The 55,718-nt window shown below is 64.0% G+C and carries 52 protein-coding genes and 1 pseudogene (2 of these 53 cut by a window edge); 16 read left to right on the top strand and 37 right to left on the bottom strand.

Going from position 1 to position 55,718, the window contains the following annotated elements:
- The 3 genes in view from Q2941_RS07505 to Q2941_RS07515 are tightly spaced (at most 29 nt apart) and all read right to left on the bottom strand, a layout consistent with a single transcriptional unit that may run on beyond the window.
- A protein-coding gene (locus tag Q2941_RS07505; RefSeq protein WP_458192073.1) for a TRAP transporter large permease crosses the window boundary here: on the bottom strand, positions 1 to 646 show its 5' portion. 644 nt of this gene lie to the left of the window's left edge; the window shows 646 of its 1,290 coding nt (coding positions 1-646); its start codon is at positions 644 to 646; its stop codon lies beyond the left edge, outside the window.
- Positions 647 to 657: 11 nt separating this feature from the next.
- A complete protein-coding gene (locus Q2941_RS07510) occupies positions 658 to 1,212 on the bottom strand; it encodes a TRAP transporter small permease (protein ID WP_458192074.1) in 555 nt (184 codons plus the stop codon).
- A gap of 29 nt (positions 1,213 to 1,241) precedes the next feature.
- Positions 1,242 to 2,264, bottom strand: a complete 1,023-nt coding sequence (locus Q2941_RS07515; RefSeq protein WP_027524702.1) for a TRAP transporter substrate-binding protein — start codon at positions 2,262 to 2,264, stop codon at positions 1,242 to 1,244.
- A gap of 217 nt (positions 2,265 to 2,481) precedes the next feature.
- On the opposite strand from Q2941_RS07515, the gene Q2941_RS07520 reads away from it, so the two are divergent.
- Genes Q2941_RS07520 through Q2941_RS07530 form a run of 3 tightly spaced genes read left to right on the top strand, consistent with a single transcriptional unit; the run spans position 2,482 to position 4,538 of the window.
- Entirely contained in the window at positions 2,482 to 2,934 is a 453-nt protein-coding gene (locus Q2941_RS07520) for a MaoC family dehydratase (protein ID WP_027524703.1), read from the top strand.
- Positions 2,934 to 3,785 (top strand): HpcH/HpaI aldolase/citrate lyase family protein, encoded by an 852-nt coding sequence (locus tag Q2941_RS07525; RefSeq protein WP_027524704.1) that lies wholly within the window; start codon positions 2,934 to 2,936, stop codon positions 3,783 to 3,785. The genes Q2941_RS07520 and Q2941_RS07525 overlap by 1 nt, the downstream gene beginning before the upstream one ends.
- A gap of 12 nt (positions 3,786 to 3,797) precedes the next feature.
- The gene (locus tag Q2941_RS07530; RefSeq protein ID WP_027524705.1) at positions 3,798 to 4,538 is read left to right on the top strand and encodes an IclR family transcriptional regulator; all 741 of its coding nucleotides are present in this window, start codon (positions 3,798 to 3,800) and stop codon (positions 4,536 to 4,538) included.
- A 3-nt stretch (positions 4,539 to 4,541) separates the two neighbouring features.
- Here the strand turns inward: Q2941_RS07530 and Q2941_RS07535 are convergent, their stop codons facing one another.
- Together Q2941_RS07535 and Q2941_RS07540 are read right to left on the bottom strand one after the other, a co-directional pair.
- Positions 4,542 to 4,985, bottom strand: coding sequence for a hypothetical protein (locus tag Q2941_RS07535; protein WP_084801523.1), 444 nt, complete (start codon positions 4,983 to 4,985; stop codon positions 4,542 to 4,544).
- A gap of 151 nt (positions 4,986 to 5,136) precedes the next feature.
- The gene (locus Q2941_RS07540; RefSeq protein ID WP_027524706.1) at positions 5,137 to 5,937 is read right to left on the bottom strand and encodes a fumarylacetoacetate hydrolase family protein; all 801 of its coding nucleotides are present in this window, start codon (positions 5,935 to 5,937) and stop codon (positions 5,137 to 5,139) included.
- 188 nt (positions 5,938 to 6,125) lie between these two features.
- Here Q2941_RS07540 and Q2941_RS07545 point away from each other — a divergent pair, with 188 nt between their 5' ends.
- The gene (locus Q2941_RS07545) at positions 6,126 to 7,025 is read left to right on the top strand and encodes a LysR substrate-binding domain-containing protein (RefSeq protein WP_027524707.1); all 900 of its coding nucleotides are present in this window, start codon (positions 6,126 to 6,128) and stop codon (positions 7,023 to 7,025) included.
- A 9-nt stretch (positions 7,026 to 7,034) separates the two neighbouring features.
- Here Q2941_RS07545 and Q2941_RS07550 read toward each other — a convergent pair whose 3' ends face one another.
- The 8 genes from Q2941_RS07550 to Q2941_RS07585 all read right to left on the bottom strand — a co-directional run bounded on the left by Q2941_RS07550 (position 7,035) and on the right by Q2941_RS07585 (position 16,566).
- Complete coding sequence (locus Q2941_RS07550; RefSeq protein WP_458192075.1) at positions 7,035 to 8,525, bottom strand: amidase; 1,491 nt, start codon at positions 8,523 to 8,525, stop codon at positions 7,035 to 7,037.
- A 15-nt stretch (positions 8,526 to 8,540) separates the two neighbouring features.
- Positions 8,541 to 9,335, bottom strand: coding sequence for an FAD binding domain-containing protein (locus Q2941_RS07555; RefSeq protein ID WP_027524709.1), 795 nt, complete (start codon positions 9,333 to 9,335; stop codon positions 8,541 to 8,543).
- A gap of 12 nt (positions 9,336 to 9,347) precedes the next feature.
- Entirely contained in the window at positions 9,348 to 11,735 is a 2,388-nt protein-coding gene (locus tag Q2941_RS07560; RefSeq protein WP_458192076.1) for a xanthine dehydrogenase family protein molybdopterin-binding subunit, read from the bottom strand.
- Positions 11,736 to 11,737: 2 nt separating this feature from the next.
- Positions 11,738 to 12,226 (bottom strand): (2Fe-2S)-binding protein, encoded by a 489-nt coding sequence (locus tag Q2941_RS07565; RefSeq protein WP_035663197.1) that lies wholly within the window; start codon positions 12,224 to 12,226, stop codon positions 11,738 to 11,740.
- A gap of 29 nt (positions 12,227 to 12,255) precedes the next feature.
- The gene (locus Q2941_RS07570) at positions 12,256 to 13,362 is read right to left on the bottom strand and encodes an ABC transporter ATP-binding protein (RefSeq protein ID WP_254111100.1); all 1,107 of its coding nucleotides are present in this window, start codon (positions 13,360 to 13,362) and stop codon (positions 12,256 to 12,258) included.
- Between the two features lie 12 nt (positions 13,363 to 13,374).
- Positions 13,375 to 14,265: an ABC transporter permease gene (locus tag Q2941_RS07575; RefSeq protein ID WP_458192077.1), complete on the bottom strand. Its 891-nt coding sequence runs from the start codon at positions 14,263 to 14,265 to the stop codon at positions 13,375 to 13,377.
- Positions 14,262 to 15,140, bottom strand: a complete 879-nt coding sequence (locus Q2941_RS07580) for an ABC transporter permease (protein ID WP_458192078.1) — start codon at positions 15,138 to 15,140, stop codon at positions 14,262 to 14,264. The genes Q2941_RS07575 and Q2941_RS07580 overlap by 4 nt, the downstream gene beginning before the upstream one ends.
- Positions 15,141 to 15,216: 76 nt before the next feature.
- A complete protein-coding gene (locus Q2941_RS07585) occupies positions 15,217 to 16,566 on the bottom strand; it encodes an ABC transporter substrate-binding protein (protein WP_458192079.1) in 1,350 nt (449 codons plus the stop codon).
- A gap of 224 nt (positions 16,567 to 16,790) precedes the next feature.
- On the opposite strand from Q2941_RS07585, the gene Q2941_RS07590 reads away from it, so the two are divergent.
- Positions 16,791 to 18,314 carry a glycosyl hydrolase family 79 N-terminal domain-containing protein gene (locus tag Q2941_RS07590; RefSeq protein WP_458192080.1) on the top strand — a complete coding sequence of 508 codons (1,524 nt, stop codon included), beginning with the start codon at positions 16,791 to 16,793 and terminating at the stop codon, positions 18,312 to 18,314.
- 212 nt (positions 18,315 to 18,526) lie between these two features.
- Here Q2941_RS07590 and Q2941_RS07595 read toward each other — a convergent pair whose 3' ends face one another.
- The 5 genes from Q2941_RS07595 to Q2941_RS07615 all read right to left on the bottom strand — a co-directional run bounded on the left by Q2941_RS07595 (position 18,527) and on the right by Q2941_RS07615 (position 24,009).
- A complete protein-coding gene (locus tag Q2941_RS07595; protein WP_027524716.1) occupies positions 18,527 to 19,243 on the bottom strand; it encodes a GntR family transcriptional regulator in 717 nt (238 codons plus the stop codon).
- Between the two features lie 17 nt (positions 19,244 to 19,260).
- On the bottom strand, positions 19,261 to 20,004 hold the full coding sequence (locus Q2941_RS07600; protein ID WP_027524717.1) for an aspartate/glutamate racemase family protein: 744 nt from the start codon (positions 20,002 to 20,004) through the stop codon (positions 19,261 to 19,263).
- Between the two features lie 9 nt (positions 20,005 to 20,013).
- Positions 20,014 to 21,279 (bottom strand): NAD(P)/FAD-dependent oxidoreductase, encoded by a 1,266-nt coding sequence (locus tag Q2941_RS07605; protein ID WP_027524718.1) that lies wholly within the window; start codon positions 21,277 to 21,279, stop codon positions 20,014 to 20,016.
- Positions 21,279 to 22,943, bottom strand: coding sequence for a thiamine pyrophosphate-binding protein (locus tag Q2941_RS07610; RefSeq protein WP_458192081.1), 1,665 nt, complete (start codon positions 22,941 to 22,943; stop codon positions 21,279 to 21,281). Before Q2941_RS07610 ends, Q2941_RS07605 begins: the two co-directional genes overlap by 1 nt.
- A gap of 148 nt (positions 22,944 to 23,091) precedes the next feature.
- Positions 23,092 to 24,009 carry an NAD(P)-dependent oxidoreductase gene (locus Q2941_RS07615; RefSeq protein ID WP_027524720.1) on the bottom strand — a complete coding sequence of 306 codons (918 nt, stop codon included), beginning with the start codon at positions 24,007 to 24,009 and terminating at the stop codon, positions 23,092 to 23,094.
- A gap of 116 nt (positions 24,010 to 24,125) precedes the next feature.
- On the opposite strand from Q2941_RS07615, the gene Q2941_RS07620 reads away from it, so the two are divergent.
- From Q2941_RS07620 to Q2941_RS07630, 3 genes are all read left to right on the top strand, one after another.
- On the top strand, positions 24,126 to 24,962 hold the full coding sequence (locus Q2941_RS07620; RefSeq protein WP_458192082.1) for a transporter substrate-binding domain-containing protein: 837 nt from the start codon (positions 24,126 to 24,128) through the stop codon (positions 24,960 to 24,962).
- Positions 24,963 to 25,065: 103 nt separating this feature from the next.
- A complete protein-coding gene (locus Q2941_RS07625; protein WP_254111095.1) occupies positions 25,066 to 25,794 on the top strand; it encodes an aspartate/glutamate racemase family protein in 729 nt (242 codons plus the stop codon).
- 135 nt (positions 25,795 to 25,929) lie between these two features.
- Positions 25,930 to 26,880: an alpha/beta hydrolase gene (locus Q2941_RS07630; protein ID WP_051389863.1), complete on the top strand. Its 951-nt coding sequence runs from the start codon at positions 25,930 to 25,932 to the stop codon at positions 26,878 to 26,880.
- 89 nt (positions 26,881 to 26,969) lie between these two features.
- On the opposite strand, the gene Q2941_RS07635 is transcribed toward Q2941_RS07630, so the two are convergent.
- The gene (locus tag Q2941_RS07635) at positions 26,970 to 27,398 is read right to left on the bottom strand and encodes a universal stress protein (RefSeq protein ID WP_027524723.1); all 429 of its coding nucleotides are present in this window, start codon (positions 27,396 to 27,398) and stop codon (positions 26,970 to 26,972) included.
- A 464-nt stretch (positions 27,399 to 27,862) separates the two neighbouring features.
- The gene (locus Q2941_RS07640; protein ID WP_458192103.1) at positions 27,863 to 29,266 is read right to left on the bottom strand and encodes an MFS transporter; all 1,404 of its coding nucleotides are present in this window, start codon (positions 29,264 to 29,266) and stop codon (positions 27,863 to 27,865) included.
- A gap of 52 nt (positions 29,267 to 29,318) precedes the next feature.
- Between Q2941_RS07640 and Q2941_RS07645 the strand changes: the two genes are divergently transcribed.
- Positions 29,319 to 30,269, top strand: coding sequence for a LysR substrate-binding domain-containing protein (locus Q2941_RS07645; RefSeq protein WP_458192083.1), 951 nt, complete (start codon positions 29,319 to 29,321; stop codon positions 30,267 to 30,269).
- A gap of 146 nt (positions 30,270 to 30,415) precedes the next feature.
- Here the strand turns inward: Q2941_RS07645 and Q2941_RS07650 are convergent, their stop codons facing one another.
- Positions 30,416 to 31,978: a carboxylesterase/lipase family protein gene (locus Q2941_RS07650; RefSeq protein ID WP_458192104.1), complete on the bottom strand. Its 1,563-nt coding sequence runs from the start codon at positions 31,976 to 31,978 to the stop codon at positions 30,416 to 30,418.
- Positions 31,979 to 32,002: 24 nt separating this feature from the next.
- Positions 32,003 to 33,337 (bottom strand): annotated as a pseudogene (locus Q2941_RS07655) (MFS transporter); the annotation flags it as partial.
- Positions 33,338 to 33,554: 217 nt separating this feature from the next.
- Between Q2941_RS07655 and Q2941_RS07660 the strand changes: the two are divergent.
- Together Q2941_RS07660 and Q2941_RS07665 are read left to right on the top strand one after the other, a co-directional pair.
- On the top strand, positions 33,555 to 34,211 hold the full coding sequence (locus Q2941_RS07660; protein ID WP_458192084.1) for a TetR/AcrR family transcriptional regulator: 657 nt from the start codon (positions 33,555 to 33,557) through the stop codon (positions 34,209 to 34,211).
- A 336-nt stretch (positions 34,212 to 34,547) separates the two neighbouring features.
- Positions 34,548 to 35,135, top strand: coding sequence for a hypothetical protein (locus Q2941_RS07665; protein ID WP_458192085.1), 588 nt, complete (start codon positions 34,548 to 34,550; stop codon positions 35,133 to 35,135).
- Positions 35,136 to 35,517: 382 nt separating this feature from the next.
- Here the strand turns inward: Q2941_RS07665 and Q2941_RS07670 are convergent, their stop codons facing one another.
- The 6 genes from Q2941_RS07670 to Q2941_RS07695 form a co-directional block, all read right to left on the bottom strand.
- The gene (locus tag Q2941_RS07670) at positions 35,518 to 36,303 is read right to left on the bottom strand and encodes an ABC transporter permease (protein ID WP_027524728.1); all 786 of its coding nucleotides are present in this window, start codon (positions 36,301 to 36,303) and stop codon (positions 35,518 to 35,520) included.
- Positions 36,300 to 37,112, bottom strand: coding sequence for an ABC transporter permease (locus Q2941_RS07675; RefSeq protein ID WP_254111086.1), 813 nt, complete (start codon positions 37,110 to 37,112; stop codon positions 36,300 to 36,302). Before Q2941_RS07675 ends, Q2941_RS07670 begins: the two co-directional genes overlap by 4 nt.
- A 109-nt stretch (positions 37,113 to 37,221) precedes the next feature.
- Positions 37,222 to 38,283 (bottom strand): ABC transporter substrate-binding protein, encoded by a 1,062-nt coding sequence (locus Q2941_RS07680; RefSeq protein WP_371933033.1) that lies wholly within the window; start codon positions 38,281 to 38,283, stop codon positions 37,222 to 37,224.
- A gap of 29 nt (positions 38,284 to 38,312) precedes the next feature.
- The gene (locus Q2941_RS07685; RefSeq protein WP_458192086.1) at positions 38,313 to 39,620 is read right to left on the bottom strand and encodes an NAD(P)/FAD-dependent oxidoreductase; all 1,308 of its coding nucleotides are present in this window, start codon (positions 39,618 to 39,620) and stop codon (positions 38,313 to 38,315) included.
- A gap of 14 nt (positions 39,621 to 39,634) precedes the next feature.
- The gene (locus tag Q2941_RS07690; protein WP_027524732.1) at positions 39,635 to 40,348 is read right to left on the bottom strand and encodes an HAD family hydrolase; all 714 of its coding nucleotides are present in this window, start codon (positions 40,346 to 40,348) and stop codon (positions 39,635 to 39,637) included.
- Positions 40,349 to 40,383: 35 nt separating this feature from the next.
- On the bottom strand, positions 40,384 to 41,463 hold the full coding sequence (locus Q2941_RS07695; protein ID WP_027524733.1) for an ABC transporter ATP-binding protein: 1,080 nt from the start codon (positions 41,461 to 41,463) through the stop codon (positions 40,384 to 40,386).
- Between the two features lie 211 nt (positions 41,464 to 41,674).
- Here Q2941_RS07695 and Q2941_RS07700 point away from each other — a divergent pair, with 211 nt between their 5' ends.
- Positions 41,675 to 42,613: a LysR family transcriptional regulator gene (locus tag Q2941_RS07700; RefSeq protein WP_458192087.1), complete on the top strand. Its 939-nt coding sequence runs from the start codon at positions 41,675 to 41,677 to the stop codon at positions 42,611 to 42,613.
- Here the strand turns inward: Q2941_RS07700 and uxuA are convergent.
- The 6 genes from uxuA to Q2941_RS07730 all read right to left on the bottom strand — a co-directional run bounded on the left by uxuA (position 42,607) and on the right by Q2941_RS07730 (position 48,838).
- Complete coding sequence (gene uxuA / locus Q2941_RS07705; protein ID WP_458192088.1) at positions 42,607 to 43,797, bottom strand: mannonate dehydratase; 1,191 nt, start codon at positions 43,795 to 43,797, stop codon at positions 42,607 to 42,609. The genes Q2941_RS07700 and uxuA overlap by 7 nt on opposite strands.
- Positions 43,798 to 43,812: 15 nt before the next feature.
- On the bottom strand, positions 43,813 to 44,862 hold the full coding sequence (locus Q2941_RS07710; protein ID WP_458192089.1) for an L-idonate 5-dehydrogenase: 1,050 nt from the start codon (positions 44,860 to 44,862) through the stop codon (positions 43,813 to 43,815).
- On the bottom strand, positions 44,859 to 46,265 hold the full coding sequence (locus Q2941_RS07715) for a TRAP transporter large permease (RefSeq protein ID WP_254111070.1): 1,407 nt from the start codon (positions 46,263 to 46,265) through the stop codon (positions 44,859 to 44,861). The genes Q2941_RS07710 and Q2941_RS07715 overlap by 4 nt, the downstream gene beginning before the upstream one ends.
- Positions 46,266 to 46,269: 4 nt before the next feature.
- On the bottom strand, positions 46,270 to 46,848 hold the full coding sequence (locus Q2941_RS07720) for a TRAP transporter small permease (RefSeq protein WP_027524738.1): 579 nt from the start codon (positions 46,846 to 46,848) through the stop codon (positions 46,270 to 46,272).
- 138 nt (positions 46,849 to 46,986) lie between these two features.
- Positions 46,987 to 47,952, bottom strand: a complete 966-nt coding sequence (locus tag Q2941_RS07725) for a sialic acid TRAP transporter substrate-binding protein SiaP (RefSeq protein ID WP_371260500.1) — start codon at positions 47,950 to 47,952, stop codon at positions 46,987 to 46,989.
- A 73-nt stretch (positions 47,953 to 48,025) separates the two neighbouring features.
- On the bottom strand, positions 48,026 to 48,838 hold the full coding sequence (locus Q2941_RS07730; protein ID WP_027524740.1) for a FadR/GntR family transcriptional regulator: 813 nt from the start codon (positions 48,836 to 48,838) through the stop codon (positions 48,026 to 48,028).
- A gap of 144 nt (positions 48,839 to 48,982) precedes the next feature.
- On the opposite strand from Q2941_RS07730, the gene Q2941_RS07735 reads away from it, so the two are divergent.
- Positions 48,983 to 50,449 (top strand): mannitol dehydrogenase family protein, encoded by a 1,467-nt coding sequence (locus tag Q2941_RS07735; protein ID WP_458192105.1) that lies wholly within the window; start codon positions 48,983 to 48,985, stop codon positions 50,447 to 50,449.
- A 17-nt stretch (positions 50,450 to 50,466) separates the two neighbouring features.
- Here Q2941_RS07735 and Q2941_RS07740 read toward each other — a convergent pair whose 3' ends face one another.
- Positions 50,467 to 50,670, bottom strand: a complete 204-nt coding sequence (locus tag Q2941_RS07740; RefSeq protein WP_027524742.1) for a hypothetical protein — start codon at positions 50,668 to 50,670, stop codon at positions 50,467 to 50,469.
- 140 nt (positions 50,671 to 50,810) lie between these two features.
- On the opposite strand from Q2941_RS07740, the gene Q2941_RS07745 reads away from it, so the two are divergent.
- Positions 50,811 to 51,221, top strand: a complete 411-nt coding sequence (locus tag Q2941_RS07745; protein ID WP_027524743.1) for a nuclear transport factor 2 family protein — start codon at positions 50,811 to 50,813, stop codon at positions 51,219 to 51,221.
- Between the two features lie 155 nt (positions 51,222 to 51,376).
- On the opposite strand, the gene Q2941_RS07750 is transcribed toward Q2941_RS07745, so the two are convergent.
- Both Q2941_RS07750 and Q2941_RS07755 read right to left on the bottom strand, forming a co-directional pair.
- Entirely contained in the window at positions 51,377 to 52,159 is a 783-nt protein-coding gene (locus tag Q2941_RS07750) for a MetQ/NlpA family ABC transporter substrate-binding protein (RefSeq protein WP_254111064.1), read from the bottom strand.
- A gap of 295 nt (positions 52,160 to 52,454) precedes the next feature.
- Positions 52,455 to 53,519, bottom strand: a complete 1,065-nt coding sequence (locus Q2941_RS07755; RefSeq protein WP_027524745.1) for a ketopantoate reductase family protein — start codon at positions 53,517 to 53,519, stop codon at positions 52,455 to 52,457.
- Between the two features lie 519 nt (positions 53,520 to 54,038).
- On the opposite strand from Q2941_RS07755, the gene Q2941_RS07760 reads away from it, so the two are divergent.
- Together Q2941_RS07760 and arsC are read left to right on the top strand one after the other, a co-directional pair.
- The gene (locus Q2941_RS07760) at positions 54,039 to 55,154 is read left to right on the top strand and encodes a DUF2336 domain-containing protein (RefSeq protein WP_458192090.1); all 1,116 of its coding nucleotides are present in this window, start codon (positions 54,039 to 54,041) and stop codon (positions 55,152 to 55,154) included.
- A gap of 210 nt (positions 55,155 to 55,364) precedes the next feature.
- Positions 55,365 to 55,718, top strand: partial view of an arsenate reductase (glutaredoxin) gene (arsC, locus tag Q2941_RS07765; RefSeq protein ID WP_458192091.1) — the 5' portion only. It continues 48 nt past the right edge of the window; the window shows 354 of its 402 coding nt (coding positions 1-354); it begins with the start codon at positions 55,365 to 55,367; the stop codon falls past the right edge of the window.

Consider the following 55,718-nt stretch of genomic DNA (forward strand, 5'->3'; position numbering starts at 1 on the left):
GAGCGAACTTGTCGCGCCACGGCACCGATTTTGCGCCCGGCGCGCGCGACGGGTCCTGCCAGACCAGAAAATAGATCGTGGCCATGATGGTGATGGTGACGAGGATCGCCGGAATGATGCCGCTGATCAGCAGCTTGCCGATGTTCACTTCCGCAAGCAGGCCGAAGATCACGAGTGCGACGCTGGTCGGCAGCAGCATGGAGAGGGTACCGGAGATCGCGACCACGCCTGCCGCCATCTTCGGCTCATAGCCCTGGCGGATCATCGCCGGCAGGCTGGTCGAGGACAGCGTCGCGGCGGATGCTGTCGACGTGCCGCAGATCGCGCCGAAGCCGGCGCCCGCGAGCGCCGTTGCCATGCCGAGCCCGCCGGGGATGCGGCCGACCCAGGCCGAGGCCGTCTTGAACAGATCGTCCGCGACGCCCGACAGCAGCACGAGATCGGCCATCAGCAGGAACATCGGGATGGTGATCAGCTCGTAGGACGAGACGGTCGAGAGCGGTGCCGTTTGCAGGATGCCCGACAGCGTCGCAAAGCCGCCGACCATCACGAGCCCCACCGAACCGGAAAAGGCCATTGCAAAGCCGACGGGCGTGCCGAGCGCGAGCAGGCAGAACAGAAGTCCGAGAACGATGAGAGGTGTCATGGACGCTGCCGCTACTCGAAGGATCTCGCTTCGCCGATCCCGGTCACCGGCGGCAATGGATAGAGGTCGCGCCCGCTGATGAGGCTCAGCACATTGCCGATGAGCTGCAACGTTAGCCGCAGCACCAGCACGCCGCAGCCGAACGGCACCAGCGCCGCCGAGATCCAGGTCGGCCAGGGAATAGCGCCCGCGAGCACGTCATGCTGCTCGTAGTTCTCAAGGGCCCGCTCGAAGCCAACCTTGCAGATCAGTACGAAGACGAAGAGACCTGCCAGGGCGGTGATGATCTCCGACAGCCGCCGTCCCGCCGGCGAGAAACGCGACAACAAAATATCGACGCCGACATGGGCATGCTCGCGCAAGCCGTCCGACAGCGTGAGGAAGAACACACCGGCGAGGAGATAGAGCCCGATCAGGTCGTAGGTGAAGGAGAACGGCCGGTTCATGACGTAGCGCATGAACACGTCGGTCACGACAAGCACCATGATCACGAACAGGAATACCACCGCGATCACCGTCAGCGCGCGCTCCAGCGCGGAAAGCGCATTGCCGAGCTTCTCGATCACGTCCGGCGTCCCCTTTGTCCCTGCCTGCGCTACTTCGTGCTGCCTGCGGCGAGTAAAGCCTCGAATTCCTTCAGCGCGGCCGAGGCCTGCTTGCCGCGGCTGTCGAGACCGGACGCCCATTCCTGGCCGACGCCCTTGAGCTTGTCCTTGATCTCGGCGCGGGTTGCCTCCGGCAGCGGCTCAAAGCTGACGCCGCTCTCGGTAAGGTGCTGCTTCGTCGTGTCCTGCTCCTTGTCGACGTCGGCGCAGGCCTTCGGCTCGATCGCCTCGGAGGCCTGGTCCATCGCCTTCTTCACGTCCTCGGGCAGCTTGTCCCAGACTGACTGGTTGATGGAATAGGCGACGATGAAGCTGCCGAAGCTGACGCCTTCGGTGGCGTGCTTGACGAGCTTGTCGAGACCGTAGGCGACGACGCTTTCCATCGGGAACAAAAGGCCGTCCATCGTGCCGCGCGACAGCGATTCATAGGCATCGGGCGCGGCCATGCGCACCGGCACGGCGCCAAGCGCGCGCAGCGTCAGATCCTGCGCGCCGCCGGTGGTGCGCAGCTTCAGGCCCTGCATGTCCTTCGGCGTCTCGACCTTCGCCTTGGCGGTCCACACCTGATAGGGCGGCAACACCACCTCGAACAGCAGCTTGATCTTGTTGGGTGCATATTCCTGCTTGGCGAGCAGGCCTTCGCGCGCGGTCTTCCAGTAGGCGAGTGTGCCCTGGCAGCTCGTCTGGAACGCGCCCGGCAATTGCGCGACCTCCGACAGCGGCATCTTATCCGAGACGTAGGACGGCCCGATGTAGCCGATGTCGACGACGCCGGATTGCGTCAGGCGTAGCATGTCGGCAGCTTTGCCGATCTGCTGGTTCGGATAATAGGTGAAGGTGACCGCGCCGTTGGTCCGCTTGGTGACGTCGTCCATCCACGGCTTCAGCATCAGGCGGACGAGGTAATGGCCGGCGGGAAAGGAGTCGGCGACCTTCAGCTCCAGCGCCCGAGCCGGGCCGGTCACGATCGGCAGCCCCAGAGCCGCGAGAGCCCACACCAGCTTCCTGTTCATTCGTTTCTCCCTGACGCGAGGTAACGCCGGCGCCGCAGCTCAAGCGGCTGGCCCCTCGCACCGATTTCTTGCTTGAGCCAAGCGTACATATATGTGAATTTATCTGTCAAGGTTATGAACAATGCATGGGGCTATGCGTGGTTGGGGGCCGGAAAGGCTGGGATTTCGCCCCCGGCGTTCACGCATCTGAACCATCGGCTTGGAACGGAGAGACAGGATGGCCGGGCTTTACTTCGAGGATTTTTCGGTAGGCCAGGAGTTCAGGCACCCGCTGACGCGCACGGTCACCGAGATGGACAACACGTTGTTCAGCCTGCTGACGCTCAACCCGCAGCCCCTGCACATCGATGCGCACTTTTCCGCGCAGACCGAGTTCGGCCAGCGCATCTTCAACAGCCTCTACACGCTCGGCATCATGATCGGCATGACGGTCTATGACACGACACTCGGCACCACCGTCGCCAATCTCGGCATGACCGACGTGACCTTCCCGAAACCGGTGTTCCATGGCGACACGCTGCGGGCGACGACGAAGGTGCTGTCGGTGCGCGAATCCAAATCGCGCCCGAAGGCAGGCATCGTCGAATTCGAGCACCATGCCTACAACCAGAACGACGAGATTGTCGGCAAATGCCGCCGCATGGCGATGATGCACAAGAGGCCGGTCTGATGCGCTCCATGCTGTTCGTGCCGGGCGACTCCCCGCGCAAATTCGAGAAGGCGAGCGAAGGCAAGGCCGACGCCCTGATCATTGATCTCGAAGACTCCGTCGTCACCGAGAAGAAGGACGAGGCGCGCAAGCTCACGCTTGCGATGCTGAAGGGCCGTCGCGGCCCACACCAGCTCTATGTCCGCGTCAACGCGCTCGACACCGGCATGACGCTCGCCGATCTCGCCGCAGTCATGCCGGGCGCGCCCGACGGCATCGTGCTGCCGAAATCGCGCGGCGGCGACGACGTCCGGCAGGTCGCACTCTGGCTCGACGCGTTCGAGGCAGCTGCCGGCATCGCGGTGGGCGCGACCCGCATCGTCTGCGTCGCTACCGAAACCGCCGGATCGATCTTCGGCCTCGGCACCTACAAGGATTGTTCCCCTCGCCTCGCCGGCTTGATGTGGGGCGCCGAAGATCTCTCCGCTTCGCTTGGCGCCACGGAGAAAGCGAGCGGCGGCGTGTTCCACAGCCCCTATCGCCTGGCACGCGATCTCTGCCTGATGGCCGCGGCCGCAGCTGAGGTCGCGCCGATCGATACTGTCTATACCGATATCGACAACCTCGCCGGCCTCGAGCAGGAGACGCGCGCCGCCCGGCGCGATGGATTTTCCGCAAAGGCGCTGATCCACCCAAAACATGTCGATATCGTCAACGCCGCCTTCGCGCCGACCGACGCGGAGCGTACCTGGGCGGAAAAGGTGATCGCAGCCTTCGCCGACAATCCCAATTCCGGCACGCTGCGCCTCGACGGCATGATGATCGACAAGCCGCATCTTCGCGCCGCGAAGAAGATCCTCGGCCTGCCTTAGGACCTGATCCCAATGATCGTTCGCCAAGCCGCCAACGTCCTGGAGATCATGGAATTCTTCGCGCAGGCGAGGAAGCCGGCAACGCTCGCGGAGATCGCCGATCATTTCGGCTGGCCACGCTCGTCGACCTTCAACCTGCTCGCAACGCTGTCGGAGAAGGGTTATCTCTACGAGCCGCGGCGCCGTGGCGGCTACTACCCGACGCCGCGCTGGCTGACGCTGGCGCGGATGGTGTCGGAGGTCGAGCCGCTGCCGCCATGGGTGCATGCGCTGATCTCGGAGCTTTCGGCGGAGACGGGTGAGACCGCGTCCATCGTTGCGCCATCGGGGGTCATGGCCGTTTTCATCGACGTCGTGGAATCGCAGGCGCCGATCCGCTACTTCGCGACAGTCGGCCATCGCATTCCCATTCATGCCAGCGCCAGCGGCCGCGCGCTGCTGCTGCAATATTCCAAGGAAGAGCGCGACCAGCTCTATCGCAAGATCGAGTTCAGGCAGTATGGCATGTCGACGCCGATCAGCATCGAGGCAGTCGAGGCGGAGCTCCGCAATTCGATTGCCCGCGGCTACTGCCAGAGCTTTGGCGACTACAGCCGCGACCTCGCAGGCGCCGCAATCCCGCTGCCGATCGGCGATCGGCGGCTCTCCGTCGTCGTCGCCGGACCAGAATTTCGCATCGGCCCCAAGGTGTCCGATGTTGCGTCGCTGATCGCAAGGACGGTCGATCGGCTGCGGCCGAAGACGGCGGCCTGAACTTTACTCGAATGCTTGAACGGGCGGCGCCGTGGTCGGCGCCGGCGCAGCCGGAGCTGCCTGAGCCGGCGGACTGTTAGCCGGCCCCATTTGAGCGACACGGCCGTTGGCTTCCATCGCCCTACTGCTGGTGGGACCCGGGGCGGCTGAGGCGGGCGTCGGCGCCACTGGAGCGGGCCCTGGAGGCGCCGAGTTCGGGACGCGATTCGCTTCTCTGCGTGGCCTCTGACGGCTCGTCGCCGACCGAGAACCGCGCAAGCCCCATGAGCGCGCGATGGAAGGGCCGGCGGCGTAGCCAACAAAGGCACCGGCTACAGCACCGACCGGCCCCAGCACGATAGCGCCGGAGACGGCTCCAAGAGCAGCATCACCGGCGCGCTCCTGCGCAACGGCACCTGCCGGAACCAATACCAGCATCACGACTGCGGCCATCAAAGATCTATTCATCGAAGCGCCTCCCTCACAGGAAGTTCACTCTTACGAAAATATGGCAGCAGGACGTTTGTTTATCGCCCAACACAGGGCAATCGGCCGATGGAACTCCGGCAGTCAGGAAACTTCCGCCGGGATAGTTGTCCCGACGGAAGCAGCTCAACTCTTAGACGATCTTGATCGACATATCCGGCAAGCCTTCGAGCTTGCACAGGAGCACGTCGCCCTTCACGACCGGTCCGACATTCTCAGGCGTACCGGAATAGATGATGTCGCCGGCCTTGAGCTCGAAGGCTTCCGAGAGCTTCGCGATCTGCTCGGCTACGCTCCAGATCATCTTGCTCAGATCCGAGTTCTGCCGCACGGTCCCGTTCACCGCCAGCGAAATTGCGCCCTTCTCGAAATGGCCGGTCTTGCTCGCCGCATGGATCGGGCCGATCACCGCGGCATGGTCGAAGCTCTTGCCGATCTCCCACGGCTTCTTCTCCGCGGCCATGCCGTTCTGAAGATCGCGCCGCGTCATGTCGAGGCCGAGCGCGTAGCCATAGACGTGATCGAGCGCCTTCTCCGGCGGGATGTTGCTGCCGCCGGATTTCAGCGCGGCAACGAGTTCGACCTCGTGATGATAGTTCTTTGTCAGCGACGGATAGGGATGCTCGGCGATCTCGCCGACCGCGACGTTCTGGATCGCGTCCGTCGGCTTCTGGAAGAAGAACGGAGGCTCGCGGTTCGGGTCGGAGCCGCGCTCGATTGCATGCGCGGCATAGTTGCGGCCGATGCAGTAGATGCGGCGGACCTGGAACACGCTGGTCTCGCCGACGATCGGAATGGCGGTCATCGGCACCGGGAAGATCGGCTTCGGTCCAGCCTGCGCGGAGGCCGGCGCCGCTTCGGCCATGGTGGCCGCCGTTGCCGCGGCAGCGGTCGCAAGCAGGTCGCGTCGGGAGGGGGAGGAGGTCTTTTTCATGTTTTATGCTCCTGTGGGGCAGCTCTGCTGCCCGTCCGGCTGATAATGGATGTGGCCGGTCGCGGCAATGTCCGTCGGTGTCGTCCTATTTGCCGAGTGCGAAGGGGTGCTGCGGCGCATCTCCCGCCCCGATTTGCCTTCCCCTCTAGCATGGAACTTGCATAAATTCTGGGCGATATGGACATCGCATGAACCTCATCAGTCTCGATATCCGCATGCTCCGGTCGCTGATCTCGGTCGTCGAGACCGGTAGCATCACCGAGACCGCGCGCCGGCTCGGCCGCACCCAGCCGGCGATCACCCTGCAATTGCAGCGGCTGGAGGAGCTGACCGGCAAGCAGCTGTTCGAGCATGGCGGCCGAAGGCTGACGCTGACCGAGGACGGCACGACGGTCCTGACCTACGCAAAATCCATCCTGCGATTGCATGACGAGCTGATCTCGCAGCTGGCGTCGCAGGAGATCGAAGGCCAGGTCGTGCTCGGCACGCCCGATCTCTACGCCGCCTTCATGCTGCCCTCGATCCTCAGCGTGTTCCGAAAGTCCTTTCCGCGCATCCAGGTCGAGCTCAATTGCGCGCTGTCGACGCCGCTCGTCGGTCTCGTCAAGCGCGGCGACGTCGACATCGCGCTCGTCACCCGCATGAACGATTTCACCGGCGGCCAGGTGGTGCGGCGCGAGCAGCTCGTCTGGATGACCGGCGAGCAATCTGCCGCGCATCAGGAGCGGCCCATCCCGCTGGCGTTGCTGCCGCCCGGCAACATCTATCGCGACTATGCGATCGACACGCTCGAGCGCGCGAACCTGCGCTGGCGCATCGCCTGCGTCAGCGAAAGCGTCGGCGGCTTGCAGGCGGCCGCTTTCGCCGGCATGGCGGTGACGGTGCTCGGCCGCAGCGCGCTGGTGCCGGCGATGCGAGAGATCGGCCCGAACGAGGGATTGCCGCCGCTGCCGAAGGTCGAGCTGCTGCTCTACAAGTCGAGCGGCGCCACCTCGAAGGCGGCCACCGCGCTGCACGACTATCTCGCGCACTACCTGCGCCTCGACGAAGAGCTCAGCGGCCGCGGCGTTCCGATCGAGCTGTCCTGATCTTCTCGCTCACGCCTTCGCTCGCGCACGACCTTGCTCGCGCAGCGCCAGCGGCGGCCAGAACTTTGACCATGGCTGCGCCTGTTCGAACGCGGCGGCGATGCGGAAGATCGTCGGTTCGTCGAGCCAGTGCGCCACGATCTGCAGACCGATCGGCATGCCGTCGCGATCGAAGCCGCAGGGCAGCGTCGCCGCCGGAAGCCCTGCAAGATTGATCGGCCAGGTGAACGGCGACCAGCCGAGATGCGGATCAACCGCAACGCCGTCGATCCGATCGACACCGAGCTGGCCGGCCTCGAACGCCGTCACCGCGACCGTCGGCGTCACCAGCGCGTCGACCCGTTCGAACAGTTTCAGGAACGCGGTGCGCGCCTGGCCGCGGCGATAGCCGGCCTCGATGTAGTCGGTGCCGCTATAGTGGCGGCCGGCGCTGACGACGTCGCGGTAGTCGGTTTCGGAGCCTGCAAGATCGGCCGATGTTTTGCTTGCAACCGCTGCCGCCTGCTCGGTGAAGGCGATCGGCTTCAGCGTGTGCTCCAGGATGCCCGGGTCCAGGCCGGGACCGTCCATGCTGATCCGTCCGCCGCAGGATTCCAGGATGGCGAGTGCCTTGTTGAAGGCGGTGCGGACGTCCGGGCTGACCGCGGCGTAGCCGAGATCGACGCTGGCGCCGATGCGCACGCCGTTCAAGGGAACGGCTCTGGTATCGAAGCGGCGTGGCGACACCGGAAGGCTCGCCGGGTCGCGCAAATCGTAACCGGCGATGATCTCCAGCACGAGCGCGCCATCCGCGACCGTGCGCGTGATCGGTCCGGTATGCGCGAGCGAGGCCCAGGACGGCGGCGAGAATCCGGGCGAGCGCGGCACCAGGCCAAAGGTCGGCTTGAGCCCGAACACGCCACAGAACGACGAGGGCACCCGGATCGAGCCGACGCCGTCGGTGCCGATCGCGATCGGACCGCAGCCGGCGGCAATCGCTGCCGCGGCGCCGCCGCTCGATCCACCGCTGGTACGATCGAGATTCCAGGGATTTCGCGTGGTGCCGGTGACAGGACTGTCGGCGGTGAGCTTGTAGCCCGACTCGCATGTCGTCGTCTTGCAGGTGATGATCGCGTCGGATGCTTTCAGCGCCGACACCACGGCGGCATCGACGTCGGGCACGAACGCCTTGTTCAGCGGCGAGCCGCCATAGGCGGGAACGCCGGCGACGAACACCAGATCCTTGATGGTGACCGGGATGCCGGCGAACGGGCCCTTGGCTTCACCGTTGCGCATCTCCTTCGTGAGGCGATCGGCGTCCGCTCTCGCCTGCTCGTACATCGGTGTCACCACCGCGTTGCAGGAGGCATTCGTTGCCTCCAGCGCCGCGATGGTCTCGTCGACGACGTCGCGCGGGGTGAATGCCTTGCGCTTGTAGCCGGCGAGGATCTCGGTTGCGGAGAGCGCGCCGAGGCCAGTCGGCGCCGGCAAGGAGGCCGTTGGGCCGGAACCATCAGTCATCATCAAACCCAAAACTTATCCGAGCGCCGCGTCGACGGCGCGCTTGGCCATCACCGTGACGAGATGCGCACGGTAGTCAGCCTCGGCGTGAATGTCGGAGGTGAGACCATCGGTATCGATCTTGATCGCCGCGATCGCGGACGGATCGAAATTTTGCGACAGCGCTTGCTCCATCGGCGGAACGCGGAACACGCCGGGTCCGGCGCCGGTCACGGCGACGCGCACCCCATCGGCGAATTTTGCGACGAACACGCCGACCAGCGCATAGCGCGAGGCCGGCGCCTTGAATTTAGCGTAACCGGCCTTGAGCGGCAGGGGAAAGCGAATCGCGGTGATGATCTCGCCGGACTGAAGCGCGGTCTCGAACAGGCCGAGGAAGAACTTGTCGGCCAAAATCTCGCGCGCGCTGGTGACGATGGTCGCGCCGAGCCCGAGCACGCCCGCCGGATAGTCCGCCGCCGGGTCGTTGTTCGCGACCGAGCCGCCGATGGTGCCGCGGCTGCGCACCGCGGGATCACCGATCATCGAGGCCAGCGCCGCAAGCGCGGGGATCTTGGCTTGCACCAGCTTCGATGCCGCGACCTCCGCATGCGGCGTCATCGCACCGATCGTGATCGCGGCGCCGTCGCTGATGCCCTTGAGGCCCGGCAGCTTGGAAAGATCGATCAGCGCCGCAGGATTGGCCAGCCGCTGCTTCAGCGTCGGGATCAGCGTCATGCCGCCGGCGACGAGCTTGCTGTCCTCAATCGAGGTCAAAAGCTTCGCGGCGTCGGGAATCTGGTCCGGCTGGTGATACGCAAACGGTTTCATTGTTTGTCCTCCCTATTCCGCAGCGACCGGCAGCGACGCGTTTTGCAGCAGGCGCCAGATCCGGTTCGGCGTTGCTGGCATGTCGACATGGGTGACGCCGAGATGGGACAACGCATCGACCACCGCATTGATGACGGCGGCCGGCGAGCCGATGGTGCCGACCTCGCCGCAGCCCTTCACGCCCATCGGCGTGTGCGTGCATAGCGTCGAATGGGTCGCAACCTTCATCATCGGCAGATGATCGGCGCGCGGCATGCAGTAGTCCATCAGCGAGCCCGACAGGAGCTGGCCGGAGCCGTCGTCATAGACGGCGTTCTCGTAGAGCGCCTGCCCCACGCCCTGCACGATGCCGCCGTGCAACTGCCCCTCGACGATCATCGGATTGATGACGGTGCCGACGTCGTCGACCGCGGTGTAGTTGACGAGCGTGACGGTCCCCGTCTCCGGATCGACCTCGACTTCGGCGATGTGACAGCCGCCGGGATAGGTGAAGTTCACGGGATCGTAATAGGCCTGCTCCTCCAACCCCGGCTCCAGCACCTCGAGCGGATAGTCATGCGGCACGTAAGCGGCGCCCGCGATCTCCTCGAACGTCTTGGTGCGGTCCGTGCCGGCCACCGAGAACTTGCCGGCCTCGAACTGGATATCGACTTCGGCAGCCTCGAGCAGATGGGCCGCGATCTTCTTGCCCTTCACGATCACCTTGTCTGCGGCCTTCGACAGCGCGGCGCCGCCGACGACGAGGGAGCGCGAGCCATAGGTGCCCATGCCGAACTGCACGCGATCGGTATCGCCGAACACGATGTCGACATTCTCGAACGGCACCCCCAACTTGTCCGAGACGATCTGCGCGAACGTCGTCTCGTGGCCCTGGCCGTGATTGTGGGTGCCGATCATGACCGTCACCTGGCCGGTCGGATGCACGCGCACCGTCGCGCTCTCATAGAGGCCGCCGCGCGCGCCCAGCCGGCCGGCGAAGCGCGACGGCGCGAGGCCGCAGGCCTCGACATAGGTCGAGTAGCCGAGCCCGCGGAACTTGCCTTTACGCTGCGAGGCCGCCTTGCGCGCGCCAAAATTCTTGACGTCGGCCGCGACCAGCGCGCCGTCGAGACATCCCATCGGATCGCCGGAATCGTACTGCACCAGCACGGGCGTCTGATAGGGATAGGCCTCCTTCGGGATCATGTTGCGGCGGCGGATCTCGACGCGGTCGATCCCCATCTCGGCGGCCGCGACGTCGACGATGCGCTCAAGCACGAAGGTCGCCTCGGGGCGGCCTGCGCCGCGATAGGCATCGACCGGCACGGTGTTGGTGAACACCACCTTCACGTTGCAGTAGATCGCGGGCATGGTGTAGACGCCGCTCAGCAACGGACCATAGAGATTGGTCGGGATATTCGGCCCGAAGGTCGAGAGATAGCCGCCCATATTGGCGAGCGTCTTGACGCGGAAGGCCAGAAACTTGCCGGTCTCGTCCAGCGCCAGCTCGGCCTCGGTGACATGGTCGCGGCCGTGGCGGTCCGAGACGTAGCCTTCCGAGCGGCTCGCAACCCATTTGATCGGCCGCATCACGCGTCTGGCGGCCCAGGTGATCACGGCCTCCTCGCCATAGTGGAACTGTTTGACGCCAAAGCCGCCACCGACGTCGGGCGCCACCACGCGCAGCTTGTGCTGCGGGATCTTCAGCACCAGCGCGCCCATCAGGAAGCGCACGACGTGCGGAAACTGGCTGGTGCTCCACAGCGTGTAACGGTCGGTGCCGGGCTCGTATTCGGCGATCGCCGCGCGCGGCTCCATCGGATTGCCGATCAGGCGGTTGTTGACCAGGCTGAGCTTTGCGACATGCGCAGCTTTGCGGAACGCGGTCTCGACCGCGCCCTTGTCGCCAAGCTCCCAATCGCAGCAGACGTTGTTCGGCACGTCGTCGAACAATTGCGGCGCGCCCGGGTGAACCGCATCGAGCACGCCGACGACCGAGGACAGCACCTCGTAGTCGATCGCTAGCAGCTCCGCCGCCGAATTGGCCTGCTCCACCGTTTCCGCGACGACGAACGCCACCATGTCGCCGACGAAGCGCACCTTGCCTTGCGCCAGCATCGGAAACGGCGGCTCCTTCATCGGCACGCCCTTGGCATCCGTGATGCCCCAGCCGCAGGGCAGTGAGCCCAAACCGTCGGCCGCGACGTCGTCGCCGGTCAGCACCGCGACGATGCCTGGCGCGCCGAGTGCCGCGCTCTTGTCGATGTCGCGCAGGATCGCATGTCCATGCGGCGAGCGGACGAACACGCCGGCCGCCATGCCGGGGCGCTTGATGTCGGAGACATAGTTGCCGCGGCCGGTGAGGAAGCGCTGGTCCTCTTTCCGCTTCGGTGCCGCGCCGATGCCGATCACATTGCCCATGATCACTCTCCCTTGGCCGCAGCATGCATGGCGGCTGCACCGGATATCACCGACAGGACGATGTTCTGGTAACCGGTGCAGCGGCAGATATTGCCTTCGAGACCGTGACGGACCTCCGCCTCGGTCAGCGACGGCTTGTCCTTGGCGAGAGCAACCGCCGTCATCACCATGCCCGGCGTGCAGAAGCCGCATTGCAGGCCGTGGTTCTCGCGAAAGGCCTCCTGCATCGGATGCAGCCGGTTCGAACCCGGCGCACCCTGCAAGCCTTCGATGGTGAGAAGCGTCGCGCCGTCGAGCGCGGGTGCGAGCAACGTGCAGCTCTTCACCGGCAGGCCGTTGAGATGCACGACGCAGGCGCCGCACTGGCTAGTGTCGCAGCCGATATGGGTGCCCGTCAGGTTGAGCTGCTCGCGCAGCAGTTCGGCGACGAGCGTTGCCGGTTCGACCTCGACCGTGGTCGGCCGGCCATTGAGTGTGAAGGATATCTGCACGATCAAAACTCCCTGTGCGCGACGGGCTTTCAAGCGAGTGGACGGGCGCGGTCGGTGGCCCAGGTGGCCAACACGACATCGCCGACATTGAGGGGATCTGCGAAGAACGTCTTTTCCGGCACGTAGGCCACGAACTCGTCGTCGGGGACAGTGTCGAGCATAACCTTGACGAAGTAACCCTGGTATTCGATCGCGAGCACGCGGCTCGGCAGCGAGGTCGAGCAGCCTGCGGGGAGTGTTTGTCCGGGCCGAACGAGAGTGACATCGTCACGGCGCACCGCGATATCGACCGTGTCGCCGACGCTGATCTTGGCCCGCGCCTGCAGCGGCACCTCGATGCCATCGGGCGCGGCCTGCGCCAGCACGAAGCTCGCACCGTTCACCTTCTCGACCCGGCCCGACAGCACGTTCTGCCCGCCCATGAACTCCGCGACGTAGCGGTCGTGCGGATGGGCGTAGACGTCGCGCGCCGGCCCCGCCTGCTTGATCCGGCCCTGCTCCATCACCACCACGAGATCGGCGAGCGCGATCGCCTCGAGCTGGGTGTGGGTGACGTGGATAAAGGTGATGCCGAGCTCCTGCTGCATCCGCCGCAGCTCCTGACGCATCTGCACGCGGAGCTGCTCGTCCAGCGCGGACAGCGGCTCGTCGAGCAGCAGCACCCGCGGCTCGGTGATCGCAGCGCGCGCCAGCGCGACGCGTTGCTGCTGGCCGCCGGAGAGCTGGGCCGGCAGGCGATCGGCAAAGCTCGTCAGCCGCACCTTCTCGATCATCGCATCCGCTGCGCGCAGGCGATCGATCTTGGACATGCCGCGGACGCGCAGCGCGAAGGCGATATTCTCGCGCACGGTCAGATGCGGAAACAGCGCGTAGGACTGGAACATCATCGCCGTGCGCCGCTGCACCGGCGCGAGGCCAACGACGTTCTGGCCGCCGATCACGATCTCGCCCGCCGTGGGGTCCTCATGGCCCGCGATCATGCGCAAAATCGTGGTCTTTCCGCAGCCCGACGGGCCGATGAAGCAGCAATAGGCGCCGTCGGCGATCTTCAAGTTGACGCCGTCGACCACATTGGTCAGGCCGTCGAAACTCTTGCAGACGCCCGCCAGTTCGATATCGCCGCGTTCGATCGCCATTCCAAAAAACCTCTAGTCTTTCGCCCCTCGGCCGCGCTTCTTCTGGATCAGCACGATGGTACCGAGGCTCGCACCGATCACGATGAAGGAGATGATGGTTGTCACCGTGCCGAGCGCATAGAGCGAGGGCGAGGTGACGTTCAGCGTCATGCTCCAGATCTCCAGCGGCAACGTATTGAGCGAGCCGGCGGTCTGGAGGCTGCGGGCGAATTCGTCGTAGGACAGCGTGAAGCCGAACAGCGCCACTGCGACGATGCCCGGCGCCAGGACAGGCACGATCACCAGCCAAATGGTCTGCCAGTGGCTCGCGCCGAGATCGTAGGCCGCTTCGTCCCATGCACGGTTGTAGCGCGACATCACCGCGAACATCACCAGCACACCAAACGGTAGCGTCCACGAAAGCTGCGCGCCGAGCGCCGAGGTGTACCAGCTCGCGTTGAGGCCGAGCACCTGGAACAGGAGCCCTGTGCCAAGCCCGAGCACGAGACCTGGCGCGACCAGGCTGCCGATCATCATGTAGAAGACGACGGCGTCGCCTGCAAAGCGCCGGCGAAAGCCGAGCCCCGCGAGGAACGAGATCACCACCGTGATGATGGTGACAATGACGGCGAGCCTGATCGAGCGGTCGAACGAGCCCTTGACGTCCCCGGTCCGCACCTGGGTGAAGAGATCGACGAACCAGTGCAGCGAATGGCCCTTCATGGGGAAGACAAGTCCGCCGCGGATGTCTTGGAACGACAGGATGTAGATGCAGATCATCGGGCCGTAGAGCGCGAGAACGTAAAGGGCAAACAGGCTCGCCAGCACATAGAAGGTCCAGGGACGCTCACCCCGGCTCGGCGCAATCGCCTTGGTCGTCGCGGGCGCGACTGCGCCTTGCATGTCGGCAAGCACCGCGCTCATCGCGTGATCTCCTGGCGGATGTCCACGGTGCGCAGGATCAGCGACACGATCGCGACCAGCACAAGCGTCAGCAGCACGGCGCTCGTCGCCGCGGTCGGATATTGCAGAACGCCGACGTCCTCGTAGAACGCGCTCACCACCGAGGCCGAGCCGCCGCCGGACATCACCTTCACCACGAAGAAGTCGCCCATCACGATCGAGACCACGAAGATGGTACCGAGCGCGATGCCGCTCTTGGACATCGGCACCACGATCAGGCGCATGATGTCGAAACGGCTGGCGCCCGCGTCGATCGCCGCTTCAATCAGCTTCTTGTCGATCCGCGCCATGGAGTTGAAGATCGGCACGATCATGAAGATCGTAAGCTGATGGACATAGGCAATGACCACCGCAAGGTCGGAGAACAGCAGCACTTCGAGCGGCTGATGGACCGCGCCGGTTGCGAGCAGCGCCTGGTTGATCAGCCCCTCCTTGCCGAGCAGCGGAATCCAGGAAATCATACGGATGATGTTGGAGGTCCAGAACGGCACGGTGCAGAGCAGGAACAGGCCGATCGCCAGAAGCTGGTTACGGACGTGGAAAACCAGGAAATAGGCGACGAAGAAGCCGATGATCAGGGTGAAGATCCAGGTCAGCACCGTGAACTTGATGGTCGCGAGATACAGCTTCAGCGTCAGCGCCGAGTGCAGCACCTCGACGTAGTTCGAGAACGTGAAGCCCGGGGTCAGCCCGCCAAAGCCGTCGGTGGCAAAGAAGCTCGCCGCCAGCACCACCAGGATCGGCGCCACGAAGAACGGAACGAGCACCAGCACCAGCGGCGACACGTAGAGCCAGCCGGCAAGATTGGCGCGTGATGGGGTCTGACTGGACTGCATGTCGGCGAATGCCTTCGGTCCTTGCTACCGGCGCGTCGCCGCGCCGGCTCTCGCTCACCTCAGGGAAAAGCAGGATTTACGCCACCTTGAAGTCGTTCCAGCGCTTGTTCATGTATGCGGCTTCGTCCATCAGCGTGTTCCAGCAGGAGATGTTCTTGACCCGGTCGAGGAACGAGCCGCCGTCGCGCTTGGTACCGGACTTTTCCATCGGCACGCCGTAGGGATCGTTGATCACCTCGGGCGCGGGCTGGCCCTCGTACCAGAATGCCCATTCCGCCGGCGTCAAACACTTCTTCGCGGTCGACGGCACCGGGCTGTAGTAGCCGTAACGCGCGACGAAGCCGCCCTGCCAGCCCGAGAGATACCAGTTGAGGTATTCGTAGGCCGCTTCAAGCTTCTTGCCTGAGAGGTGCTTCATCAGCCCCATGCCGTTGCACCAGCCGCGATAGCCTTCCTTGCCGTTCTTGACGTTGACCGGCGCGTAGACGCAGGGGATCTCCTTCACGCGTACCGCGGCGACCGCCGGCGACCACATCGACTGGATGATCACCTCGCCCGCCGCCATCAGCTGCACCGACTGGTCGAAGGTGGTCCAGGTCGCGCGGAACTGGCCGTTCTTCTTCAGCTCGATCAGCTTGTTGCAGGTGAAATCGATCTCCTCCTTGGTCATATTGCCCTTGTTGCCGTATTTGATCAGCCCCGCGCTCTCGAAGCAGAGCGCGGCGTCCATGATGCCGATCGCGGGCACGTCGAGAATCGCGGCCTTGCCCTTGAATTTCGGATCGATCAGGTCCTTCCACTCGGTGACCTCGTGGCCGACGAGGTCGGGCCGGTAGCCGATGGAGTCAGCGTTGTAGACCTGCGGCAGGAACGTTGCCCACTCGGTCACGCCGTCGTTCAGATCGGTGGCGTCTGGCTTGGCGATGTACATGGCCTCATAGGGCGAAATTCCCTGGCGTGGGATCTTGTGACCGTCGATCTCACCCTTGGTGAAGATCGGCAGGATATTGTCGAACTCCTTGATCTTCTTGACCTCGATGCCCTGGATGACGCCGCGCTTGGCGGCGAGCTTGGCCTGCCAGCCCTCGAGATCGGCGATATCGACCGTATTTGGCTGGCTTATGAAGCGATTGATGGCGGCCGAGGTATCGAGGTTCTGCATCGTCACCTTGAAGCCGAGATCCTTGGCCGCCTGGTCGCCGATCGCCTTCACCACCGAATAGGAGACGCCGACGTGGCGGAGCTCGATGTCCTTGATCTCCTGCGCCCAGATGGTCGGGAAACCGCGGATCGCGTCCGAACCTGCGGCCGCGCCCGCGACCGCTGCGGCACCCTTCAACAGCGTGCGCCGGCTCAGCTTTTTCGATTCCCCGCTCCTGGTTCCGGCCTGGTCGGCGCCGGAATTCCCCTTGTTCCTGTCAAGCATGGCAACCCTCGTTGGTTACGATGAACTCTCTCACCGATCGTCCGTGATCGGCGCGGATGTGATCAGTTGCGCGTGAAGCTATTGACCGGATTTCACGAAGTAAAATTGGAAGTAAAAATTCGCGATATAAACGGGACTAATGTTTTGCGCCGATGCATGTGGATTTGGCAGCGCGCATAAGAAGGCGCCAGAGCGTGTATACAAAGCGGCGGACCCTACGGAGCATGCAGCCTCGCACGACGCGCGCGATCTGTGTTGCGCTGTTGGTCGCGATCGCATGTCGTCCGGTTTGCGCGAGCCAATTGTCATTCTCGCCTGCGAGCATGAAGGCGATCGGCACGATCGACGTGCGATTTCAATCGTACAATGTCGAGATGGTGGAGGTAACGGGCGGGCGCTTCTGGAAGCCGTATCCACGCAGCTTGCGAGCGAACGTGCAGATCTCGCGAGATCGCTACAGCTACAGGCCCCCGATCGACCTCGCCAACATGCGACTGCGCATGCTTGCGGTAGCTCTGGGCCCGGCCTATATGCGCGTCAGCGGCACCTGGGCGAATGCGACGTTCTTTGCCGACACCGACAACGCGCCGGCGGCACCTGCGGGTTTCAACTCCGTGCTGAGCCGCGCGCAGTGGCGCGGTGTCGTCGACTTTGCACGCGCGGTAGATGCGCAGATCGTGACGTCGTTTGCCATCAGTGCGGGCAGCCGCAATGCGGATGGCCGTTGGACGTCCGATCAGGCGCAACAGCTTCTCTCTTTCACGCAGTCACTCGGCAGCCGCATAGCAGCCGCCGAGTTCATGAACGAGCCGACGCTCGCGGCGACGAACGGCGCACCGCCGGGCTATGACGCAAAGGCCTATGGCCGCGACTTCGCGATATTCCATTCGTGGATGCGCCAGCATGCCCCTGACACGCTGATCGTTGGCCCCAGCTCCATCGGCGACTCGTCCTTGCCATCGGCCGATGGCATCCGGACGCGCGATCTGCTCGAGGCTTCCGGACGAGGTCTCGATCGCCTCTCCTATCATCACTACAACACGCTCTCGTCGCGCTGCGGTGTCCGCGATGATCCGGCGCGGGCGCTATCGGCGGATTGGCTCGCGCGCACCGATCGCGCGCTTTCGGTCTATCGCGGCTTGCGCGACGAATTCGCACCTGGCACGCCGATCTGGCTGACGGAGACGGCCGATGCCGCCTGCGGCGGCAATCGCTGGGACGCGACCTTCCTCGACACGTTCCGCTATCTCGACCAGCTCGGGCGACTCGCGATGGCAGGCGTTCAGGTGGTAATGCACAACACGCTGGCCGCGAGCGACTACGGCCTGCTCGACGAGACGACGTTTCGCCCACGGCCGAACTACTGGGGCGCGTTGCTGTGGCATCGGCTGATGGGAACGACCGTGCTCGACGCCGGTGCTGGCAGCGCGCCCGACCTTCACTTGTATGCGCATTGCCATCCCAGGACGAACGGCGCCGTGTCCATCCTTGCGATCAACACGTCGCGAAGCGAGTCGCGAAGTCTGAAGATGCCGATCGCGTCGGAGCGCTACACGCTGGATGCGAGACCGCTGCAAAGCCCGACCGTGTGGTTGAACGGAAGGACACTCGAACTCGACGCCAACGACAGGCTTCCACTGCTCGAAGCGCGCTCGATGCCGGCCGGGACGATTACCCTGGCACCGAAAACCATCACCTTCCTGGTGATCCCGGACGCCGCCAACCCAGCCTGCCGGTTACACGCGTGAAGTGCGAGTTGATCGGACGTAAGGTCGCCTGTCGCTCCGTCATCGCGAGGAGCGAAGCGACGAAGCAATCCAGAATCGTCCCGCGGAAAGATTCTGGATTGCTTCGCTGCGCTCGCAATGACGAGTTTGTGGAGAGAGCGCGCACAATACCCCCTGAGGTCATCCCGGCCTAGTGCGCAATTGCGCACGGTGGCCGGGACCCCATAACCCGGTCAGCGTTGTCCAAGCATGTTCGCCGCCGGCATGTAGATCTGCGCGTAGCCTTCCTTGATCGCCGAGGTGATGCGATCAAGGCGCCGGTCGATGTGCTTTTCCAGCACGGAAACGCATGTCGCTTCGTCGCGCGCCTTGAGGCCCTCGACGACGGCGCGGTGTTCGGCCTGCGTGTTGGAGCGGTTGACGCGGTCCATGTCGATCCAGCGCACGAAGCGAATGCGGGCGTTGACGTTGCGCAGTACGCGCAGCATCTCGGCGTTATCAGACATCGCCATCAGCCGCTCGTGAAAGGTCTCATCCAGCTCGACCAGCTCGACCGACGAACGCTCGCCGGGATCGGGGCCCGTGGCTTCGAGGAATATGAGCAACGCGTCGATGTCCTCATCCCTGGCGCGCTTGATGGCGAGGCGGACCGAGGCGACCTCGATCGACTTGCGCAGTTCGTAGAGATCGAAGATCTCGTGCGCATCGAGCTCGCGGCAGAAGAAGCCCTTGCCGGGCGTGAAGCGCAGAAACCCCTCGGTGTTCAGGCGATTGAGCGCTTCACGCAGCGGCGTGCGGCTGACGCCGAGGCGCTTGGCCAGCTCACCCTCGTTGAGCCGCTCGCCCGGCTTGAACTCGTAGCTGATGGCCATCGCCTTGAGCTGTTCATAGACGCGATCGACGATGCTGTCCGAGGCGAGTTCCAGGTGCTTGTTCATGGGCTTGTTCATGGGCAGCTTCTCGAGCTCTAACCAAACCGGCGCGGCCGCAGTCCGGCATGAAACCAATTGATCATGGAATAAATATCATAAACAGGCAGGCCCACCTCCGCCTGCAATGCGGCAGCGTAAGGCGGCATATTGGTGCATTCAAGCACGATGGCACCGACATCCGGATGCTTTGCGACGAGCGCCTTGCCGGCCTCGACCACGTCACGCTCGGCCTCAGCGATATCCATGTCGTCCTTCTCGGCCTTGATCAGGACGCGGAAGAACTCCTTGCCGTTCTCGGTGCCGACCAGCGGCGTGTCGAGCGGCACGCCGGCACCTTCCAGATGAGCCGGCGACAGGGTCGAACCCGACACCGTGACGAGGCCGACGCGCTTGCCGGGCGGCAAGGTTGCCTGCACCCACGGCACCTGCATCAACGATGATGTCGCCACCGGCACGCCGACGGCGGCGGCAAGCTCCTTCTGAAACAGCGCGAGGAAGCCGCAATTGGTGGTGATGGCTTCGGCGCCAAGCCGCACCAGCTCCTTCGCCGCGTCGATGAAGTCCGGCAGCAGCCCGGCCGCGCCCTTCAGCACGACCTTCTCCGGGCTCGCTCCGCTCACCACGCGATAGAGCACCGGGAACGGCCAGGTGGTGCCGTTGCCCATGTCGCCGGGGATGCGGGGAAAGCGCGCTTCCAGCATCAAAATGCCGAGCGGCGCGCCATAGAGCGCCTTGCCGCCACGGGCGATACGGGAGGAGGAATTTTGCGGATAGGTCATGATGCGATCTCAGAGGAAGCGGCTGGGTGCGAACGGTTCAAGCGGAATCTCCGGCGTCTTGCCGCTGACAAGCTGCGCGACGAGGCGGCCGGTGCGCGCGGAGCCGACGAGGCCGATATGGCCATGGCCGAACGCGTAGACGATATCGCGCGAGGCGCGGGCATAGCCGATGCACGGGCGGCCGTCCGGCATGCTCGGGCGGTGGCCGAACCACATCTTGATGCGCGAGGCCGGAATGTCCTTCGGCAGCTTGGGAAACATGCTGAAGAGATTGTCGCGCAAAATCTCGGCGCGCTTCCAGTTCGGCTCGGCGTCGAGCCCCGCAATCTCGACCGTGCCGGCGGCGCGAAGACCTTTGTTGGTCCAGTTCACGACCATCTTGGCGTCGGAGGCCATCATCGAGCTGCGTGGCCCCGTCTCCGGATGCTCGATCATGACGTGATAGCCGCGCTCGGTCTCGAGCGGCAGCGGATCACCAACGGACTGCGTCAGCAGCTTCGAGCGCGCGCCTGCGGCAACCACGGCGGCATCGCAAGGAATTTCGCCGGTCTCGGTGAAGACGGCAACAAGCTTGCCACCGTCGAGCTTGAGGCCTGTCGCCTTGGCGCGCACAAGCTTCGCACCGCTGGCGAGCGCATGATTGGCAAGCGCCGCGACGTAAGCGCCGGGATCGCGACAGCGTCCGGCCTCCTCGACCACGACACCGAAGGTGTAGCGCGGATCAAGCTCAGGCTCACGCTGGCGCATCTCGTCCGCGGAGAGCTCCAGCCATTCGACGCCGACGCGCTTGCGGATGCGCCAGCCGAGGTCGCCGTCGAAATTGCCGCGCGCGGGGAAGACGTGCATCACTCCGTTGCGCTCGATCAGCTCGGAAACGCCGGCTTCTTCCGCGAGCTTCTTGTGCAGGAGCGGCGCGTCCTTCAGGAGATCGCGCAGCGCGACAGCCGTTTTCTCGACGCGCGCCTCTGTCCGGCCGGACAGCAGGTATTTGATCAGCCAGGGCAAGGCCTTCGGCAAGTACGACCAGCGTATCGCGAGCGGACCGAGCGGGTCCAGCAGATAGCCCGGCACCTTCCTCCAGACGCCGGGCTCGGCCGGCGGGATCACCGAATGCGACGACAGCCAGCCGGCATTACCATAGCTTGCCGCCTGCTCGCCACCGGGCTCGCCTGGATCGATCAGCGTCACGCGATGGCCCTCGCGCAGCGCCTCGATGGCACTGATCACGCCGACCGCGCCGGCGCCGATGATGGCAATTTGGCGGCCTTCCGGCATCAGCGCGACTTCTCCTGCGGCACAAAGTCCTTGCCCACCGTCATCGCGCGCGGATCGATCAGGCAATGCAGGATCGACGGTTTGCCCGACGCCAACGCGCGCTCGAAGGCCGGCGCAAACTCTTCCGTGCGCTCGACGCGCTCGCCATGGCCGCCAAACGCCTTTGCGTACATCGCAAAGTCCGGGTTCTTGAGCTGCGTGCCGACCACGCGGCCGGGATAGTCGCGCTCCTGGTGCATGCGGATGGTGCCGTATTGCGCATTGTCGATCACGACGACGATCAGGGCCGCGTCATACTGCACGGCGGTCGCGAACTCCTGGCCGTTCATCAGGAAGCAGCCGTCACCGGCAAACGCGACGACGACGCGATCCGGATATTGCCGCTTGGCAAGCACGCCCGCCGGCACGCCGTAGCCCATCGAGCCCGACGTCGGTGCGAGCTGCGCGGCGAAGGCGTGGAAGCGGTGATGGCGATGCAGCCAGCCGGCATAGTTGCCGGCGCCGTTGCAGACGATCGCATCCTTCGGCAGGCGGTCGCGCAGCCAGGTCATGACTTGTCCATACTGGAACGAGCCCGGCAGCTCGCGCGCGGTCTCGGTCCAGGCGAGATAATCCGCATGCGCCTTGGCTGCTTCGCCTTTCCAGGCCGGCGCCGCCGCAGGCTTCAGCGTCTCGACGGCGGCTGCGAACGCAGCAGGCGTGGCCTGGATCGCGAGCGTCGGCTGATAGACGCGCCCGAGCTCTTCCGAGCCCGGATGGACATGGATCAGCTTCTGGCTCGGCACAGGGATGTCGAACAGCGTGTAGGATGATGATGGCATTTCCGACATGCGGCCACCGATCAGCAGAATGACATCCGCGCCGGTGATGCGTGCCTTCAGGCCAGGGCTCGGCCCGATGCCGAGATCGCCGGCATAGTGCGAGTGATCGGCGTCGATCAGCGATGCCCGGCGGAACGAGGTCGCTACCGGCAGATCGAACCGCTCGGCGAAGCGCGCGATGCCCTTGGCTGCTTCTGCGGTCCAGCCGGAGCCACCGAGAACGACGAGCGGGGATTTTGCGCCGGCAAGCATCGCAGTCAGACGTTCGAGATCGGCCGGCGCCGGCCAGCTCACGGCCGGCTCGACGCGCGGCGCATCGGCAACCGCCGCCGTCTCGGTCAGCATGTTCTCGGGCAGCGCGATCACGACGGGACCGGGGCGGCCCTGCATCGCGACGCGGAACGCGCGCGCGACGAGCTCGGGAATCCGATCGGGACGATCGATCTCGACCGCCCACTTCGCCATGGTGCCGAACACCGCCTTGTAGTCGAGCTCCTGGAACGCCTCGCGCTCGCGCATGCCGGTGTCAACCTGGCCGACGAACAGGATCATCGGAGTGGAATCCTGCATCGCGATGTGGACGCCGTGGCTGGCATTGGTCGCGCCCGGACCACGGGTGACGAAGCAGACGCCTGGCCGTCCCGTGAGCTTGCCGTAGGCTTCCGCCATCATCGCGGCGCCGCCTTCGGCGCGACAGATCATCACGTCGATCGGGCTGTCATGCAGCGCATCCAGCGCGGCGAGATAGCTCTCGCCCGGCACGCAGGTGACGCGCTCGACGCCTTGCGCGACCAGCTGGTCGATCAGGATCTGGCCCCCGGTGCGGGCGTTACGAATGGTCATGACAGCTCCCTAAAAGGCTTTGGCGATGCGCTTGAGCGCGTCGCGCAAGTTTGTTCCGAGGTGGCGTAGGACAGGCGGACAGAGCACGCAAGATCGAAGGGCTTCCCGTATCCTGCGCGGGCATCATGCCCGTCCCCGAAGTTTGCAACTACCGGCCGCTCGCGATGATGCGGCGGCAATGATCCAGCGCCGCACCGATCAGATTGTCGCTCGCCTCCGGCGTGCGGAATGCCGAATGCGCCGACAGCGTCACGTTCGCAAGCTTGGTCAGCGGATGGCCTGCCGGCAGCGGCTCGACGGTGAAGACGTCGAGGCCGGCATGCCCGATGTGGCCTGAGCGCAGCGCCTCGATCATGGCGTCTTCATCGACGACGGCGCCGCGCGCCGTGTTGATGAGGATGCTGCCTGGACGCATCATCGCGATGCGCTCGCGGGAGAGGAAGTTTTTGGTCTCGTCATTGAGCAGCAGATGCAGCGAGATGACGTGGCTCTCCGCCAGCAGCTTTTCCAGCGGAACGAAGCCGACGCCCGGATGCGTCTTCGGCGTCCGGTTCCAGGCGATCACCTTCATGCCGCAGCCGAGCGCCATGCGCGCGGCTTCCGCCGCGATGCCGCCAAAACCGATCAGGCCGAGCGTCTTGCCGGTGAGTTGGAGGGCGTCGCGGCGCAGCCAGTTGCCCTCGCGCATGCCGCGATCCATCTCGCCAAAACCTTTTGCGGAGGCCCACATCAGCGCGATCGCACATTCGGCGACCGCGGTGTCGCCATAGCCCTTGATGGTGTGGACAGCGATGCCGTGCTGGCCAAGCTCGTCCGGATTCATGTAGCTGCGCGCGCCGGTGCCGAGGAAGACGACGTGCTTCAGAGCCGCGCACTTCGCGGCAACTGCCGTCGGCACCGCAGTGTGGTCGACGATCATGATCTCCACGCCGTCCAGGAGGCGTGGCAGGTCGTCGGGCGAGATTGCCGGGTTGCGGTTGATGCCGACCGGGAGGCTGTCCGCACGCAGCAGCTTTTCGGTGACGGCGGCAAGCGTGTCGTTGGCATCGACGAACAGGGCACGCATGGGGCTGATCTTTCCTCGTCCGGACTAAAAATACCGTATTGCATTTTAATCTGAATACAGAAATAGTCCAGAAGCCGGGTTGGATGTTCAAGGGGTAACCGCCCAGGAGAACTGCCATGAATCGCAGGGACGCACTCACCACCGTCGCCCTCGCCGGCGCTGCGATGGCCGCAGCCACCTCGGCCAAGGCTGACACCGCACCAGGCTCCACTCTCGACCGGATCAAGAAGAGTGGCGTGTTGCGGATCGCGGTCATCGCCGGCCAGGATCCCTATTTCCACAAGGACCTCACCACCAATCAATGGTCGGGCGCCTGCATCGACATGGCGAATGACATCGCCGGCAAGCTCGGCGCCAAGGTCGAGACGCTGGAGTCCACCTGGGGCAACCAGATCCTCGACCTCCAGGCCGAGAAGATCGACCTCGCCTTTGCCGTAAACCCGACGCCCGAGCGCGCGCTGGTCATCGACTTCTCTTCGCCCATCCTGGTGCACTCCTTCACCGTCATCACCAAGAAGGGTTTTGCCAAGCCGCAGACTTGGGCCGAGATCAACAAGCCCGAGGTCAAGATCGCCGTCGACATCGGCTCGACGCATGAGACGATCGCGCGGCGCTATTGCCCGAAGGCGACGATCCTCGGCTTCAAGGAACGCAACGAGGCGATCCTCGCCGTGTCCACCGGACGGGCGGACTGCAACATATCGCTCGCCGTGCTTTCGGTCGCGACCTTGAAGAAGAATCCGACGCTCGGCGAGCTCGCGGTGCCGCGGCCGCTGCTCACGCTGCCAACCAATCTCGGCATCCGCGCCGAAGGCGATCGGCGCTACAAGGATTTCCTCAGCGCCTGGGCCGACTACAACCGCGCACTCGGCCAGACCCGCGAGTGGCTGCTCAAGGCTTTTGAAACCGTCGGCCTCAGCTCGGAAGACATTCCCGGCGAAATTCAATTCTGATCGCCACCGATGCATGTCCGGGAGTTCGCGGCGCTCAAGCCGCTGTCGCTCCGTGCCGGCTCGCCTCTCGTCATGAGGTCCGGTTTCTCGAAGGAGAAGAACCATGAAGCTGCGTGGCGGCTACACGAACTACGGCGAGACGATCGGCATTCTGATGCTCGACACCCGCTTCCCGCGCCCACGCGGCGACATCGGCAATGCGCTCTCCTATGATTTTCCGGTGCGCTACAAGATCGTGCGCGGCGCCCATGCCACCAGGATCATGGGCGACCATCCCGACCCGACGCTGATCGAGCCGTTCATCGCAGCCGCTCGCGAGCTGGAGGCAGAAGGCGTGAAGGCGATCACGACGAGTTGCGGCTTTCTTGCGCCATTCCAGAAACAAATCACCGCCGCGGTGAACATTCCGGTCTTCACGTCGAGCCTGATCCAGGCGCCTCTGATCCACGCCATGCTGCCACCCGGCAAGGTCATCGGCCTCTTCACCGAGCGCGGTCATCACATGAACGAGGGACATTTCCGCGGCGTCGGCTGGTCGCAGGACGAGATTTCCGTTCAAGTCCAGGGCATGAAGGCCGACGCGCAGTTCCCCGCAACCTACATTCTGGGCCGGGAGGAATTGGACACCGATGTGCTGCGGGCCGAGATGATCGAGATGACGGAAGCCTTCATGGCGTCCTGCAAGAATCCCGGCGCAATTCTGTTCGAATGCACCAACATGTGTCCGTTCTCGAAGGACGTCGCCGAGGTGTCGGGCCTTCCGGTGTTCGACATCAACACGCTGATCCATTTCTTCTACCGTGCCGCCAATCCGGTCGCTTTCCTGCGCTAGGCCTCGACCGCTCCCGAACTCATCACCTGTCAGCGCGCTGAACATCATGTTCAGCCTGCGGAATCTCTTGGTCATTGACAGCAAAAGCCGGCATCGCCGACGTTCGCTGCACAAATATTCCCAAGGGAGGATCTCATGATCACGCGGCATCCGCGCGTCATCGTCGGCGCAGCCGTAGCGGCAGCGCTCGCTCATTTTGCTATCGTCAGCCCGGCCGGGGCCGAGGAGAAGACGATCAAGGGCGGCGTGCCGATCAACCTCGCTACCTTGCAGCCAGGCGTCACCTATACCGACATCCCGAACGGCTTTGCGCGGCCCCATCTGATGATGGACATCATCAAGCCGGTCAGCGACAAGCCGGTGCCGGCGATCGTCTTCGTCTCCGGCAATGGCTGGCGCAGCATCGACCGCGCGGCGCTGGTCCCGCAACTCTCCCCGATCGCCAAGGCCGGGTACCTCGTCGCCGCGATCGACTACCGCATCATCGGCGAAGCGAACTTCCCGAAGCCGCTCGAAGACGTGAAGACCGCGATCCGCTTCCTGCGCGCCAATGCCAAGACCTACAACATCGATCCCGATCATATCGCCGTCTGGGGCAATTCCGCCGGCGGCCATCTGTCGGCGATGGCGGCGACCACCGGCGAGATGAAGGAGTATGACAGCGACCGCTGGGCCGGCCAGTCCAGCGCCGTGCAGGCGGCGGTGATCTTCTACGGCCCGATGGACCTCTCCCATCGCATGGACGCCAGCGCCGTCAACGGCAGCCCGGGTATGTCGGTGGAGAGCGCCTTCCTCGGCTTCGACGCCAAGGATCCCGCCAACGCCGAAAAGGTGAAGAAGGCCAATCCGATCGCGCAGATCTCCGACATGACGCCGCCGATGCTGATCGTGCACGGCACCAAGGACATCGTCGTTCCCATCAGCGAGAGCGAGGACCTTTACGCGGCGCTGACGGCGACCAAACGTCCCGTCACCTTCGTCCGGGTCGAAGGCTCCGGCCACAGCTTTGGCCAGATCAGCAGCAATCCGGAGGTGATGGCCGAAGTGCTCGCCTTCTTCGACCGCACGCTGAAGGGCAAGCCCTGAGCTCACTCGGGGAAAGCCGTCGATGTCAGCTTCCGGCGACCAAGCGAAAATCGGGCGGGCTTATTTGACTGACCGAGCCGTCTGCACACTCACTGACAAACGAGTACGGGGATTCTCGCCTGCGTCAGCACCTTGTTTGTCACGCTGCCGATGAGAAGCATGGAAAGCCCGCTGCGCCCATGCGATGACATGACGATGAGATCGCAGCCCTTGTCCTCGGCTGCTGCGATGATGGCTTGATGGGGGTGTCCGCTCTCCACCTGAATCGTCTCGCAGGAAACACCAGCCGCCTTGGCCGCATTTGCCGCGCGATCCAACACGCTCCTGGCCTGTTCCTTGCGCAGCTCGGCATATGTTGCGACGGCTTCAAGGAACCGCCCCGTCAATTCGGAAAACGGTTCCACGACGAAGATCACGGATACCTTGGCTCCAAGGGATTTCGCCAGCGCCAGCCCATGCGCCACCCCATGTTCCGCTAGCTCCGACCCATCCGTCGGAATGAGAATATGCCGGTACATGCATCACCTCCCGATTGTCCGGACTTATCCCTGCCCTCCGAAGGTTGAGCCCGCGTTCCAGATACCGTCTTGAGATAAATCAATCTTTTTGCGCGACGCCGACGGCTGAACGGCCGGCCACCTTCCTCGGAGTGCAACGAATTGCGGTCAGCCAAGTTGATGATGGTTGGAAGTTGCGGATTGGAGCAACGTCATGTCTATGGCCAGAATTCCTGCAGCGGTTCTCGTGATTGGTGCGATATCACTCGGCGCACCTGCGATGGCTGCCCCGATCACTCCTTTGTCTTCGAGCGCCAAGCCGGTGGTGCAGGAGAGTGACGTGGTCCAAGTGCGCTGGCACTGGGGCCATTGGCACGGCGGAAGCTATCGGTGCACGCCCTACTGTCGTTGGGGCGGCTAGTGTGAACCAGGTGGATACGGCCGCGAACCGCTAGGCCACATACGACATTGCTCCCGTCATTGCCCTACAGTGGCAGCGGCTTCGAAGGAAGCAGCGTGACGGCCGAGAGGGTTCCCAATCCACAGACCATGGCCGCGCCCGCGAAGAGCAACATGTAGGCGTCGGCCCGATCCGCAGTACTGAGCAAGGCACCCAGTGCGGCAATGCCGATGGCAAAGCTCGCTTGTCGCACGACGACGGTGGCAGCCGACGCCATGCCCGCCTGCTCGATTGGTGCCAACGCGACCACGGCGCCGGATAGCTGAGGATGGGCCAGGGCGGCTCCAGTGCCGCTCAGGAACATTGCTGCCACGACCAACCATGATGGCGGCGGATCGTTTGAAATCAGCGCTGCAATGAAGGTCGCGCTCCCCGTGGTCATGAGGGAAAGGGCCAATACGAAATGCCGTCGCCATCCAAGCGCGGTGACGCTCCGGCCGCCGACCGGTGGCAACAACAACATTGGAAGGGTTGCCGCGAGCATGACTATTCCGCCTGCATCGACACTTAGGCCGAAAGCGGTGGCGAGAAACGGCGGCAGGTAGACGAGCAAAGCCCAATACCCAATCGAGACCGATGTGAGGAGCAGTGCTATCCCCGCCATCGCCCTGTTCAAGAACACAGCCGGATCGAAGATGGGTTGGGCGCGCCTACGTTGCTGGAGGACGAAGGCACCGAGCAGCAAAATGGCAAAGCCAGACCCCGACCAAAACGCCATCGGCGAAGATCGACCATGCAGCAGAGACTCGATCAGCATGAAGAGGGCGCCGGTGAGGATGGCCATTCCGGAAACGTCGACGGGGCGCGGCAAAGCTTCACGCGCGTCGTTCACGACACGCGGGACGCTCCATGCGACAAGGGCGCACGCAGGAATGTTTGCCAGGAATATCCATCGCCATCCGAACCAGGACGCGACGATGCCGCCGAGCGTTGGCCCCAATGCCATCGCTATTCCGGACATGACGCCAAGCCAGGAAAAGGCACGTGTCCGCGACACCGCCTGCGGATATGTCGTGGCGATCAGAGCGATGCCACCAGTGATCACGAAGGCGGCCCCAACACCCTGGGCCGCGCGTGCAAGCGACAGCGACAGGCCATCCCATGCCAGGGCGCACATCAGAGATGCCGCAGCGAATACGAGGTTGCCGCGCAGCATCGCCTTGCGACGGCCGTATCGGTCGGACAGCGCTCCGGCGACCAAGAGCGAGCCTGTGAACGCAAGGCTGTAGGCATCCATGAGCCACGCATAGCCGGCGATTCCGAGCTCCAGTTCGCGCGAAATTGCCGGTAAGGCGACGACGACCGCTGTGACGTCGAAATTGCTCAAGAAACCGGCCAAGCCCAAAGCAAGCGCCGGCCACATGGAAATCGGCTGCGCAGTTTCCATCGATCTGGCTTGTGGTTGGCTCGGCGACATCTCGATATTCATCTCGATCAAGAGTGATGGCCGAGAGAAAGCATGATCACCCGTTCACATCATCATGAATCTGGTTCATAGTTACAGGATGCGAACTCTTCCTCCCTTTGACGGCCTCGTCGCCTTTGAAGCGGCCGCGCGCCATCGCAGCATGACGCTCGCAGCCGGCGAGCTCCGTCTCACACAGAGTGCGATCAGTCATCGCCTGAAAAAGCTCGAAGCTTTTGTCGGCGCGCCGTTGTTCAATCGCACTGGCACCGGGCTGGCGCCGACGCCAGCCGGCATCTCGTTGCTGGAGAATATTGTTAGACTGCTGGATGACATGGCGAGTCTCCGGGCTCGATTCAGAGCTGCGGCTCGGCCGGCGAACCTGAAAATCGGTGTCGGAGCAGCGCTGTCGCACTATTGGCTGGCGCGTCGATTGCCAGGATTCGCGGCGTCGAAACCGGACATTGGGCTCGAACTCGTCGTCCTTGAAAGCGAAGCGCAGATGCGTGCCGCAGATGTTGACGTTCTCATCCTGTGGCTGCCCAAATCCACAGCGCGATCCAACTCCACGCAGCGCTTGCTCTTCAATGAGCGGGTCTTTCCGGTTGCAGCGCCGCGCCTTGTTCGACGAGCTCGACCGCTGTCGAACCCGCTCAAGTTTGCCGGCCTGCCGATCATCCACAAGGGACCATTTGGCCGGAACGACGGTGCCGAGTGGTCATGGCCGGTGTGGTTTGAGAGGCTCGGGATAAAAACGCAGGTGCCAGAGGGCATGCGCTTCAGCTCTCTGAGTTTGGCGCTCGCGGCGGCGATCGAGGGCGCGGGCGTTGTCCTTGCGCGCTCCTTGCTCGTTCAGGACGCAATGGCTGAGCGCAGGCTGTGCCGTTTGCTGCCGCCGAAGTGGGACATGCCGTCCAGCAAGACACATATTATCCGCTGGCAGGCCGTCTTGACCGGCGACAAGCGCGTGAATCGGTTTGCCAACTGGATTGCCAACGAGGCGGATCGCACGTCAACCGACACCTAGAGCATGATCCGGACCCGAAGGGCCGCGTTAGCGCAAAAGGTGGAGCGGTTTTCCCTCGCGACAAACGCGGAACGCGGTTTGCGCGGAGATCATGTTCAACCAACAACCTATAGCGCGATGGCGATTCATCCCATACTCATCGCGCTTTAGGACATTGTCGTGTGGCCCGCTTGGCCGCACGAATGGTCACGCTCTGGCTGGCCGTGAACTTTCCGCTTGGCTGTCTGCGGTACTACAAATTGCGCCAGCAGCTCCGCCCACAGGCGGAAGCGCTTGCCTTCGTTGAGGCTACCAATATGGAAGGGACGGTCGAAGATGGCGAGAGGTTCCTTGCCGAGCTCGAAGCGCGGCCAGGCGTCGGCCGTATCAGGTGAACCGGTCGCGACGAAGCGCAGCATGCTGGCCTGGAGGCGCATGGCAACTTCAATATCGCCAGGTGTCATCGGGCCGCCCTTGCGCCGAAGGATGGGGCGATGGATGAAGTAAGGCAGGTGCGCCCAGACGCAGGCATTGTCCGCGCCGTGCGTCGGCCCTTGCGACAGGAAAGGCTCCAGCGCCGGACGATGATCGAACCGGTTCAGCCAAACGGCACCGCCGGCCGCACTCTGATGGCGTGCAATCGCGGCTAGCGGCCGATGCCAGAAGGCATCCGACAGCAGCGCCTCGTAGGGATCCTCATCCGCACGCGCGGTCGCACTATAGCAGGCGAGCAGGCGCTCGAAGCCGGCGTCGCCGAAGGACGCGCGGATGTGCCGCTCGGTGACGCGGATCATCGCGGCAGGCGGCGTGCTCTTCAGGAACATCACCATCTCGTCGCGGCAGGAGCCGAGCCAAAGCGGTACGTCGCGGAGTGCGCCGCCGGCAATGGCGTCGATCGGATCGCGGGGGATCACCACACCGTCCAGCACCGGGCCGAACACGGTGCCGGATTCCGTTTCATCCGCCAGCCTGCGACCGACGCTTTCCACCGCCGCGAAGAGCTGCGGCAGCGGCACGGCCGCGATGGCGCTCGCATCGTTTTCCAGCCTGAGCTCCGCAATCACGCGCCGCGCCACCTCATCGGCATGCGCGGGGTTCATGATGCCGCGGCCCGGCGCGCTGAAGGCGATGGCGCGCGCGAACTTGTGCTTCGCCTGAGGCAGGGTTGCCAGCGCGATCACCATGGACGCGCCCGCCGATTGGCCGAACAGCGTCAGCGCATCGGGATCGCCGCCGAAACCCGCGATGTTGGCGCGCACCCAGTCGAGCGCGGTGAGCGCATCCGACATCGCAAGATTGTTGGCCTCCGCCAGCCTACCGCCGAGGCGATGCAGTTGCAGGAAGCCGAGCGGCCCGAGCCGGTAGTTGATGGTGACGATGACGGCCGGCCCCTGCGCGGCGAGGAAGCTGCCGTCATAGTCGGCGCCGCCGCCGGTGACGAAGGCGCCGCCATGAACGAAGAACAGCACCGGCAATGGCCGATCGACCGCGGCCGGTGCAAAGATGTTCAGGGTGAGGCAGGCGGGCTCATTCGCCTGATCGAGATGGCCGGGCTGCGGCGCGTAGGCGCCGTAGGCCGTGCAGGCGATCGGCTCCGACCACGCGCGCGGCGGCACCGCTCTCGCAAAGCGCCGTGCGGTCGCATAGGGCACGCCCTTGAAGGCGCGCACGCCCTTCTGCTCGAGGCCGCGGACCGGCCCGTTCGTGGTCGAAACTGTCTGCGTCAACATGCGAACGTCGCCTCTGCTCCAACCGCGCCGCCGACCGAGATCGGCGATGTCGACCGTATGCGTCTCGCGCGCCGTCGCGGCGGCCGCGGCCGAGATCACGCAACAGGCGGCGACGAAGATCGCGACCGGAATCCAGCCGTTCGGCCCCTCGCCGACCAGGCTCGCGCTCACCAGCGGCGTGAAACCGGCGGCGAGGAAGCCGAGTTGCGTCCCGATCGCGGTGCCGGAATAACGCACGCGCGCCTCGAACATTTCTGCATAGAAGGACGGCCAGATCGCGTTCGGCGCGGCATAGACGACGCCCGAGAGGATCGTCGCGGCGGCGAAGATCGCGATCGCGTTGCCCGAGGTAATCAACATGAAGTACGGGAACAGCAGCACCGCGCAGCCGAGCACGCCGCCGATGAACACCGGCTTGCGGCCGATCCTGTCGGCGAGCAGCGCCCAGAGCGGCTGGGTGATCAGCGCCGTGACGTTGCCGAGCACGCCGGCCCACAGCATGGTCGGGCGCGCCACGCCGAACTTGCTGGTGGCGTAGCCGAGCGCGAACACGGCGGTCATGGTGCTGACGGTTGCGATCAGCGCGCAGACGATGACGCGCAGTACGTCCGGCCAGTAGTCGCGCAGCAGCGCGACCACGGGGAAGCGCGCGACCTGCGCCCTGTCCTTGATCTCTTCGAAGACCGGCGTCTCCGGCATCGTCCGCCGCACGAGATAAGCGACCAGCAGCACCAGTGCCGAGAGCAGGAACGGAATGCGCCAGCCCCAGCTCAGAAGCTGATCCTCCGGCAGGCTCGAAACCGGGATGAACACCAGCGTCGCCAGGATCGCGCCCGCCTGCGTACCGCTCAACGTCCAGCTCGTGAAGAAGGCGCGGTTGGAGTTGGCGGAATGCTCGAGCGTCAGCGAGTTCGCCCCGCTCTGCTCGCCGGCGGCCGACAGGCCCTGCAGCAGCCGCAGCAGCGTCAGAATGATCGGTGCGGCATTGCCGATCGCCTTCGCATCCGGCAACAAGCCGATCGCGAGCGTCGAGCCGCCCATCAGCACGAGCGTGAACAAGAGCACCGTCTTCCGCCCGATACGGTCGCCGAAATGGCCAAGGATGACGGCGCCTACGGGGCGCGCGATATAGCCGATGCCGAAGGAGAGCAGCGCGAGCAGCGTCGCGGTCGCGGGATCGACATTGGCGAAGAACACTTTTGGAAAGATCAGCGCGGCCGCAGTACCGTAGATGAAGAAGTCGTAGTATTCGAGCATGCTGCCGACGAAGCTGACGAGCGCCGCGCGCTTCGGCAGCTTGTTCTGCGCGGCTTCCGTTGTGACGGGCGCGTGCAGCGATGCGGTTGACGTCAACGTCATGAAAATTCCTCCCCGTGTGATGCGCGGCAGATCCCGCGTCCGTTGGCGGCGACCTTCTTGGCTGCCCCGTGCTTTGCGGTGACTTGCCGTCACTCGCTTTCGCTCATAATGTACGAACTAGTACGTTTAGGCAAGGTTGCATTGAAGCCGTGCCTGGGGTTACGAAATTTGCCTTCACCTTCAAGGTGATCCATAGAAAATGGCGGGAGAAACCGTGATGCTGAAGCGCATGCCCCCTGCCCACAAGCGCACCAACGACCCCGAGCGCACCAAGCGTGACATCATCGAAGTGGCGACGCAGGAATTCGCCTCAGAGGGCTACTCCGGCGCGCGGGTCGACGCGATCGCAGCGCGCACCCGCACCTCCAAGCGGATGATCTACTACTATTTCGGCGGCAAGGAGCAGCTCTATCTCGCGGTGCTGGCGGAGGCCTATCGCAACATCCGCGCGCTGGAGGACCAGCTCGACATCGAGCGCTGCGACGCGCGCGAGGGCCTGCGGCGGCTGATCGAGGCGACGTTCGACCACGACGAGCGCAATCCGAATTTCATCCGCCTCGTCAGCATCGAAAACATCCACCACGGCAAGCACCTGAAGCAGAATCCGCAACTGCGCCAGCTCAACGCCAGCGTGATCGCGACGCTCGACCGGATCCTCGCGCGCGGCCGCAAGGAAGGCGTCTTCCGCAACGACGTCGACGCCGTCGACCTGCATCTTGCCATCAGCTCCTACTGCTTCTTCCGCGTCGCCAACCGCCACACCTTCGGCGCCCTGTTCGACCGCGATCTGAGCGAGCCCAAGGTGCTGGCGAAGAGCCGGACGCAGATCGTGGAGATGATTTTGGCCTGGTTGGGGGCAAAGAGCACCGGGTAGCGGGCCGGGCCGTCCGTTTGGACGGCTTGCGTCGGGGCCGGAAGAGCTTCCACATCCCAGCTGTCATTCCCGCGAAAGCCGGGAATCCAGGGCGCGTCAAAACCGACAGCAGCTCAGCTCTTGATATTAGCCCACCTGCTTTAGCCAGTGACGATGCGATTCCATCCGCCGACATAGGGCAGAGTTGTTGTCCCTTGCGAAGTCTGAACCAAGATCAAGTCGATGAAGACAAACCTTGATCGAGATTGCATTGAGGTTCGCTCCCCTCGTCTCTCGATGCATCCCGCTGGACATTTTACATCACTATGGAGGCAACCCCATTGAAGGAGGTAAGCCATGAACAAGCTCTATGCTCTCGCCTCGGTTGGGTTCTGCGTAGCTTCGGCAGCCCTGATTACGTCGGCATCGGCTCTTCCGACGGAGGAAGTACCGAAGACCGAACCAGAGTATATCGCCAAGGCGAAGACCGCGGCCCCGCCGTCGGTGGTGAATAACGCCACGATCACCATGCCGCAGCCGGATGGGTCTTCTAAGACCGTCCAGACCGGATCGAACGGTTTCACGTGCTTTATCGACAAGTACGGAACGCCCGAATGCGATGACCAGAACGCCATGGAATGGCGGAAAGCTCTGCAAGCCAATCAGGCTCCGCCGAATAAGATTGGCCTAATTTTCATGCTTGCCGGTGACACCGGCACGAGCAATCACGATTTCACCGAACGGCACACGCACCAGCATTGGGTCCAGACCGGGCCGCACGTGATGATCGTCGGCGGCGCAGCACACGAGATGCTCAGTCCTTATCCACGCGATCTGGATGTCAAAGACGCGACGCAGCCCTTCGTCATGTTCCCTGGCAAGCCCAACGAACACCTCATGATCCCGGTGCACCCGCAAGAGCTTACCACGGGCAGCGCGCGGTGACGTGAGTGAACGCCGCCGTGCCTTGAGACCAGCGGCACGGCGGCGAGCGTCGACTAAAACCGCTTGCATCTCGCGGGGCGTCCACAGATGAGTACACGCCCTGTACGCCGCGGCCTCCCCGTAGGAATATTGGATCGCCGCTCCAGTGTGTAATTGCGCACCAGGAGGGCGATGACACCGAGAATATGGTGAGCGCCTTTCACAAGTTCATCATTGCAAGCGCAGCGGAGCAATCGAGTCCGCGCTGATGCGCCTGTTTCGCTGATTTACTCGACGTGCCAATGCCTTACGCGGCGCAAGGCATCCCCGCCGGCGAATCGCCGTTCTACTTTGCATGGGGTTGTTTTCGATAGTTTGGTGGGAAGGGTCCCGATGAGCGGCCTCATCCGCTCTTCCGCTGCCGGGCGCTCGCCAGCAGGACCAGCATGAAGGACGCCGCCGTCATCAGCGTCGAGATCGCGGCAATGGTCGGATCGATCTCGTCGCGGAGCGCGGTGAACATGCGCTTGGTCAGCGGCTGGTACTGGCCGCCCGAGATGAACAGCGCGATGATGGTCTCGTCCATCGCCGAGATGAAGGCGAAGATCGCGCCCGCCACCACGCTCGACTTGATCTGCGGTAGCGTCACCGCGAAGAAGCTGCGCAACCGATTCATGCCGAGGCTGCGCGCGACCATCTCCTGCGCGGGATCGAAGCTTTGCAGGCCCGCCAGCACGGAGATGACGACGTAAGGCAGGCCCAGCATCACGTTGGCGAGCACGAGGCCCGGCAGGGTCGCGACCAGCCCGACCCTTGCATAGATGAAGAAGATGCCGACCGCAGTGATGATGATCGGCACCACGAGCGGCAAGAGCAGCGCCATGTGGATCACGCGCATAACGCGCAATTTCGACTGGCTGATCGCGTAGGCTGCGGCGACACCTAGCGGCGTCGCGATCACGACCGTGAAGGCCGCGACGATCAGCGTCACCTGCGTCGCCTGCATCCAGGCCGGATTTGAGAAATATTGCTGGTACCAGCGCAACGACAGCGAAGGCGGCGGGAAAGTCAGGAAGCGCGCGCTGGAGAACGAGATCGGCACGATGATCAACACCGGCAGGATCAGATAGATCAGCACCAGCGCGGTAGCCGCGATCAAGACGATCCGGGCGGGCGAAATTGTTCTCATTTCTGCCCCAACACGCGATCGAGCGAGATGAAGCGGCTGACGACGAAGAAGATCAGGAGGACGCTGAGGAGGAGGACCACGGCGACCGCGCTCGCCGCCCCGAACTGGTTGTAGAGCTCGACATTGCGGCTCACCAGCATCGACACCATCACCGTGCGCCCGCCGCCGAGCAGCTCCGGCGTGATGTAGAAACCGAGGCACAGCACGAAGACCATGGTCGAGCCGGCGAGCACGCCGGGCAGCGACAGCGGCAGGAAGACGCGAAAGAAGGTGAACGCCGGACTGCCACCAAGGCTCGCACCGGCCTGCATCAAATCGTTGGGGATCTTCTGCATGGTGGCGTAGAGCGGCAGCACCATGAAAGGCAAGAGGATGTGCACGGTCGCGACCACCGTGCCAAAAGTGTTGTGGACCAGCGCGAGCGGCTCGCCGATCACGTCGAGATAGCGCAGGAACTGATTGATCACGCCGGTGCGCTGGAGCAGCGCGAGCCAGGCATAGGCACGCACCAGCACGCTGGTCCAGAACGGCAACACGACCAGCGCCAGGATGACGACACTCCACGCCTTCGGCACCGCGTTCGCGGCATAGGCCACGGGATAGCCGAGCACGAGCGCGAGCACCGTCACCAGAAGGCTGATCTCGAAGGTCAGCGCGAAGCTGCGCCAGTAGATGTCCTCGCTCAGAATGCGGCGATAGTGCTCGAGCGTGAAGCCGGCGTGGTAGATCGACTGCCACGCGAGCCATCCGACCGGCAGTACGATCAGCAGGAGGATGACAAGCAGCGCCGGCGACACCAATGCCAGCATCAGGCCATCCTCACGGCGCTGATGCCTGAGCGAAGGATCTGGTTTTGATGTCGTCAACGCTGCCTCGCTGGTTGATCGGTCCGGTTCGGCGGCCGCCGAACCGGTTGGCTCACTTCTGCATGAACGCGGCCCAGCGCTTCTCGGCCGCCTCGCCTGCCGGCGACGACCACCAGGCATAGGACATCAGCGCTTGCTTCGCCGCGTTCGCGGGCTCGCTCGGCAATTGCGCGGCGCGCTCCGGCTTGATCACGCCGGTATCGAACGCCTTCGGGTTGCCCGGGCCGTAGTCGATGTTCAGCGGCAAATTGGCCTGATGCACGGGATCGACCGCCTCGTTGAGGAATTTCACCGCCGTCTCGAGATTCGGCGCACCTTTGAGAATGCAGAGCGAGGTGCTCTGCAAAATGCCCTGGTTGTAGGTGAAAGCGACCTTGGCTCCCTCCTTCGCCACCGCGCTGACGCGGCCGTTCCAGGCCATCTCCATGTCGACCTCGCCGTCGTTGAGGAGCTGCGCCGACTGCGCGCCCGATGTCCACCACACCGTGATGTTCGGCTTGATCTCTTCCAGCTTCTTGAAGGCGCGGTCGACGTCGAGCGGATAGAGCTTGTCGGGCGCGACGCCGTCGGCCATCAGCGCAGCCTCAAGCGTTGCAATGGGATGGTTGCGCAGCGCGCGGCGGCCAGGAAATTTCTTGACGTCCCAGAAATCGGCCCAGCTATTGGGCGCATCCTTCGGGAACGTCTTCTGGCTGAAGGCGAGCACGCTGGAGTAGAACTCGTAGGATACCGAATAGGGGTTGCGATAGGCCTCAGGCATCGCCGCGGCGTTCGGGATCTTCGAGAAATCGAGCTTCTCGATCAGCCCCTGCTCGCCGCCGCGCAGGCAATAGCCGGTCGGCGTGTCAACCACGTCCCAGATCGGCTTGCCGCTGCCGACCTGCGTCTTGATCGCGGGCCAGGCGTCGGGAATGGAATCCTGGTTGATGGTGATGCCGAGTTTCTTGGCGGAGGGATCGAGAATCGCCACCGTCTGCGCCTGCTGATAGGCGCCGCCCTGCGAGACGAAGGTGATCTGCTCGGCGGCATCAGCCGTCGTGCACGCAAGTCCAAACGCGCCGAGGGACGCGCCCAACATCGCATGTCCAAACCTGAAGCCCAGTTTCGTCGTCATCCTCGCCTCCTCTGTCGTCAACAAGAAACTCACTGTCCGATCGCGTCCAGGAACTGGTACCAACCGGCAACCATGCGCACGGCGGGTTCGCGGAACGAATAGAACGGAATGATCTTGAGGCGGCTCGCATCGAGCAGCCCGACATCAGGCTTTTCGCCGCGGACGAAGGCCGCGAGATAGCGGCCCATCAGGCTCGACATCGCGACGCCAGCCCCGTTGTAGCCCATGGCGAACAGCGTGCGCTCGTCGAGCCGGCCGATATGCGGCACCGAGTCCAGCGTCATGCCGACGAGGCCCGACCATTTGAACGCGAGCCGCACGTCCGCGAGATCAGGGAAAATGCCGACCATCGCCTTGCGCAGCGCGTCGACGGCGGATTCCGAATCCTGCTTGCCGAAGGCTCCGCGGCCGCCGAAGATCACGCGATTTTCGACCATGCGGAACCAGCGCATCATGCGCTTGGTCTCGGTGTAGGTGCGGCCCGTCGGCATCAGGCGTCCCGCGAGATTGCGCGGCAGCTGGTCGGTTGCGATGATCGCGCTGCGGAACGGGATCAGCGTGTGCTGCAAGTGCCGCGTCGCATCCGTCAGATCGGAATAGCTGTTGGTGGCAATGATCGCCTGCTTTGCGCGCACCACGCCTTGCGGCGTCTCGGCGAAGACGCCGCCTTGCTCACGTCGCAGCTTGAGGACCGGCGTGTCCTGGAAGACGGCGACGCCGCGGCGCGCCACACCGTCGGCGAGGCCGCGCACATAGTTGAGCGGATGGATGCCGCCGGAGCCGGGATTGAGCACGCCGCCGACGAAGATGTCCGAGCCGGTCTCATCGCGCACGCCCCTGGCGTCGAGGATGCGGACCTCCGCATCGCCCATCTCGCGCTTCATCCAGTCAGCCTCATTGATCGCGGCCTTCAACGTCGTCTCGTTGTGCGCGGCCTTGACCTGACCGGTCCGCGTCAACGCCGCGCTGGTGATGCCGAATTCAGCAACCAGCTTCTCGACGATGTCGGTGGATTCATGCGCGATCTCGTACATTCGCTTGGCCATGGCGCGGCCATGCGCGGCGTCGATCTCGCGGAACGACAGGCGAAACTTTGCGGTGATCACCCCGCCGTTGCGCCCGCTCGCGCCCCAGCCGGGGCGGTTCGCCTCCAGCACGACCGGCGACAGACCGCTCTTGGCAATGTGGTGCGCCGCGGACAGGCCGGTGTAGCCCGCGCCGATGATCACCACATCCGCCTGATGCTCGCCTGACAGGACCGGAAACTCGCGAGCAGGCTCCGCCGTGCTCGCCCAGAGCGAGTTGGCGGATGGCTGCGCGGTCCAATTCCCTGTCATGCGTCCGCTCATGCTCACACTGCGCCGATGGCGGCGTCGGCAAAGGCCTTCATGGTTGGGAAATGGAAGTCGGGCTTGGTCAGCGTCGGCACCTCCGGCGTTCCGCCGAAGCCGGCGAGCCCCTGGCGCCGCTCGATCCAGCACACCTTGTAGCCAAGTTTCCGCGCGATCCCGATGTCGTGGTATTGGCTCTGCGCGACGTGCAGGATGTCCGACTGCTTGTAGCCGAACGCCGACTGACGGCCTTTATTGTAGGCGAAGAATTCCGGATTTGGCTTTGCAACACCAGTCTCGTCGGCGCAGACGGTGTCGTCGAAGGGATTGCCGAGCGCATGCGCGTAGCAGGACAGCGCGACGCGATCGGCATTGGTCATCGCGACCAGGCGGAATTTCGTGCGCAGGCGCTTCAAGGCCTCGACTGAATCCGCGAACGGAGCCCAGCGCAGCACCGCGAGCTGGAACACGTCGCAGGATGCATCGTCGGCCGGCAGGCCCAGTTCCTTGGCGAGATAGCGATAGACGTGGAACATCACCTCGCTCGAGCGTTCGGGATGCGCATCGCGGCCGCGCTTGTAGGAGGCGAAGATCTTGTCGTCGCTGAGCTCGGCCGGCGTCTTGCCCGAGATCCTGCGCACCGCCGATAGCACACCGGCCTCGAAATCGATCAAGGTGCCGACGACGTCGAAGGTGAGGACCTTGAAATTGTTGAACGGGGCTTGGGATGACATTGGGCTTCTTCTCTTTGGTTGGAACGAGGTGGGATCTAGTCCACCCTCGGCACGACGATGGTGTCCTCGGGGTGGAGGGTGACGATGAGATTGCCGCCGACCGGCGGAATGCGGCGATAGGCCTCGTGATAGGTCGGCTGGCGCAGGCTGAGCGCAGAGCCGTCGGCAAGGCTGAGGAAGATACGCAGGCTCTCACCCTGGTAGACGATGTCGGTGACGGTACCGGTCAGCCGGTTGCAGGCCCCATCGCCCGCGCCATCGTCGATCAGAAGCTTCTCGCTGTGCACGGCGAGCATCAGCGCATCGCCCGGTGGGATAGCTCGGGCACTGCGCAGCACGGAATTGCCGAGCGCGACGCTGCATGAATCAATGCGGCGGACGGGCAAGAGCGTGGCTTCGCCGATAAAGCTCGCGACGAAGGAATCCGCTGGATGGTCGTGCAGGCGCGCGGGCTCGTCGATCTGTATCAGCTTGCCGTCCTTCATCACGGCGACGCGGTCGCTCATGGTCAGCGCCTCGCGCTGGTCATGGGTGACGTAGATGATGGTGGCGCCGATGCGCTTGTGCAGCGTGCGCAGCTCGATCTGCATGGATTCGCGGAGCTGCTTGTCGAGCGCTGAGAGCGGCTCGTCCATCAGGATCAGTTGCGGCTCGAAAATCATGGCGCGCGCCAGCGCCACGCGCTGGCGCTGGCCGCCAGAGAGCTGCGCAATGCCGCGATGCTCATAGCCGGACAGCCCCACCATGGCGAGTGCGGCGCGCACCCTGTCGGGCCAGGTCGATTTCGGCAGGCGGCGGGCGCGCAAGGGAAAGGCGACGTTCTCGCCGACACTCATATGCGGGAACAGCGCGTAGTTCTGGAAGACGACGCCGATCTCGCGCTTGTGCGGCGGCATGTAGGTGACGTCGCGGCCGCCGAAATGGATCGAGCCGGAGGAAGGCAGGATGAAGCCGCCGAGGATGCCGAGCAGCGTGGTCTTGCCGGAACCGGACGGGCCGAGCAGCGAGACGAACTCCCCGGCGCCGACATTGAGTGACACGTCATCGAGGGCGCGAACCGCGCCGTAAGCCTTGCTTGCGGACCTGATCTCGACGCTTTCCGCTCGTTTGTCCAACGATCGATCCTCGTCACACCCTAGGCGGCGCGCCTCACTGCACGCCATAAGCTTGTTTTATAGACTGGCCGTAGGATCAGCTTGCGATTGCAGCTTCATGAGCACGCAATCTTCTCTCCCAAGCCTTGTCTTTAGCCTGTCATGCCAATGACACCAGAGTTGGCAAAACTCGGCAATTGCCAAATTCTTACCGACCGCATAACATCAAGTTATGCCTGAGCTCCGCCGGATGCTGCCCTCCTCAAACGCCCTGTTCGTCTTCGACGCAGCGGCGCGCAACGGCAGCTTCACTGCTGCGGCGGCGGAGTTGAACGTCACGCAGCCTGCGGTGAGCCGGATGCTCGGCCAGTTCGAGGAGCATCTCGGCGTTCGCCTGTTCGACCGCAAGGCGGGGCGCGCGGTGCTTACCGAGGAAGGCGAACTGCTGTATCGCCGCGTGCTCGAGGGCTTTCGCAGCATCGAGACCGGGCTGATCGAGATCGAGCGACGGCGCAAGGGTACCGAGACGGTCACCCTCTCCGTCTCTTCCGCCTTCACCACGCATTGGCTGATGCCGCGCATCGACAAGCTGCAGCGGCATTTTCCTCAAGTCGACCTTCGCTTCCAGCTCATCTCGGGGGCGCTGCGCGGGCCCGTCGAGAATGTCGATCTCGGCATGCGCTTTCGCGACAGCGAGGAGCCTTACTCCGGCGGCACGCTGGTCATGAAAGAAGTCATGTTGCCGGTGTGCAGCCCCACTTACATGAGCGAGGTGGAGCCTGAGGAAGGCAATACCGTCATTCGTCTCGCCGAGACGCCGGGCGATTGGGCGGCGGATTATCCAAAGTTTCTCACGAAGCGCCGTGGCCCATCCAAGGCGCTGAGCTTCACCGATTATGCCGTCGTGGTGCAGGCCGCGCTGCTCGGCCAGGGCATCGCGCTCGGCTGGCTGACCGTCACCTCGCACTGGCTGCTCACCGGCGCCCTGGTCCCCGCGTCCGACGCGCTCACTACCACGCGCCGCATTTGCGAGTTCCTGCCGCCGCGCAACCGACCGATGCGGCCCCTTGCCGCCGAAATCCGCGACTGGATCATCGGCCAGATGCGCAGCGAGATCGCGGCGATCGACCAGCTGTATCCCAAGCTCGATCTGATGACCGCCTGCTATTGATGCGTGATCGCGCGGATCGCACCGCGCAGCTCGGCGAGGCCGCGCAGGCGGCCGATCGCGGTGTAGCCGGGATTGGTGCGCTTGGTCGCGGCGAGATCATCGAGCATGCGATGGCCGTGGTCGGGGCGAAAGACGATCTGCTTGTCCGGCGCGCGCCGCGCGTTCTCCTTCAGGAGTTCCTTGAGCACGGCGACCATGTCGACGTCGCCATCGAGATGATCGGACTCGTAGAAGGACAGGCCGTCGGCCTCGCGCTTGGTCGCACGCAGATGCGCGAATGCGATGCGCGGGCCGAAGCGCTCCGCCATCGCCGGCAGGTCGTTGTCGGCGCGCACGCCGAGCGAGCCCGCGCACAGGCAGATGCCGTTGGCCTTTGACGGCACGGCATCGAACAGCGCCTGATAATCGTCAGCCGTGGAGGCGACGCGCGGCAGGCCGAACAACGGACGCGGCGGATCGTCGGGGTGCAGCGTCAGCGAAACGCCCAACTGCTCCGCCACCGGCGCGACGCGCGCGAGGAATTCGGCGAGATGCTGGCGCAGGATCTCGGGCGTGATGTCGCGATACTGCTCGAGCCGGTCGCGGAATTGCGGGATGGTCATCGGCTCGGTGGTCGAACCGGGCAGCGCGCTGGCGATGGCCGTGATGAGATAATCGATGTCCGCCTGGCTCATCTTTTCGAAGAGCTTTTTCGCACGCGCCTGCGCTTCGGGCGAATATTCCTGAGGTGCCGCTGGCCGCTTCAGGATGTGCAGCTCGAATGCTGCAAAGCGATCCTGATCGAAGCGCATGGCGCGGGCGCCGTTCGGCAATTCCCATTCGAGATCGGTGCGGCACCAGTCGACCACCGGCATGAAGTTGTAGCAGATGATCTTGATGCCGGAGGCGGCGACCGCTTCCAGGCTCGCGATCCACGCCTCGATGGAGCGGGTTGCCTTAGCCCCAAGCCGCTTGACGTCGTCGGGGATCGGGATGGATTCCACGACCGACCAGGTCAGTTGCGTGCGGCCGGGCTGGCCCTTTTCGATGAAATTCTTGCGCTCCTCGACGCCTTTGCGCGTCCATGCCTCGCCGATCGGCACCTGATGCAGTGCGGAGACGATGTCCGTCGCGCCGGCCTGCCTGACATCATCGAGCGACACGGGATCATCGGGCCCGTACCAGCGCCATCCCTGCAGCATCATGACATTCCTCCCGGCTCAGCTCGCGGTCAGCACGACCTTGACGCTCTGCGAGCGGTCGAGCGCCAGCCTGAGCGCATCGGGCGCCGTCGACAAGGGGCGCTCGGCCGTGACCAGCGACAGCACATCGACGCTGCCATTGGAAATCAGTTCCACCGCGGTTGCGAATTCGAAACCGAAGCGGAACGAGCCGCGCAGGTCAATCTCCTTGGCCATCACGGCATTTGCCGGCGTCGGAATCTGGCCGCCCGGCAGGTTGCCGATCTGCACCACCGTGCCACCACGACGCACGATGCCAATGGCGCTGGCAAGGCCCGCAGCCGTGCCCGAAACCTCGAACGCGACGTCATAGGGACGCACAGCGGCCTGCGCCCTCAGGCCTTCCTCGCCGCCCGAGACGTTCTCGACGTGGGATGCGCCGAGCCGGGTTGCGAAGGCAAGCGGCGCGGGCGCGATGTCGGCGACCGTGACGTCCGCCATGCCGGCGCGGCGCGCCGCGAGCATGGTGAGCAGTCCGATCGGCCCGGCACCGAAGATGATACCGCGTTTGCCCTTGACGTCACCGGCGCGCGCGACGGCGTGGAGGCAGACCGCGAGCGGCTCGGCGAGCGCCGCGGCCTGATAGGAGACGTGATCCGGGATCCTCACGCACTGTGCCGGGATCGCATCGAAGTAATTGGCAAAGCCGCCCTGCATGTGCGGAGTTTTCGACGCCGAGCCCATGAAGAAGATATTTTCGCAGAGGTTCGGCCGGCCCTCGCGGCAGGCGACGCAATGGCCGCACCAGCGCGACGGATTGACGGCGACACGGTCGCCGACCTTCAGGTTCGGCGCGGCTCCGGCGATCTCCACGACCTCGCCGGAGATCTCATGTCCCAGCACCAGCGGCGACTTCACGACGAAATCGCCGGTGCGGGCGTGGCGGAAGTAGTGCATGTCCGAACCGCAGATGCCACCGGCACCGAAGCGGATGCGCACCATGCCTTCGCCAAGCTTCTCGAGCGGGTGCTCGATCATGCGCAGGTCTTCGGGTCCGAACAGGGTTGCAGCGAGAGCGACTGAGGTCATTTGGAGAGTCCCATATATTTAGGCAGCCAGAGCGTCAGCTCCGGAATGTAGGTGATGGCGATGAGCGCCAGGATCAGCGGCACCAGCCAGGGCAGGATCGCCATGGTGGTGCGTTCCACGGAGAGTTTTGCCACCCGCGCAAGCACGAACAGCACCATGCCGAGCGGCGGATGCAACAGGCCGATCATCAAGTTCAGCGTCATGATCAAGCCGAAATGGATCGGATCGATGCCGAGCTTGAGCACAATCGGCAGCAGGATCGGCACCAGGATGGTGATCGCCGCGATGGTATCGATGAAGCAGCCGACGAACAGGATCAGGATGTTGGCCAGCAGCAGAAACACCCATTTGTTGTGGGTGACGCTGAGCATCCAGTCGGAGAGCGTCTGCGCCGCCTGCGACACCGTCAACAACCAGGCAAATATCGAGGCTGCTGTGACGATGAACAGCACCGAGGCCGTTGTCTCGATGGTGTCGAAGGTCGCCTTCGCCACCGTCTTGAACGTCATGGTGCGATAGCGCACCATGCCAAGGAACAGCGACCAGATCACCGCCGCGACGGCTGCTTCCGTGGGCGTGAACCAGCCGAGCGTCATGCCGCCGATCAGGATCACTGGCGCCATCAGCGCCATCACCGCCGAGAAGTCGAAGTACCAGTCGATCGCGAGCAGCGCACCGAGGCCGATGACGACGGCCGTGTTGGTCGAGACGCCGGCGAGCGTCATCAGCCAGATCGCGAGCGGGAAGCTGAAGACGATGATGACCTCGAGTCCTGCCGAGCCGAGCTGCGGCCAGGAGAATGGCGTGTCGCTGCCCCAGCGATTCCTGTGGGCGAAATAGGCAACCGTCGCCATCATGAACAGCGTCATGACGACACCCGGGATCACGCCTCCGAGAAACAGCGCGCCGATCGAGACGTTGGCCATCATGCCGTAGATCACGAAAGGCAGCGACGGCGGAATGATCGGACCAAGCGTGGCGGACGCGGCCGTGACACCGACTGAGAATTCGGTGGTATAGCCGTGGTCCTTCATCGCCTTGATCTCGATGGTACCGAGACCGGCGGCGTCCGCGATCGCGGTGCCGGACATGCCGGAGAAGATCACCGAGCCGATGATGTTGACGTGTCCGAGGCCGCCGCGCATCCAGCCGACCAGCGCGACCGCGAATTTGTAGATGCGTCCCGTTACGCCGGCGATGTTCATGAGATTGCCGGCAAGGATGAAGAAGGGCACGGCGAGTAGCGGAAAGCTCTCGACGCCCGCGATCATGCGCTGCGCCAGCGTGACGTCGGGCGTCACGCCGCTGACCAGGATATAGAGTAGCGAGGACACCGCCATGGCGAGCGCCACGGGCAGTCCAAGCAGCATCAGGATGAGAAAGCCCCCAAGCAGTAGCAGCATGGCATCACCCTTCCGTTCCGTCGTAGGCGCCGGGACGTTCGAGGATCGAATAGCCCTGCCGCCAGTTTTCGAGCGCCACCTGCACGGACCGGACGAACATCAGCACGAAGCCGAGCAGCGCGAGGTAGTAGACATAGTTCTTGGGAAAATTGATCGTGGTCATCGGCTCGTCGCCAATCACCTGGATGTAGATCCAGACCAGGCGGATGGCGTAGCCGAAGAACGCGATGCGGATCAGGTCGATCACGGTCGACAGCGCGCGTGCCGCGAGGTGCGGCAGATAGCGGTAGACGAGATCGACCTGGATGTGGCGCGACAGCCGCACGCACATGGACGAGCCGATGAAGACCACGCCGATCAGGCAATAGGTCGCGATCTCCTCGGTCCAGGCATAGCTGTCGTTGAGGACGTAGCGCGTGAAGAACTGGAGGAAGACGCAGAGCGCCATCACCCAGAAAATCGCGAGCGCCAACCAGTCCTCGAAGGCGTAATGGCCGAGATCGACCTTCGGCGTCGCCTCCTCCTCGAATGTGTGGGCGATCTCATCCGCGGTGATCTGCCGGTGCATTTCGGCGGTGGACATGTGTTTACTCCTCCCCAAGAGAGCTGAACGTCATTCCGGGGCGATGCGTCAGCATCGAACCCGGAATCTCGAGATTCTCAGGTGCGCGACTGCGCACCACAGTTCTCGCTTCGCGAGCCCCGGAACGACGGCCCGCCGTCACTTCACCGCCTGGATGCGCTCCCAGTCGGCCTTGCGATAGCCCATGCTCTCGAACGCAACGTTCTTCATCACGGTGTCGCGGAACTCATTCTTGTCGACCTCGGTCACCGTCAGGCCCTTGTCCTTGAAGAAGCCGATCAGCTTGGCTTCGTTCTGCTTGATTTCCTCGGTCGCCTTCGCAGCCGCTTCCTGGGCGACGTCGGTGAAGATCTTCTTGTCCTCGTCGCTGAGCTTCTTCCAGAGCGCGCCCGACACGACCGTGTTGAGGTGATCGACGATGTGGCCTGTCAGAACGATGTGCTTCTGCACCTCGTAGAACTTCTTGGCCTCGATCGTGGTCAGCGGGTTCTCCTGGGCCTCGACGGTGCCGTTTTGGAGCGCGAGATAGACCTCCGCGAACGCGATCGGCGCGGTGTTGGCGCCGCAGGCCCGCGGCATCGCGAGATAGGCCGGCACGTCAGGGACGCGCATCTTGAGGCCCTTCAAGTCGGCGCAAGTCTTGATCGGCTTGTTCGACGAAGTCTGGCGCACGCCGTAGTAGGTCACCGCGATGATGTGATGGCCGCTCTTGTCCTCATAGCCCTTGGCGAGCTCCTTGAAGATGTCGCTCTTGGTGTAGGCCAGGAGATGGTTGGCATCGCGGAAAGTGTAGGGATAGTAGGTCACGCCGATCGGCGGGAAACTCTTTGCGGCAAAGCTCGAGCCGGAGATGATGATGTCGACCGAGCCGAGCGACAGGCCCTGGTTGAGGTCCGTCTCCTTGCCGAGCTGGGAGGCCGGATAGACGTCGATCTGATAACGCCCATTGGTGCGTTTGCCGATCTCCTGCGCGGCCCAGACGGAGGCGGTATGGAACGGCTCCGAGGTCTCGTAGACATGGGCCCATTTGAGCTTGGTCTGCGCCACCCCGGCATTGGTCGCAGCCAGCATTGCCGCGACTGAAGCCGCCAGCACAATCGTCATCTTCCTGAACACTGATTTTTCCTCCATTGTCTAAGTCTTGTTTGCCCGGTCCGATGGTCCGGGCCGCCCAAAGTCATCGCCGCCGCGCGCCGCTGCTCGCGGCCTGCTTTTTTGGCGGTCGTTTTGGCTTTGACGGACGCGCGGCCGATCGTGCCGCCCCGCTGCGGGCGGACGCCGGTGCCCCGCCGGCCTCGGCTCCGAAATTTCGTGCAAAGCGCTCCTGCGAGCGCGCCAGATGATCGCGCATGGCGTCACGGGCAGCCTCGGGATTGCGCGCCGCAATGGCGTTGCGGACGACGCGGTGCTCATCGAGCGCGGCGCGCCAGGTGCGCGGGCTTTCGAAGTAATGCGCGAGTTGCGAAAAATAGGGATTGAGGCGCTGGTCGAAGAGCTCGCCGACGACGCGCACGAGAACGGCATTGCCGAGACTGCCGGCGATCGCGACGTGGAAGGCACGATCGTGGACCATCGAGGCTTCGCCGGGATGCTCGACGTTCTCCATCGCGATCAGGGAGGCGTCGATGCGCGCGAGATCGTCCTTTGTCGCCACGCGCGCGGCCTGCTCGGCGATGGCGCCTTCGAGGAATTCGCGAGCGCGGAGCAGCTCGAACGGACCTTCGATCAGCGTTGCGGGAACGGACGTTGCGGGACTAGCGAGCTCGATCACGTAAATGCCGGAGCCGACGCGGATGCGGACACGGCCTTCGACCTCGAGCGCGATCAGGGCTTCGCGCACCGTCGGCCGCGATACCCTGAGCTGCTCGGCGAGCTCGCGCTCGGTCGGCAGCCGGCTTCCGACAGCGTACTCGCCGCTGTCGATCAGAGCCCGCAATTGATCGGCGACCTGGCGATAAAGCCGTCTCGCCTCCACAGCTTCCAGCGGCACGCTGGCCTCCCTGAGAGGGCCTGTCCGGGGCGACGATCCCCGGCGACCCGCCAATTTTGGAAAATTGGTCTTACCAATTGACCAGAGCATTGACCGAGGATGGCCGGCATGTCAAGCAGCGGAAAAGTAAAGGGGGAGACGACCATGCGGCTTGGCCGCGCCAATCTCGACCAGCTGCCGTCCGGCATCCGCCGCCCGGCCTACGACCGTTCCCGCGTCACGCCTGGCATCGTGCATCTGGGCTTAGGGGCCTTTCATCGGGCCCATCAGGCCGTCGTCATCGACGATTGCCTCGCGGCCGGCGCGCCCGCCTGGGGCATCATCGGCGCGAGCCTGCGCAGCCCCGATACCCGCGACGCGCTCTCCCCGCAGGATCATCTCTACACGGTCGCGGTGCGCTCGGCCGAAGGCACCGACCATCGCGTGATCGGCGCGCTCGTCGGCAGCGAGGTCGCGCGCGAGGATCCGTCGCGACTGATTGCGAAGATGGCCGATTCCGCCATCCGCATCGTCTCGCTCACGGTCACCGAGAAGGGCTATTGCCACACGCCGCAGACCGGCGATCTCGATGAGCGGCATCCGGACGTCGTGCATGACCTCAACAATTTCGACGCGCCGCGTTCGGCGCCCGGCTTCATCGTCGCCGCGCTGGCGCGGCGGAGGACGCAAGGGCTTGCCCCCTTCACCGTGCTGTGCTGCGACAACCTCGCGGCCAACGGTCGCACCGTGCAACGGATCGTCACGCAGTTTGCCGCGCTGCGGTCGAAGGATCTCGGCAAGTGGATCTGCGAGAACGTCGCCTTCCCCTGCACCATGGTCGACCGCATCGTCCCGGAAACGACCGATGCCGATCGCGCGGCTATCTCAACCGCGCTCGGAATGCAGGATGCCTGGCCGGTGATGACCGAGCCGTTCACGCAATGGGTGGTCGAGGATCGTTTCTCCGCGGGCCGCCCCGATCTTGCCGCCGCTGGTGTCGAGCTCGTCACTGACGTCAAGCCGTTCGAGCTGATGAAGCTGCGGCTGCTCAATGCCAGCCATTCGGCGCTGGCCTATCTCGGCTATCTCGCGGGCTACGAGACCATCGCCGACACCATGCGTGATCCGCACTTCGCAAGGCTTGCCGCGGGCGTGATGGAGGATGCTGCGGTGACGCTGACGATGCCGGCAGGCACCGATCTTTCCGCCTATCGGGCGTCGCTGCTGAAGCGCTTTGCCAATCCGGCGCTGCACCACCGCACCTGGCAGATCGCCATGGACGGCTCGCAAAAGCTGCCGCAGCGGCTGCTCGGCACGATCCAGGACCGGTTGCGCCGGGACCTGCCGATCGAGACGCATGCGCTCGCGGTCGCAGGCTGGATGCGCTACGTCACGGCAATCGACGAGCAGGGCCGCGCAATCGACGTGCGCGACCCGCTTGCGCGCGACTTCGCAGGCATTGCGCACGAGCAAGGTCCGGTTGCGGAGCGTCTTGCTCCGGCGCTGCTTGGCATTGGCAAGGTGTTCGGCCCGCTCGGCACCAACCCGCGGCTGCGCGAGGTGGTGACCGACGCGCTTGGCAAGCTCTATGCGCATGGCGCTCGGCGGACGGTGGAGAGCCGCTGCTCCTGATCCCAAAATCCTGACGGTTAGACGCCGAGCGCGGCTTCGCCCGGCTCACGCCCGGGCACGCTCAGATGGACCTCGTGCCCCTGACGGATTGCGAGCGAGGCTGCGGCGGCGGCCGACTCGAAGGCCGATTCCTTGGTCTCGTACTCGCCGTTGATGTTGCCGTCATGCAGCACGCCCCATTGGTCGCGCACCGGCACGATCGCGTATTGAGCAAGTCCCATGGGTCCCTCTCCCGAGGCTCGATCTTGTTGCGTTCGCCGGATACAACGCTGGCCATGAGCCGCTGTTCCGCCGGAACACCACCGTCCAATCGACGGAAATTGCTCTTGATTTTTACCCGCGGTTGGCCCACCCGGGAGGTATGAGCAAGAGCGCGATCATCGCCGTCAACGCAGCCTTCTATGCCGCCTTCGCGGCCGGCGACGTCGCGGCCATGGAACGGCTGTGGGCCGACGACGACGGCATCTCCTGCGTCCATCCCGGCTGGCCCGGCATCATCGGCCGCGCCACGGTGATGGGGAGCTGGCGCGACATCCTGCAGAACCCGAGCCGGCCGCAGATCGCCTGCGCGGAGCCGCATGCGATCGTCGAAGGCGACAGCGGACGGGTGCTGTGCATCGAGATCGTCGACGGCACCGCGCTTGCCGCCACCAATCATTTCCGGCGCATCGGCAACGCCTGGCTGCTCGTCCATCACCAGTCGAGCCCGATTGCGCAGATCGTCGAACAGACGCACGACGATCCACCGGGACCGAGCCGCAGCTTCCACTAAAGCGCGATGAGATTGGAAGAATCGTCATCGCGCTTTTAGTCTATTGTTTGAGCATGATCTCCGCGCAAACGCGTTCCGCGTTTGTCGCGAGGGAAAACCGCTACACGCTTTGCGCTAACGCGGCCCTTCGGGTCCGGGTCATGCTCGAGCGCAGATCACCAGCTCGGCAGCACCGCACCCTTGAACTTGGTCAGCACGAACTCCTTGACCTCTGGCGTGTGGTAGCTGTCGACGAGGATCTTGACCCACGGCTTGTTCTTGTCGGCGGCGCGGACGGCGATCAGGTTGACGTAGGGCCCCTTGGGATCCTCGCGCAGAATCGGGTCCTTCACCGGATCAAGTCCGGCCTGCGTCGCGTAGTTGGTGTTGATCGCCGCAGCATCGACGTCGTCGAGCGCGCGCGGTGCCTGTGCCGCATCGACTTCGATGAATTTCAGCTTTTTAGGATTTTCGGTGATGTCGAGCACCGTCGGCTTGAAGCCGACGCCATCCTTCAGCTTGATCACGCCCTTGTCGCGCAACAGCAGCAGAACGCGCCCGCCATTGGTCGGATCGTTCGGGATCGAGACCTTGCCGCCGTCGGGAATGTCGGCCCAGTTCTTGTGCTTCTTCGAATAGACCCCGATCGGGAAATTGACGGTCAGCCCCACCGCCTCGATCTTGTAGCCGCGATCGGCCTTCTGGTTGTCGAGATAAGGCTGGTTCTGAAACGAGTTGGCCTGGATGTCGCCGGCATCGAGCGCGGCGTTCGGCACGACATAGTCGGAAAACTCGACGAGCTGGATATCGAGCCCGTTCTTCGCTGCGATCGGCTTCACCGCCTCGAGGATCTGCGCATGCGGCCCCGGGGTCACGCCAATCTTGATGGTCTCCGCCGAAGCCGCCGCCGACCAGGCGGCGAGCACGGTCGAAAGAATCAGAACGGAACGAAACGACATTCTTGGTCTCCAACGGAATTCATGGTCACTGGCCCCCGTCATCTCTCGCTTGGCCGGCGAAATCAATGAAATGGAAGTTCAAATTTGCCGTTGCAACGGGGTGCGGCTTCTCCGCACGCGGCCAAAAGGGGAATGGAGGCGGCGTCGCAACGGTGGCTGTTCCTCATCCTGAGGAGCGCGAAGAACGCGTCTCGAAGGATGATGGCCCGGCAGGTGGCCCTCGTCCTTCGAGGCGCGCGCAAGCAGGATAAGGGATCGATACCGTTACCGACGGCCCCGCTGCCGATGATGCGTGTCAGCTCGCGCCGGAGCCGCCCTGCACGATCTTCTCGTTCAGCTTCTGATCGACGGTCTCGACCGTGCGGTCGATCTCGGCATTGGGGACGCCGAGCTGATGCGAGATCAGCTTCACCAGGAGATCGACCCGCTCGATGAACGGCGCGCCGGCGGCGACCGCGCGTGCGGCAGACGACGGCTTGAGCAGGCTCTCCGCCGCCTTGGCGTATTTCTCGAATGGCACCTGATCCTTCGGATCGGCGCCGAGACGCCGCGCGAGCGCATCGACGTGATCGTAGATCGATTGCGAGCGCTTCAGATCAGTGTGCACGGCATCGCGGATCGACTGCGGCTCGTGCGGCGTGATGCAGCGGTAGTTGCCGGTGAGCAGCATCGACCATTTCGCGAGCGGCACGAACAGCGAGTCGAACACCTTGAGCTTCACGGGCACGTCGTGGCCGTCGAGCGTGACCGCTTCGATATCGGCCTCGAGCTCGCGCAGCACCTTGTTGTGCTTCTCGTCCTCGAACACCGACGCCTTGAAGTTGGTGGGCAGGCCGACGTGCAGCACGTTCGCCGCTTCTTCCGGCGGACGGAAGGCTTGCGGATCGGGTGAGCAGAGCGTCACCAGCCCCGGTTTGAAGCGCTCCCACACCTGCGCATTGGTATAGGCTTCCTCGAGGTCCATGCCTGACAGCGCCGGGATGCGCTTGAGGTAAGGCAAGGGCGGCATATTCATGATCGACAGGCAGGGAAGCCCCGCTTCCGCGATCTTGATCATGAGCACGCGCACGGTGTGATTGGTGTATTGCGGCTCCTGCATCGCAAGGCCGACGAGATCATAGCGGGAGACGTCGACATTGCCCGGCGTCACCGCGTCGAGCTTGCCGGGCAGGTCGCGCGAGAAGATCGCGCGGTACACCGCCTCGTCGCGCAGCTTGATACGCACTTCGGTACCGTCGCGATTGATCAGCTCGGCCGTCTTTGCCCGGCACACCAGGGTCACATTGTGACCCGCCATCAAAAGCTTGGTCCCCAGCAGGGAGCCGTAGGAGGCCCCAAGGATCAAAATGTTGCGCGCCATGCTCTCTCTTTCACAAACAATCTCTGCGATCCCAGACCTCCTGCGCGGCGCGACGATGCCAAGTCTCTAAGCGCCTTGCGGTTTTACCCCCACCACATCAGGTATTTGGTATGCCAGCAGTGTGGAGCGGTGTCTATCGTGAATTGACGAGCTCTCGCAATCGCCTCGTGGAGGCGGTTCAAATCATTGCGGCCCCTCCGCGCCAACGCTGCCTGGGCCTCTACCGCAGCCCGGCCCACATTTCGTGACGACTATCGAACCTTCGCTTTCCCGAGCTGAGGCGATTCGCCTTATTCGATAAATCAGAATTATTGCAAATATCGATATCTCCCCGCTGCCTGCGCTCGCCGGGGCCCTCCCGGAACCAACTCAAATTTGAGCGATTCCATTGCACCGACGTTAAGTCAGGTTAGAGGCGCGGGCCCGGGCTTTACCGCTCGTTCAAGCATGTGATGGCGAAGTGGCGCCGTTTCCTCGAGTTGTTTTGCTTTGAACATTTTCAAGCCGCGAGTTGCCCCCATGGTCGAAACCACGTCGCTCCTGCTCGATCTGGAAGAGACTGTTGCAAAAGGAAATCCCGAGAGCTGTCTGCGGGCGATGTGGCACGCGACCGATCTCCTGATCGCTGGGACCTATTCCGAAGACCAAATCTGGACTTTCGGCGAGATCATCGGCCGCCTTGCCCAGGAGATCGAAACGACGGCACGTGCGCGGCTGGCGGGAAAACTGGCCGCCAGCAACAATGCGCCCTACAAGCTGACGAGCCAGCTCGCCTCCGACGACTGCATCGACGTGGCCTGGCCTATCCTCAGGCAATCGCAGCGCCTGGACACCGAGACCTTGATCGCTTGTGCCAGGAGCAAGAGCCAGCAGCATCTGCTCGCGATCTCCCAGCGACAGTCTGTTCCAGAGGCCGTGACTGATGTCCTCGTGGTCCGCGGCGGCAACGAGGTCGTCAACTCGGTCGCGGCAAACAAGGGTGCAAGCTTTACGAATTCCGGCTTCCTGCACCTCGTGCGGCGTTCCGAAGGAGATTCGATCCTCGCTGAATCCGTCGGGCTGCGAAAGGACATCCCCCGGCATCTGTTCCATCAGCTTATCGCCAAAGCTTCCGCAGAAGTGCGTGAGAAGCTCGAGCGCGAGCGGCCCGATATCGCGCCGCAGATTCACCGGGTCGTCGTCGACATCACCGGCGCGGTGCACGCCAGATTCGGCCCGGCTTCCAAGGATTATTTCACCGCCAAGCGGACGGTCGCAAAGCTGCACGAGCGCGGCGAGCTGACCGAAGACAAGGTCTTCGAGTTCGCCCACTCTCTCAAGTTCAACGAAACGGCCGTCGCGCTATCCTTGCTGTGCCCATTGCCCGTCGACATCGTCGAACGCGCATTGATCGAACGGGATCGCGAGCCTGCACTGATCCTGGCCAGATCGCTGAATTTCTGCTGGCCGACCACGATGGCACTTTTGTTCCTCGGGGCACCCAACTATCGCATCACGGCCGGCGAGCTCGAACGGTTGAAGCTCGATTTTCATCGTCTCGACGGCAAGGCCTGCCGAGGAATCATCGCCCTGTACCGATCCCGCAAGGACGAAGCCGGAAGCGGCCCCTTCCAGCGTCCCCGGAACGCGATCTAGCGGTCGTCCCGCGGGCCCTTGATGCAGGGACGTCCTGCGAGAAATCGCCATCGCGTGCTCGCCGACGAACACGTTTTCCGCTATTGGACCGGTGGATCTGCCGGGCTTCATCCTCGCCGGACTTTGCTGCGCGAATGCCGGAGCTTCTGGTGAACCGGCTCCTCGGGCGTACGCCGGTGCGCGGCCCGTCGCAATCGCGGAGACATTACGATGACCGTCACCATCTACCACAATCCCTCTTGCGGCACCTCGCGCAACACGCTCGCGATGATCCGGCAGAGCGGCGCCGAGCCCGTCGTCATCGAATACCTCAAGACACCGCCGACACGCGAACGGCTCAAGGAGCTGGTTGCAGAGATGGGGATTTCGGTCCGCGCTCTACTGCGCGAAAAAGGCACGCCCTATCGGGAGCTCCGCCTCGAAGACCCGAACTGGACCGACGACCAGTTGCTCGATTTCATGATTGCGCATCCCATCCTCATCAACCGTCCGATCGTCGCGACGCCGAAGGGCGCGCGACTGTGCCGGCCCTCGGAGGCCGTGATCGACCTTTTGGACAAACCC

Source organism: Bradyrhizobium sp. UFLA05-153 (assembly GCF_054185185.1).

What these genes read in the sequence shown, in the direction of transcription:
- Q2941_RS07715 (WP_254111070.1), bottom strand. Translation starts at nt 46,265, where the DNA reads ATGCTGCTACTGCTTGGGGGCTTTCTCATCCTGATGCTGCTTGGACTG.
- Q2941_RS07625 (WP_254111095.1), top strand. Translation starts at nt 25,066, where the DNA reads ATGAAGCTGCGTGGCGGCTACACGAACTACGGCGAGACGATCGGCATT.
- Q2941_RS07610 (WP_458192081.1), bottom strand. Translation starts at nt 22,943, where the DNA reads ATGACCATTCGTAACGCCCGCACCGGGGGCCAGATCCTGATCGACCAG.
- Q2941_RS07700 (WP_458192087.1), top strand. Translation starts at nt 41,675, where the DNA reads ATGCCTGAGCTCCGCCGGATGCTGCCCTCCTCAAACGCCCTGTTCGTC.
- Q2941_RS07710 (WP_458192089.1), bottom strand. Translation starts at nt 44,862, where the DNA reads ATGACCTCAGTCGCTCTCGCTGCAACCCTGTTCGGACCCGAAGACCTG.
- Q2941_RS07540 (WP_027524706.1), bottom strand. Translation starts at nt 5,937, where the DNA reads ATGAAAAAGACCTCCTCCCCCTCCCGACGCGACCTGCTTGCGACCGCT.
- Q2941_RS07635 (WP_027524723.1), bottom strand. Translation starts at nt 27,398, where the DNA reads ATGTACCGGCATATTCTCATTCCGACGGATGGGTCGGAGCTAGCGGAA.
- Q2941_RS07685 (WP_458192086.1), bottom strand. Translation starts at nt 39,620, where the DNA reads ATGACAGGGAATTGGACCGCGCAGCCATCCGCCAACTCGCTCTGGGCG.
- Q2941_RS07720 (WP_027524738.1), bottom strand. Translation starts at nt 46,848, where the DNA reads ATGTCCACCGCCGAAATGCACCGGCAGATCACCGCGGATGAGATCGCC.
- Q2941_RS07745 (WP_027524743.1), top strand. Translation starts at nt 50,811, where the DNA reads ATGAGCAAGAGCGCGATCATCGCCGTCAACGCAGCCTTCTATGCCGCC.
- Q2941_RS07760 (WP_458192090.1), top strand. Translation starts at nt 54,039, where the DNA reads ATGGTCGAAACCACGTCGCTCCTGCTCGATCTGGAAGAGACTGTTGCA.
- Q2941_RS07570 (WP_254111100.1), bottom strand. Translation starts at nt 13,362, where the DNA reads ATGGCGATCGAACGCGGCGATATCGAACTGGCGGGCGTCTGCAAGAGT.
- Q2941_RS07605 (WP_027524718.1), bottom strand. Translation starts at nt 21,279, where the DNA reads ATGCCGGAAGGCCGCCAAATTGCCATCATCGGCGCCGGCGCGGTCGGC.
- Q2941_RS07550 (WP_458192075.1), bottom strand. Translation starts at nt 8,525, where the DNA reads ATGACTGATGGTTCCGGCCCAACGGCCTCCTTGCCGGCGCCGACTGGC.
- Q2941_RS07725 (WP_371260500.1), bottom strand. Translation starts at nt 47,952, where the DNA reads ATGACGATTGTGCTGGCGGCTTCAGTCGCGGCAATGCTGGCTGCGACC.
- Q2941_RS07515 (WP_027524702.1), bottom strand. Translation starts at nt 2,264, where the DNA reads ATGAACAGGAAGCTGGTGTGGGCTCTCGCGGCTCTGGGGCTGCCGATC.
- Q2941_RS07665 (WP_458192085.1), top strand. Translation starts at nt 34,548, where the DNA reads ATGAACAAGCTCTATGCTCTCGCCTCGGTTGGGTTCTGCGTAGCTTCG.
- Q2941_RS07580 (WP_458192078.1), bottom strand. Translation starts at nt 15,140, where the DNA reads ATGCAGTCCAGTCAGACCCCATCACGCGCCAATCTTGCCGGCTGGCTC.
- Q2941_RS07590 (WP_458192080.1), top strand. Translation starts at nt 16,791, where the DNA reads ATGCAGCCTCGCACGACGCGCGCGATCTGTGTTGCGCTGTTGGTCGCG.
- Q2941_RS07680 (WP_371933033.1), bottom strand. Translation starts at nt 38,283, where the DNA reads ATGACGACGAAACTGGGCTTCAGGTTTGGACATGCGATGTTGGGCGCG.
- Q2941_RS07600 (WP_027524717.1), bottom strand. Translation starts at nt 20,004, where the DNA reads ATGACCTATCCGCAAAATTCCTCCTCCCGTATCGCCCGTGGCGGCAAG.
- Q2941_RS07755 (WP_027524745.1), bottom strand. Translation starts at nt 53,519, where the DNA reads ATGGCGCGCAACATTTTGATCCTTGGGGCCTCCTACGGCTCCCTGCTG.
- Q2941_RS07615 (WP_027524720.1), bottom strand. Translation starts at nt 24,009, where the DNA reads ATGCGTGCCCTGTTCGTCGATGCCAACGACACGCTTGCCGCCGTCACC.
- Q2941_RS07525 (WP_027524704.1), top strand. Translation starts at nt 2,934, where the DNA reads ATGCGCTCCATGCTGTTCGTGCCGGGCGACTCCCCGCGCAAATTCGAG.
- Q2941_RS07650 (WP_458192104.1), bottom strand. Translation starts at nt 31,978, where the DNA reads ATGTTGACGCAGACAGTTTCGACCACGAACGGGCCGGTCCGCGGCCTC.
- uxuA (WP_458192088.1), bottom strand. Translation starts at nt 43,797, where the DNA reads ATGATGCTGCAGGGATGGCGCTGGTACGGGCCCGATGATCCCGTGTCG.
- Q2941_RS07675 (WP_254111086.1), bottom strand. Translation starts at nt 37,112, where the DNA reads ATGCTGGCATTGGTGTCGCCGGCGCTGCTTGTCATCCTCCTGCTGATC.
- Q2941_RS07520 (WP_027524703.1), top strand. Translation starts at nt 2,482, where the DNA reads ATGGCCGGGCTTTACTTCGAGGATTTTTCGGTAGGCCAGGAGTTCAGG.
- Q2941_RS07690 (WP_027524732.1), bottom strand. Translation starts at nt 40,348, where the DNA reads ATGTCATCCCAAGCCCCGTTCAACAATTTCAAGGTCCTCACCTTCGAC.
- Q2941_RS07645 (WP_458192083.1), top strand. Translation starts at nt 29,319, where the DNA reads ATGAATCTGGTTCATAGTTACAGGATGCGAACTCTTCCTCCCTTTGAC.
- Q2941_RS07740 (WP_027524742.1), bottom strand. Translation starts at nt 50,670, where the DNA reads ATGGGACTTGCTCAATACGCGATCGTGCCGGTGCGCGACCAATGGGGC.
- Q2941_RS07585 (WP_458192079.1), bottom strand. Translation starts at nt 16,566, where the DNA reads ATGCTTGACAGGAACAAGGGGAATTCCGGCGCCGACCAGGCCGGAACC.
- Q2941_RS07630 (WP_051389863.1), top strand. Translation starts at nt 25,930, where the DNA reads ATGATCACGCGGCATCCGCGCGTCATCGTCGGCGCAGCCGTAGCGGCA.
- Q2941_RS07560 (WP_458192076.1), bottom strand. Translation starts at nt 11,735, where the DNA reads ATGGGCAATGTGATCGGCATCGGCGCGGCACCGAAGCGGAAAGAGGAC.
- Q2941_RS07640 (WP_458192103.1), bottom strand. Translation starts at nt 29,266, where the DNA reads ATGAATATCGAGATGTCGCCGAGCCAACCACAAGCCAGATCGATGGAA.
- Q2941_RS07670 (WP_027524728.1), bottom strand. Translation starts at nt 36,303, where the DNA reads ATGAGAACAATTTCGCCCGCCCGGATCGTCTTGATCGCGGCTACCGCG.
- Q2941_RS07545 (WP_027524707.1), top strand. Translation starts at nt 6,126, where the DNA reads ATGAACCTCATCAGTCTCGATATCCGCATGCTCCGGTCGCTGATCTCG.
- Q2941_RS07660 (WP_458192084.1), top strand. Translation starts at nt 33,555, where the DNA reads ATGCTGAAGCGCATGCCCCCTGCCCACAAGCGCACCAACGACCCCGAG.
- Q2941_RS07620 (WP_458192082.1), top strand. Translation starts at nt 24,126, where the DNA reads ATGAATCGCAGGGACGCACTCACCACCGTCGCCCTCGCCGGCGCTGCG.
- Q2941_RS07535 (WP_084801523.1), bottom strand. Translation starts at nt 4,985, where the DNA reads ATGAATAGATCTTTGATGGCCGCAGTCGTGATGCTGGTATTGGTTCCG.
- Q2941_RS07735 (WP_458192105.1), top strand. Translation starts at nt 48,983, where the DNA reads ATGCGGCTTGGCCGCGCCAATCTCGACCAGCTGCCGTCCGGCATCCGC.
- Q2941_RS07530 (WP_027524705.1), top strand. Translation starts at nt 3,798, where the DNA reads ATGATCGTTCGCCAAGCCGCCAACGTCCTGGAGATCATGGAATTCTTC.
- Q2941_RS07575 (WP_458192077.1), bottom strand. Translation starts at nt 14,265, where the DNA reads ATGAGCGCGGTGCTTGCCGACATGCAAGGCGCAGTCGCGCCCGCGACG.
- Q2941_RS07595 (WP_027524716.1), bottom strand. Translation starts at nt 19,243, where the DNA reads ATGAACAAGCCCATGAACAAGCACCTGGAACTCGCCTCGGACAGCATC.
- Q2941_RS07750 (WP_254111064.1), bottom strand. Translation starts at nt 52,159, where the DNA reads ATGTCGTTTCGTTCCGTTCTGATTCTTTCGACCGTGCTCGCCGCCTGG.
- Q2941_RS07555 (WP_027524709.1), bottom strand. Translation starts at nt 9,335, where the DNA reads ATGAAACCGTTTGCGTATCACCAGCCGGACCAGATTCCCGACGCCGCG.